Origin of the sequence: Streptomyces sp. NPDC059679, assembly GCF_042734105.1 — a bacterium.
GTDB lineage: Bacteria > Actinomycetota > Actinomycetes > Streptomycetales > Streptomycetaceae > Streptomyces.
In genome coordinates this window covers 57,672-105,185 of sequence record NZ_JBHWES010000041.1, presented here as the reverse complement: position 1 = coordinate 105,185, position 47,514 = coordinate 57,672, and the positions used below count along the sequence as shown (strand labels likewise).

Sequence of the window (47,514 nt, the reverse complement as noted above, 5' to 3'; positions counted from 1 at the left end):
AGACTCGTCCAACAAACGGGCACCCATCCCCACCCACTGCGAACCCTGCCCCGGGAAGACAAACACCAACCTCCCCTCCACATCGGCAACCCCACACACCACCGCGGCCGACGAGGTGCCCTTCGACAGCGCCTCCAGTTCCCGCCGGAAGTCCTCGATGTGCTCGCCGACCACCACGGCCCGGTGTTCGAACAGCGACCGCGAAGTGACCAGCGAATACCCGATGTCGGCCAGTGTGGTCTCAGGGTCGCCGTCCAGATGGGAGAGCAGGTTGGCGGCCTGTTCGCGCAGCGCGTCGGCGCCGCGGGCCGACAGCACCCACGGCAGGGCCCCCGGCCCCGCCTGGCCCGGCTCCTCGACGGGGGTCCGTGGCGGGGTCTCTGGCGCCTGCTCGAGCAGCGCGTGCGCGTTGGTGCCGCTGACGCCGAACGAGGAGACGGCACAGCGGCGCGGTTCTCCGGTGTCCGGCCATGCGACGGGGTCGGACAGCAGCGCCACCGTGCCGGGTGACCAGTCGATATGCGACGACGGTTGCTCGACGTGCAGGGTTTTGGGCAGCAGCCCGTGGTGCATCGCCATGACCATTTTGATCACGCTTGCCACACCGGCCGCGGACTGGGTGTGCCCGATGTTCGACTTCACCGAGCCCAGCAGCAGCGGTCGGTCCGGGGCGCGGTCCTCACCGTAGACCGCCTGCAGCGCCTGGACCTCGATCGGGTCCCCCAGCGCTGTGCCGGTGCCATGCGCGTCGAGGGCGTCCACGTCGCCCGCCGACAGGCGCGCGTTGGCCAGGGCCTGCCGGATGACGCGTTGCTGGGACGGGCCGTTCGGCGCTGTCAAACCATTCGAGGCGCCGTCCTGGTTGACCGCCGAACCGCGGACCAGCGCGAGCACCGGGTGGCCGTGGCGCTGGGCGTCCGAGAGCCGTTCGACCAGCAGGATGCCGACGCCCTCGGCCAGGGTCATGCCGTCGGCGGCGTCGGAGAAGGCCTTGCACCGGCCGTCCGCGGCCAGCGCCCGCTGGCGGCTGAAGGCGAGGTACGAGGCGGGCGTGGCCATCACGGTCGCGCCGCCCACCAGGGCGAGCGAGCTCTCCCCCTCGCGCAGCGACCGGCACGCCAGGTGCAGGGCCACCAGCGACGACGAACACGCGGTGTCCACGGTGACGGCGGGGCCTTCGAGGCCGAACACATAGGACAGCCGACCGGAGAGCACACTGGGGCTGCTTCCGGTGACCATGTGGCCCTCGGTGCCGTCCGCGACCCCGGTGCCGTAGTCCTGGTAGGTCGATCCGATGAAGGTGCCGGTGAGGCTGGAGCGCAGCGACCGCGGGTCGATGCCCGCCCGTTCGAAGCTCTCCCAGGCCGTCTCCAGCAGCAGCCGCTGCTGCGGGTCCATGGACAGCGCCTCACGCGGCGAGATCCCGAAGAACGCCGGGTCGAACTCGCCCGCCTCGTGGAGGAAACCGCCCAGTGTCGAGTACGTCCTGCCCGCCCGGTCGGGGTCGGGGTCGTACAGCGCGGCGGTGTCCCAGCCACGGTCGGCGGGGAACTCCGAGATGGCGTCGGTCCCGTCGGCCACGAGCCGCCACAGCTCCTCGGGGGAGCGTACGCCGCCGGGGAAGCGGCAGCTCATCCCGATGATGGCGATCGGCTCGTCGTCGTGGGCCGAGGAGAGCGCCACGGGCCCGGTGCCGGCCGCCACGGTGCCGAGGATCAGCGTGCGCAGATGCCGGGCCAGGGCCAGGGGGCTCGGGTAGTCGAAGGCCGTGGTGCTCGGCAGGCTCAGGCCGGTCAGGGTGACCAGGCGTTTGCGCAGCTCGACGGCGGTCAGCGAGTCGAACCCCAGGTCGCGGAAGGCGCGCTCTTCGGGTACGCCGTCGGCGGAGGCGTGCCCGAGTACGGCGGCGGCCTCGGCGCGTACCAGGCTCGTCAGCAGCCGCTCCTGCTCGGCCTCGGTGCGCCCGTGCAGCCGCCGGGCCAGCTCCGACGCGCCGTCCGCGGCCTCGGACGCGGACCGCCCGTCCGCCTGTGTCCGCACCTGTTCCCGGGCCTCGGGCAGATCGCCGAGCAGCGGGCTCGGCCGTACGGAGGTGAAGACGGGGAGGTACCGGTCCCAGTCGACGTCGGCGACGGTCACGGTGGTGTCGCCGTGCACCACGGCGCGGCGCAGTTCGGCCATGGCCCGCTCGGGCGCCAGGAAGCGCAGGCCGCGCCGTTTGAGGCCGTCCGCCATCGCGTCGTGGGTGGCCATACCGGATTCGGCCCACGGGCCGAAGGCCACGGAAGTGGCGGCGAGTCCGCGGGCGCGGCGGTATTCCGCCAGCGCGTCCAGGTAGGCGTTCGCCGCGCCGTAGGCGCTCTGGCCGCCGCTGCCCCATACGCCCGCGATGGAGCCGAACATGACGAACAGCTCCAGGTCGCGGTCGCCCAGCAGTGCGTCGAGGTGGGCGGCCCCGGCCAGTTTCGCCGCGACCGCCTCCTCGAACTCCGCGGGCGCCATGCCCTCCAGGGGTGCGGCCGAGGCGATGCCCGCGGTGTGCACGACCCCGGTGAGCGGGGAGTCGGCGGGGAGGTCGGCGAGGGCGGCGGCCAGCGCGTCGCGGTCGGCGGCGTCGCAGGCCACGATGCGCACCGCGGCCCCCAGGGCCTCCAGTTCGGCGCGCAACTCATCCGCGCCGGGGGCCTGTGCGCCCCGGCGGCTGGTCAGCACCAGGTGTTCGGCGCCGGCGCGCGCCAGCCACCGGGCGACCTCGGCCCCCAGGGCGCCGGTGCCACCGGTGACCAGGACGGTCCCGTGCGCGGTGAAGTCGCGGGCGGCGGGCAGATCGTCCACCGTACGGTGGACCAGTCGGCGCGCGGACACTCCGGTGGCGCGGATCGCCACCTGGTCCTCGTCGTGGTGAGCGGAGGCGGGCTCGGTGGATCCGGCCAGCACGCTCATGAGCCGCTGGGCAGCGGGCCGGTCGACCACCTCGGGCAGGTCGACCAGTCCGCCCCACCGCCCGGGGTGTTCCAGGGCGGCGGCCCGTCCCAGGCCCCAGATGGCCGCCTGGAGCGGGCTGGTGACCGGGTCGGACGGCCCGGTGGACACGGCGCCTCGCGTGGCATTCCACAGCGGGGCGGTGACGCCGAGGTCGCCGAGCGCCTGCACCAGGGCGACGGTGAGCGCCAGTCCGACCGGCAGGGCCGGATGGTCGGGGGCGGGGTGTTCGGCGACGGCCAGCAGCGAGAGCACTCCGGACACCTCGTCGAGGCGCACCCCGTCCGCGGCGTCCCCCTGAACCGCTGCCTGAACGCCCCCGAGCCGTGCGGCCAGGACGGCGCGGTCGGCGCACGTGTCGTCCAGCACCACCCGGTGGACGCGGGCGCCGTGCTGGCGCAGGGCGTCCACCACATCGTCCTGGAACGGGTCGTCGGGCGCGCCGTCCGCGGTGACGACCAGCCAGGTGCCGGCCGCCACCGGTGCCGTGGACACCCGCAGTGGCTGCCACTCCACCTGGTACCGCCAGGAGTCCAGCACGGCCTTCTCATGCCGGTTCTGGCGCCAGGAGGAGAGCGCGGGCAGCAGGGCGTAGAGCGACGCGTGGTGTTCGTCCTCCAGCCCCAGCACGGTGGCCAGTTCCGCCGCGTCCCTGCGCTCGACCGCGCTCCACAGCCGCTCGTCCGCCGGATCCGCCGCCGTCTCCGGGCTCGTGGGCGCGGCGGTGGCGGTGTCGGGCCAGTAGAAGTCGTGCTGGAAGGCGTACGTCGGCAGATCGACACGGCGTGCCCCGCTGCCGCCGAAGTACCCGGGCCAGTCCACGCGTACCCCGCGGACGTGCAGCTTGGCCAGAGCCGCCGCGACGGTCAGCTCCTCGGCGCGGTCGGCCCGCAGGGCGGGCACCGCCTCGGCCGTGGAGTCCTCGCCGAGCGTGTCCTCGGCCATCGCGGACAGGACGCCGTCCGGGCCGAGTTCGAGGAAGGTGGTCGCGCCCGCGTCGCGCAGGGTGCGTACGCCGTCGGCGAAGCGGACCGTCCCGCGGACGTGTTCCACCCAGTAGTCCGGGGAGCAGATCTGCTCCTCGGTGACGATCTCGCCGGTCACGTTCGACACGATGGGGATGGTCGGCGCCGCGTGGACCAGGCCCTGTGCCACCTCGCGGAAGCCGTCGAGCATGGCGTCCATGCGGTGCGAGTGGAAGGCGTGGCTGACCCGCAGCCGCTTGGTCTTGCGGCCCAGGTCGCGGAAGTGTGCCGCGGCCTCGAGAACCGCCTCCTCGTCACCGGAGAGGACCAGCGCGGACGGGCCGTTCACGGCGGCGACCGCCAGCTCGTGGTCCCGGCCGGCCAGCAGCGGTGCCACCTCGTCCTCGGTGGCCTGTACGGACACCATCGCCCCGCCGGCGGGCAGGGTCTGCATCAGCCGGGCCCGCGCGGCCACCAGGGCGCAGGCGTCCTGGAGGGACAGCACACCGGCGGCGTGGGCCGCCGCCAGCTCGCCGATCGAGTGGCCGGCGACGTAGTCGGGTCGGACGCCCCACGAGAGCATGAGCCTGAAGAGCGCCACCTCGACGGCGAACAGCGCGGGTTGCGTCCAGCCCGTTTGGTCCAGCAGCTCGGCCTCGGGCGTGCCCTCGTCGGCGAACAGCACCTCGCGCAGGGGGCGGTCCAGGTACGGGTCCAGCTGGGCGCAGACCTCGTCCAGCGCGCGGGCGAACACCGGGAAGTCCGCGTACAGCTCCCGGCCCGCCCGGGCCCGCTGGCTGCCCTGGCCGGAGAAGAGCAGCGCCAGCTTGTCCGTGCCGCCCGCCTCGCCCTCGATCACGGCGGGGTCGGGACGGCCCTCGGCGAGCGCGGTCAGCGCGCGCAGCAGCCCGGACCGGTCCGGTGCGACCACGGCGGCGCGCTGCTCGAAGGCCGAGCGGGTGGTGGCGAGCGAGAGCGCGACATCGGCGGCGTCCAGCCCGGGGTCGGTGTCCACGCGGGCCGCCAGGCGGGCGGCCTGGGCCCGCAGCGCCGCGCGGCCACGGCCGGAGAGCAGCCAGACGACGGAGCCGTGGCCGCCACTCCGGGGTGCGGTCTCCTCGGGCTCGGGGTCCGACGGCGCGGGCTGTTCGACGATCAGGTGGGCGTTGGTGCCGCTGATCCCGAACGAGGACACACCCGCCCGGCGCACCCGGCCGGTCGACGGCCACTCCACCGCCCGGGTGAGCAGTTGGACCTCGCCCGCCTCCCAGTCCACATGCGACGACGGCGCGTCCACATGCAGCGTGCCCGGAAGCACGCCGTGCCGCATCGCCATCACCATCTTGATCACACCAGCCACGCCTGCCGCGGCCTGGGTGTGCCCGATGTTCGACTTCACCGACCCGAGCCACAGCGGTCGTTCCCGATCCTGCCCGTACGTGGCCAGCAGCGCCTGCGCCTCGATGGGGTCGCCCAGCGTGGTGCCCGTGCCGTGCGCCTCCACCGCGTCCACATCCGCGGCCGACAGACCGGCGGTGGCCAGCGCCTGGCGGACCACCCGCTGCTGGGACGGGCCGTTCGGCGCCGTCAGACCATTCGACGCGCCGTCCTGGTTGATCGCCGAACCCCGCACCACGGCGACCACTTCGTGACCATTACGGCGCGCGTCCGACAGCCGCTCCAGCACCACCACACCCACGCCCTCGGACCAGCCCACACCATCGGCCGACTCCGAGAACGCCTTGCACCGCCCGTCCGGCGACAACCCCCGCTGCCGCGAGAACTCGATCAACGACGCGGGTGTCGACATCACCGTGACGCCGCCGGCGAGCGCGAGCGAGCATTCGCCCTCCCGCAGCGCCTGCGCCGCCAGGTGCATGGCCACCAGCGAAGAAGAACACGCGGTGTCCACGGTCACCGCCGGGCCCTCCAGGCCCAGCGTGTACGACACCCGGCCCGAGGCCACGCTCGGGGACGTGCCGCTGCCCAGGAAGCCCTCGAAGTCGCCGCCGCCCGCGAGGACGGTGCCGTAGTCGTTGTACATCACTCCGGTGAACACACCGGTCCGGCTGCCGCGCAGCGACACCGGGTCGATCCCGGCCCGTTCCACCGCCTCCCATGAGGTCTCCAGCAGCAGCCGCTGCTGGGTGTCGGTGGCCAGCGCCTCCCGCGGGCTCATATTGAAGAAGGCCGCGTCGAACTCGCCCGCGTCGTGGAGGAATCCGCCACCACGGGTGTACGTGGTGCCGTGGTGGTCGGGATCCGGATCGTACAGCGTCTCCAGGTCCCAGCCGCGGTTGGCGGGCAGCCCGGAGATCGCGTCGGTGCCCTCGCTGACCAGCCGCCACAGCTCCTCGGGCGAGCCGACGCCGCCCGGATAGCGGCAGCCCATGCCCACGATCACGATGGGGTCCTCGACAGCCGTGCCGGGATTCGGCCGTGCCGGGTCGGGGGCTGCCGCGGCACGGCTGCCGAGGAGTTCATCGCGTACGTGAACGGCGAGCGCGGTGACCGTGGGGTAGTCGAAGACGGCGGTGGCCGAGGTGCGCAGCCCGGTGGCCGCGCTCAGCCGGTTGCGCAGCTCGATCGCGGTCAGCGAGTCGAACCCCAGGTCCTGGAAGGGACGGTCCGGGTCCACGGCGTCGGGGCCCGCGTGGCCGAGCACGGCGGCGACCTGGGCCCGGACCACGTCCACCACGGCCCGGGTGCGTTGGTCGCCGTCGAGCCGGGCCAGCCGCTGCGCCAGCCCCGAGGCGGTCCCCGAGCCCTCCACCACCGCCCGGCGGTGGGCCTTGCGGACCAGCCCGCGCAGCAGATGCGGTACGTCGGCGGAGGCGCGCAACGCCGCCAGGTCGAGCCGTACCGGCAGCAGGACGGGGCGGCCGCTGGAGACCGCGGTGTCGAACAGGTCGAGGCCCTGCTCGGGCGAGAGGGCGGGGGTGCCCATACGGGCCAGCCGCCGCAGGTCGGTCTCGGTGAGGGCGCCGGTCATCCCGTCCGAAAGGGCCCAGGGCCCCCAGGCGAGGGACTGGGCCGACAGGCCCTGGGACCGGCGGTGGCGGGCGAGCGCGTCCAGGAACGCGTTGGCCGCCGCGTAGTTGCCCTGGCCGGCGGTGCCGACGGTGCCGGCCAGCGACGAGAAGACGATGAACGCGGACAGCTCAAGACCGTCGGTCGCCCGGTGCAGGGCCCAGGCCGCGTCGACCTTGGGCCGCAGCACGGCGTCCATACGCTCGGCCGTCAGCGAGCCGATCATGCCGTCGTCGAGCACGCCGGCCGCATGCACGACCGCGGTCAGCGGATGCTCGGTCGGGATCCCCGCCAGTACGGCGGCCAGGGCGGCGGGGTCGGCCACGTCGCAGGCAACGGCGGTCGCGTCCGCCCCGTGGTCGGCGAGGTCGGCGACCAGGTCGGCGGCGCCCTCGGCCGCGCCGCCGCGGCGGCTGAGCAGCAGCAGGTGGCGTACGCCGCGCTCGGCGGCCAGATGCCGGGCGATCAGGGCGCCCAACCCGCCGGTGCCGCCGGTGATCAGGACCGTGCCGTCGGTGTCCCAGCCGGGCTCCGGATCCGCCGCGTTGCCCGTGTCCGCCGCGCCCGGCACGGGGGCGGCGACCCGGGCGAGCCGGGGGGCCAGCACGGTGGCCTGGCGGACGGCCAGTTGGGGTTCGTCCGCCGTCAGCGCCGACGCGAGAGGGACGGTCGAGGGGTCCTCGGGGTCCAGGTCCACCAGGGTGAACCGGCCGGGTGCCTCGGCCTGCGCGGAGCGCACCAGGCCCCAGACGGCCGCCGCGGCGAGGTCGACGGGCGCGCCCGCGTCTTCGCCGCGAGATTCCCCGGACGTGACTGCTCCGCTGTCGGCGGCCACCGCCCCACGGGTCACGAAGACCAGCCGGGTGCCCGCGGGCCCCTCCTCGGCCGACCAGACGCGCAGCAGGTCCAGCGCCCGTGACGTCAGCGTACGGACCGCGTCGGCCATCTCCCCGGCGGTGTCGCCGAGCATCGGGACCAGCACCGCACCGGTCGATACGCCATCCGGCCCGGTCAGCACGGCCGGGTCCATTAGGTCAGCCGGGTCGTCATGGACCCGAGCCTCGGTGCCGGCGGCCCGTAGTGTCTCGGCGAGCCCCAGGACATCCGGGCCGAGCACCACCACGGGCCCGGACGCAGGCACGGCCGGCGTCCCGTCCGTCGCCGAGGCGGGCAGCGGCGTCCAGTCCACGCGGAACAGCGAGTCCCGCCCGGTCACTGTCCCCTCTCCGGGGCCGCCGGCCGGCAGGGCGCGCAGCGTCAGCGCCTCGACGGAGGCGATGGGTTGGCCGGAGGGATCCGCGACCGCGATCGACAGGGTGCCGTCGGCGGCTCGGGACATCCGTACGCGTATCTCGGACGCGCCGGTCGCGTGCAGGGACACGCCCTCCCAGGAGAACGGCAGGGCGGTGCCCCCGCCGTCGGGGCCCCGGTCCCGGCCGGGGTCGGCGAGCATCGCGTGGAGGGCGGCGTCGAGCAGCGCGGGGTGCAGCCCGAACGAGCCGTCGGGGCCCTGGGCCGTAGGCTCCAGCGCCACCTCGGCGAACGTGTCCGCACCGCGTCTCCAGGCGGCCCGCAGCCCCTGGAAGAGCGGTCCGTATTCGAGGCCGTCCTCCGCCGCCAGCCGGTCGTAGAGACCGTCCAGCGCGAGGGATTGCGCATCGGCCGGCGGCCACTGGGCGGTGTCGAAGGCGATGTCGTGTCCGCCGGTGGTGAGTACGCCCGTGGCGTGCCGGGTCCACGGCAGCTCGTCGGTGCCCTCGCCGTCGGGCCGGGAGTAGAGGTTCAGGGTCCGCCGGCCGGACTCGTCCGGGCTGCCGACCCACATCTGCACCTGGACGCCGCCGTGTTCGGGCAGTGCCAGCGGCGCGGCGAGGGTGAGGTCCTCGACCCGGTCGCAGCCGACCTCGTCACCCGCGCGGATGGCCAGCTCCAGGAAGGCGGTCGCGGGCAGGATGACGGTGCCGCGTACGGCGTGGTCGGCCAGCCAGGGGTGGGTCCGCAGGGAGAGCCTGCCGGTGAGCAGGAAGCCGTCGGAGTCCGCCAGGGACACGGCGGCGGCCAGCAGCGGGTGGTGCGCGGCGCCCATGCCCGCGGCCCGCATGTCGCCCGCCGGAGTGGCGAGGCCCTTGGGCCAGTACCGCCGGCGCTGGAACGGATAGGTCGGCAGGTCCACTCGGCGGACGCCGGTCCCGGCGAAGTAGCGGTCCCAGTCCACCGGCACGCCGCGTACGTGGAGCCCGGCGAGCGCGGTGGTGACGGCCACCGGCTCGGGACGGCCCGGCCGCAGCAGCGGTACGGCGGCGCCGGGACCCTCAGGGTCCTCGTCCAGGTCCCCGTCGGTGGCGGTGTTGTCGAGACAGGTCCGGGTCAGCGCGGACAGGACGCCGTCGGGGCCCAGCTCCAGGTAGGTGTCGACGCCGTGTCCGTGCAGCCAGCCGATGCCGTCGGCGAACCGCACCGCCTGGCGTACGTGGTCCACCCAGTAGTCGGCGGACGTCAGCTCCTGCACGGTGGCCTGGGCGCCGGTCAGGTTCGATACGACCGGCACGACCGGCGCCCGCGGCGACAGCTCCGCGACCAGGGCGCGGAACTCCTCGAGCATCGGCTCCATGCGGGGCGAGTGGAAGGCGTGGCTGACCCGCAGCCGCTTGGTCTTTCGGCCCTCGCCCGCGAAGTGTGCCTCGATCTCGGCCACCGCGTCCTCGTCGCCCGCCACCACGACGGCCGAGGGGCCGTTGACCGCCGCGATGGAGACGTGGTCGGCGCGCCCGGTCAGCAGCGGCGCCACTTCGGACTCGGTGGCCTGTACGGACGCCATCGCCCCGCCGGCCGGCAGTTCCTCCATCAGCCGGCCGCGCGCCACGACCAGCCGCGCCGCGTCGGCCAGCGAGAACACCTCGGCGGCGTGGGCGGCGGCGATTTCCCCGATGGAATGCCCGGCCAGGAAGTCGGGGGTGATGCCCCAGGACTCGACCAGCCGGAACAGGGCGACCTCGACGGCGAACAGCGCCGGCTGGGCGTATGCGGTGCGGTCCAGCAGGGCGGCTTCCGCGGTGCCCTCGGCGGCGAAGAGCATGTCGCGCAGCGGGCGGTCGAGCCAGGTGTCCAGCGCGGCGAGGGTCGCGTCCAGCGCCTGGGCGAACACCGGGAAACGCTCCGCCAGCTCGCGCCCCATGCCCAGCCGCTGGCTGCCCTGCCCGGCGAACAGGAAAGCCAGCTTCCGTGTGGCTCGTGCGGTGCCCCTGACCAGGCCGGCGGAGGAATCGCCCAAGGCCAGTGCGGACAGCGCGGCGGCCGCCGCGGCACGATCGCCCGCGGTGACGACGGCGCGGTGTTCGAAGCCCGCGCGGGTGGTGGCCAGCGAGAAGGCGAGGTCGGCGAGGCCGAGCCCGGGGCGGGCGTCCAGGTGGGCGTGGAGCCGGGCCGCCTGCTCGCGCAGCGCCTCGGGGGTCCGGCCCGACACCGGCAGCGGAACCACGCCCGGGTCGAGCGTCACGACGGGTTCGGGCGCCTCGGCGTGGACGGCGTCCGGGCCGGGCCCGGCCGCGGCGCCATCGGACCCGGTCGGCTCGTCCTCGGCCGGTGTCTCGGCGGGAGCGGGGGCGGGGGCCTGTTCGATGATGGTGTGGGCGTTGGTGCCGCTGATGCCGAACGAGGAGACCCCGGCCCGGCGCGGCTCGCCGGTGACCGGCCAGGCGGTCGGCTCGGTCAGCAGTTCCACGGCGCCCGACTCCCAGTCCACATGGGTCGAGGGCCGGTCGATGTGCAGGGTGCGCGGCAGCATCCCGTGCCGCATCGCCATGACCATCTTGATGATGCCCGCGACACCGGCCGCGGCCTGAGTGTGCCCGAGGTTCGACTTCACCGATCCGAGCAGCAACGGGCCCCGGTCCCCGCGGCTCTGACCGTACGTGGCCAGCAACGCCTGGGCCTCGACCGGGTCGCCCAGCGTCGTACCGGTGCCATGCGCCTCCACCGCGTCGATCTGATCGGCGGACAGCCGTGCGTTGATCAGCGCCTGCTCGATCACCCGCTGCTGCGAGGGGCCGTTGGGCGCGGTCAGGCCGTTGGACGCGCCGTCCTGGTTGACGGCCGTGCCCCGCACCACCGCCAGCACCTCGTGTCCGTTGCGCTGGGCGTCCGACAGCCGTTCCAGGACGAGTACGCCGACGCCCTCGGCCCAGCCGGTGCCGTCCGCGGTGTCGGCGAACGAACGGCAGCGGCCGTCGGCCGACAGCCCGCCCTGGCGGCCGAACTCGATGAAGGTGGCCGGGCTCGACATGATGGTGATGCCGCCCGCGAGCGCCAGCGAGCACTCCCCCGCGCGCAGCGACTGGGTGGCCAGATGCAGGGCCACCAGCGACGACGAACACGCCGTGTCCACGGTGACGGCCGGTCCGACGACACCGAAGGTGTACGAGAGCCTGCCGGACATGACGCTCGTGGTGTTGCCGGTGAGCTGGAAACCCTCCACACCGTCGGCCGGGCCCACCCGGTAGTCCTGCGCCATCGCGCCCACGAACATGCCGGTCCGGCTGCCACGGAGGGTGCCCGGTTCGATTCCGGCCCGCTCGAACGCCTCCCAGGCGGCCTCCAGCAGCACCCGCTGCTGCGGGTCCATCGCCAGCGCCTCGCGCGGCGAGATGCCGAAGAAGTCCGCATCGAACTCGGCGGCTTCATGCAGGAATCCGCCGGAGACGGCCGTCCCGGCCAGCTCGCGAGGGTCCCAGCCCCGGTCGGTCGGCAGGGCGGTGATGCCGTCCTCACCGGACTCGACCATGTGCCACAGGTCCTCCGGGCCATTCACCCCGCCCGGGTAGCGGCAGCTCATGCCGACGATGGCGATCGGCTCCTGTGCCGCGGCCTCGATCTCGCCCAGCCGGCGTCGGGTCCGCCGCAGATCGGCGCTCGCCCGCTTGAGATAGTCCCTGAGCTTCTGTTCGTTGTCCATCTCACTCAACCCGTCTCGACGCTGGCGGCAGGCAATCCGCACAGGCAGGGGAGGGATTCGTCGCAACCGAACCCACCGGACATACGCGGCCGGGGTGGCGCCGGGGCCACCGACCGGGGCCGCGACCGGCCGTTTCCCCCCACTCGGGAAACGGCGGTCGGCGGCCCCTCGGGGTGGCCGCATGTGATGGCGGTCAAGGCCTCCCCTCGCCCAGTGTCATCACGGGCCCGCGAGGAAACCCCTAGTTCCTCGTCCCCGGTGGCCGGGGAACCGATGGAACGCGCGAGAACACCAGGGAATACCTGGGATTGCGAGGGGAACACGGGGGAACACGACAATGCCCGGTGGCGTTTGGACACGCCACCGGGCAACCTGAGCGGCGGCATTCACCAGCTCGTGGCCGAGAGGAGATCGCCGTAGTCGCGTTCACGGGAGGCCTGGCGGAGGTCGGACTCCACCATCATGCTCATCAGTTCGCGGAAGTCCACGGTCGGCTCCCAGCCCAGCTCGGTGCGGGCCCGTGTGCTGTCGGCACACAGCGTCTCCACCTCGGCGGGGCGGACCAGGGTCGGGTCGATGGCCACGTAGTCCTCCCAGTCCAGGTCCACGGACTCGAAGGCCATGCGCACGGCGTCGCGTACCGAATGGATGCGACCGGTGCCCACCACATAGTCGGATGGCTCGTCCTGCTGGAGCATCAGATGCATCGCACGGACATAGTCCCCGGCGAAGCCCCAGTCGCGTACCGCATCCAGGTTGCCCAGGAAGAGCTTGTCCTGGAGCCCGAGCTTGATCTGGGCCACCGCCAGCGAGATCTTCCGGGTCACGAACTCCGCGCCACGGCGCGGCGATTCATGGTTGAACAACATCCCGGAGACGGCGTACATCCCGAAGGACTCACGGTAGTTGCGGGTGATGAAGTGGCCGTACGCCTTGGCCGCGCCGTACGGGCTGCGGGGATGGAAGATCGTGGTCTCCCGCTGCGGCGTCTCGGTGACCTTGCCGAACATCTCCGACGACGACGCCTGATAGAAGCGGATCCCTCCGCGGCCACCGCCGCCACCGCGGGACTTGTCCAGCCCGCTCACCATGCGGATCGCCTCCAGCATCCGCAGCACACCCATGGCGTTGACCTCGGTGACCAGTTCGGACTGCTGCCAGGACATCGGTACGAACGAGATGGCGCCGAGGTTGTACACCTCGTCCGGCTGCACCGCGTCGAGGGCCGCCACCAGGCTCGCCTGGTCCATCAGATCGCCGTCGACAAAGGTGACGTCCGAGGCCAGCCGGCTGATCCGCAGCTTTCTGGGATTGGCCTGGCCTCTGATCAATCCCCAGACTCGATACCCTTGCGCAAGGAGGTGCTCGGCCAGATACGAGCCGTCCTGGCCGGTAATTCCGGTGATCAACGCACACTTGGACATAAAGGATCCCTTCCACGACCACGGAAAGACCGTCGAGTGGTTTTTTCACGCAGTGGGCGGCGCAGGGAATTCGACGCATTCCACTGCTTGAGGCACACCCGCAATGGCCATGGGTCGGCTGCCCGGATCCGAATGCGAGGTTGTCTAGCTCAACCTTCACAGCCGCTCCGGAATGATGTCAAGGAAGCGCGAATACGCTAGGGGATTTCCGAGACTTGGGGCGCGTCGCCGGGTGCACCACTATCCGCGTCCTTGCAGGCAGCAAGGGGATACCGGCCGGTTCAAGGCCCGTAAGCGATCGTGATCGGGTCCACGCACCGAGACTCCCGGCACACCGCGATCATGCCCTCCTCTTACACTCAACACCCCATGAACAAGGGGCCCGTACGGGTGACCGACGCGGGCAATCGGGCAAGAACGGTCACCACAACGTGGCATACGGGCAGCGAAAGAGGGCACGGTTCCGATATACACTTGGAACTGAACCTAACACCCGTCACTGTGCCCCTTTTTCAGTACGACCGGTTTGACGCTCACGGGGGCAGCACGAAACGTGACCGCACAGCTGCCACTGAAAGTCGACTTAAAGCACGGATAATTGACGTCGTCGAGTCCGATTATCAGGTCAGCGCCCTGATCAATTCACGGGCAGCGCCCCTCGCGTCGTCGTTGAAACGACCGAAAGAGGTGACTCCTCTTGGCTCTCTCCCACACCATCCCGGTGACTTCCTCGACCTCCGGTCAGAGCGACAACGGGATCCGGACTCGCGTGTCCACGACCGAGCACGGCACGGGCATGGCCACCCTCGACTCGGACCTGCGGGTCCAGGCGGGCAACGACGACTTCTTCCGCTGCTTCGCCGGATCCTCGGCCGAGCTGTGTGGGCGGAACCTGTTCGAGCTGCTGCGTCCCAGCTCGCCCGCAGTCCTCCGGGAACACTTCCTGAGGCTGCACGACGGCCGGCGGACCCGCTTCAGCGAACGGGTCGTGGGACACCGCTCAAGCGGACACCCGTTCTCGGGCGTACTGACCGCCACCGCCGTCCAGGGCTCATCGGACGGGCTCTCCGCCATCGTCGTCCTCGTCAAACCGGACAACCACACACCCGAGGACGAACCCGGAACCCAGCGCCGCCTGTTGCTCTCGCCCCTGGAGGCCCGGATCCTGGAAGGCGTGGCCACCGGCGCCTCGACCATCCAGATGGCCTCCAACCTCTATCTCAGCAGGCAGGGCGTCGAATACCACGTGGGCTCGATGCTCCGGAAGATGAAGGCCCGTAACCGCGCGGCCCTGATATCCCGCGCATACGCGGCCGGCATGCTCACCGTGGGCACCTGGCCGGCCCGGGTCGTCTCGGACTTCGTGAAGTAGGGCAAACTCCGGAACGGACTTTGTCAGTCATCCCCTGAGGAGGGGACAGGCGACACCCTTCGCCGAACCTGGTGGCACCGACGCCCCCGGCGAACCGAAGCCGGGGGACTCATCGCCCATGCACGACCGTAACTCACCGCAAGCACACCCTCACTCTGAGGAGCGGCGGAGAATATAGTTCGACGTGGGTCAAAATTTGACACGCATCGAACTACGCGGCAGTGTGGATTGCGGCGCCGAACCATTTCGGCGCACTCCCCCATCCCCTCCGCAAGGACAGCAGCACCATGGCAAAGCTCGTACAGTTCGACCGGATCGGCGGCCCCGAGGTCCTGACCCTGCGCGATGTCGAAGTGGGCGCTCCCGGCGCCGGTGAGCTTCGCATTCGCGTGGACGCGATCGGCCTCAACCGGGCCGAGGTCATGTTCCGCGAGGGCGGCTACTTCTACGAGCCGACCTTCCCCTCCTCGCTCGGCTACGAGGCCGCCGGCGTCGTCGAGGCGATCGGCGAGGGCGTGGACGGCTTCGCCGAGGGCGACCCCGTCGGTGTGGTGCCGGCGTTTCTGCAGACCGACTACGGCACGTACGGCGACCACGTCATCGTCCCGGCCACCGCCGTCGTCGCCCGCCCCGCGGACATCGACCCGGTCCAGGCGGCGGGCGTGTGGATGGCCTACATCACCGCGTACGGCGCCCTCGCCGAAGGTGGCCAGGTGCGCCCGGGCGACCATGTGCTGATCACCGCGGCCTCCAGCAGCGTGGGCCTGGCCGCCATCCAGATGGCCAACCACATCGGCGCGATCCCGATCGCCACCACGCGCGGCGCCGGCAAGAAGCAGGCCCTCCTGGACGCCGGCGCGGCCCACGTCATCGTCACCGACGACGAGGACCTTCCCTCCCGCATCAAGGAGCTCACGAAGGGGGAAGGGGTGCGTCTGGCCTTCGATCCGGTCGCCGGCCCCGGCGTCGAGACCATCGCCCAGGGCATCGCCCCCGGTGGCTTCCTTGTCGTCTACGGCGCCCTCGACCCCCGCCCCACTCCGCTGCCCAACGCGCAGTCGTTCCCCGCGCTGAGCACCAGCACGTACACGCTCCACGAACTGACGACGGACGCCGAGCGCCTGCGCCGCGCGGTCGCATTCGTCAACGCGGGCCTGAGCAGCGGTTCCTTCGAGCCGGTCATCGACCGCACCTTCGACCTCGCGGACATCGTCGAGGCCCACCGCTACATGGAGTCCAACGTCCAGGTCGGCAAGATCGTCATCACGGTGGCACACGAGGACGGCACGGTCTGACGGCGGCATCAGCGGGGGCACGCATGGGTACTGTCCGCAGGGATGCCAGAAGAGACGATCTCCCATCCGCGTCCCCGCTTCGCTCGTGAAGAGCGGTCCGGCGATATCGCCATCATCGGGCTCAGCTGTCGATTGCCGGGTGGCATCGCGGCGCCCGAGGAGTTATGGACCGCGCTTGCCGCCGGGCGCGATCTGGTCGGTGAGGTGCCGGCGGACCGGTTCGACGCGAGCCGCTTCGTGGCCGACGATCCGCGGCGTCCCGGCAAGTCGTACTCGGCCGCGGGCGGGTTCCTGGACGACGTCACGGGTTTCGACGCCGCGTTCTTCGGGCTGTCGCCGCGCGAGGCGAGCCGGATGGACCCGCAGCAGAGGCTGCTGTTGGAGATGGCCAGGGAAGCCCTCGACGACGCCGGTGTCGATCCGGGGGCACTCGCCGGATCGGAGTCCGGGGTCTATGTGGGGGTGAGCAACGGCAACTACGGCCAACTCCAGTACGCCCGCCCCGAAACGGTCACGGCGTACACGATGGCGGGCTCGGCGCTGTGCAACACCGCCAACCGGATCTCGCACCTGTTCGATCTGCGGGGGCCGTCCATGGCGGTGGACACCGCCTGCTCCTCGTCCCTGGTCGCCCTGCACCAGGCCTGCGCACAACTCCGCGCCGACGAGGGCGGTATCGCGCTGGCGTGCGGTGTCAACCTGCTGCTGAACCCGGGGGATTTCATCGGGTTCTCCAAGGCGTCCATGCTGTCCCCCAGTGGCCGCTGCCGCTCCTTCTCCGCGCACGCGGACGGATACGTCCGTGCCGAGGGCGGCGCGGTGGTGGTGCTCAAGCGCCTCGCCGACGCACGGGCGGATGGTGACACCGTGCACGCCGTGGTCCTCGGCACCGGAGTGGGCGCGGACGGCCGTACCCCTGGGCTCTCGCTGCCCAGCGCGGAGGCTCAGGAGAGGCTGATGCGTCAGGTGCACCACCGGGCCGGGGTGCGGCCCGAGGACCTGGCCTATGTGGAGGCTCATGGCACCGGCACCCAGGCGGGCGACCCGATCGAGTGCCGGGCGCTGGGTGGTGCCCTCGGCGCGGGCCGCCGCACCCCGCTGCCCATCGGCTCGGTGAAGTCGAACCTCGGCCATCTGGAGTCCGGGGCGGGCATCGCCGGTCTGCTCAAGTGTGTACTCATGCTGCGGCACGGGGTGATTCCGCAGTCGCTGCACGCCGAACCGCTCAACCCCGCCATCGACTTCTCCGCGCTGGGCCTGGAGCCGGTGACCGCGCCGCGGGCACTGCCGCCGGGAGCGCTCGCGATCAACTCGTTCGGCTTCGGCGGGGCCAACGCGCACGCCATTCTCGGCCCGCCGCCCGCGCCCCGTGTGCCCGCGCCACCGAAGGCGAGGCCATTGCCCGTGCTGGTCTCGGCGGCCACTCCTCAGGCACTCAGCGAGGCCGCCTCACGCACCGCCGCGCGGCTCCGGGACACCGACGCGTTCTACGACCTCGCCTTCACCAGTTGCGTTCGGCGCGGACACCACCGCGAACGGGTTGCCGTGCTGGCGGACAGCCCCGGCCAGGCCGCGGCCCTGCTGGAAGCGTTCGCCGAGGGCACCGCGGTGCCCGGCGCTGCGGCAGGACAGTCGACTCCGGGGCCCGTGGCGTTCGTGTACTCCGGAAACGGCGCCCAGTGGGCGGGCATGGGCGCGGAGCTGCTGGCGACCGAACCGGTGTTCCTCGACGCGGTCACCGAGGTGGACGCCGAACTGGCCGGGCATCTGGGCTGGTCGGTGCTCGAGGCCCTGCGGTCCATGGATCCGGGGCCGGAGCTGGACCGGACCGAGATCGCCCAACCGCTGCTGTTCGCGGTGCAGATCGGGCTGACCGCACTGCTGCGGGAGCGCGGCATCCGGCCCGCCGCGGTGGCGGGACACTCGGTGGGCGAAGTGGCCGCCGCACACGCCTGCGGGGCCCTGGACCTGGCGGCGGCCTGCCGGGTGATCGCCGAACGCGGTCTCGCCCAGGCGGAGACGGCGGGTGGCGGACGGATGGCGGCGGTGGGACTTCCGGCCGCCGAGGCCGCCGAGCTGATCGCCGGCCGGGACCTGGAGCTGGCCGGCGTGAACAGTCCGTCGGACGTGACTCTGTCCGGGTCCGCCGAGGAACTGTGCGCGCTCGGTGACGAGTTGCTTCACCGCGGGGTCTTCTTCCGGGAGCTGCCCCTGAACTATGCCTTCCACAGCCGATCCATGGACTCGATCCGGGACCGGCTGCACACCGCGCTGGCCGGGCTGGCGCCACGGCCCGGAACCGTGGCGTTCGTCTCCACCGTCACCGGTGGCACGCTGCCGGGCACCGGGCTCGACGCCACGTACTGGTGGCGCAACATCCGGGAGCCGGTGCTCTTCGGACCGGCCGTGACCACGTTGGTGGACGAGCACGGCTGCGGCACGATCGTGGAGGTCGGCCCCCACCCGGTGCTGCTCGGCTATCTGCGCAGGCAGTGCGCCACCGCGGACCGGCCGGTGACCACGGTCGGCTCGCTGTCACGCGCGGCCTGCGACTCGGCCGCGGTGCCGACCACCTACGCCACGGTGCTCGCGGCCGGGGCCGACATCGACTGGGACGCCTGGTTCCCGGTGCGCGGCCGGGTGGTACCGCTGCCCGCCTACCCGTGGCAGCGGGAGCACCACTTCAACGGCGCCGCCAACTGGTGGTCGGCGGGATCGGGCGCCGAGGAGGAGTCGGGACACCCGTTGCTCGGCGACCGGTTGCCGAGTGTGGAACCCACCTGGCGGACACCGGTCGAGCCGGCGCGGCTCGGCTGGCTCGGCGACCACCGGATCGGCGGGGCGGTGGTGATGCCGGGCGCCGCGTATCTGGAGATGGCGCTCGCGGCCGGCCGAACCACCCACGAGGGCGCACTGGAGATCACCGGCCTGGACATCGGCAAGGCGCTGGTGCTGCCGTGGGACGACCCGAGCGCCACCATCTCCGTACAGACCTGGCTCATCGGCGAGGTGGCCCGCATGGCCTCCCGCCGGGGCGACGAGGACTGGCAGGACCATGCGAGGGCGCGGGTACGCCGGTTGCGCAGCGGGCCGCCCGCGCCGCTGGACGTGGCGGGCATACGGGCAGCGGCACAGACCGAGATCTCCGGGGAACGGCACTACGCGCGGATGCGCCGGGTCGAGCTGGAGTACGGGCCCGCGTTCCGCGGTGTCCAACGGCTCGCCGTCGCCGACGATACGGTGCTCGCCGACTACGCCAATCCGAGCGGGGCGCAGGAGTTCCACGCACACCCGGCCCTGGTCGACGCCACCCTGCAGTCCATCGGGGCGCTCCTTCCCCGCGCCGAGAACGGGCAGGTCCACCAGTTCCTTCCTGCCGAGTTCGAGCGGGTCCGGTTCTGGCGCACCCCCGCCGACCGGGGCGTGGCGCTGATCCGTGCGCGCGGCCTGTCGCTGCGTGAGGCGGTGGTGGACATCACCATCGCGGATCCGGACGGCACCATAGCCATGGAGCTGCACGGTGTCCGCGTACGCAGGAACAAGGCGGCGGGGAGCGGCGTCGACCGCATCGTCAGCACCCTCCGGGCGGCTCCGCTGCCCGGGGCCGCCGGCCCGGCCGGGCTGCCGACCGCCACCGAGCTCGCCGCCGCGCGGGCCGGGCAGGTGGCGGCACTGACCGCGGCGGCCCGCCGCTATGACAGCCCCTCGTTCGTCCGCCGCGTCGCCCATCTGACCGGCCACTTCGTGGCGGCCGCGGTCGCCGAACTGGAGGCGAGCGGCACACGGCCGGGCAACCGGCGGCTGTACGAGAAGCTGCGGGCGCTCGCCGAACGGGAAGGTGTGCTGGGCCGGACGCCGGAACCGGGCCGACTGCTCACCGAGTTGCTGCGGGACTTCCCCGCCATGGCGCCGGAGCTGCTGCTGTACGCCCGGTGTGGTCCGCAACTGGCCGGGGTGCTCACCGGGGTCGTGGATCCGATGCAGTTGCTGTTCTCGGACACCGAGCGGCTGGCCGAGCTGCACTACACGACCTCCGTGGCACATCAGTATCTGAACCGGATGGCAAGGGAACTGCTCACCGGGCTGGTCGATGCCTGGCCCGCGGACCGGCCGCTGCGGATTCTGGAGGTCGGCGCCGGCACCGGGTCCACCACCGCCTGGCTGCTGCCCCGGTTGCCCGCCGATCGCACCACCTACGCCTACACGGACATCTCCAGCGCGTTCTTCCCCCGAGCCCGCCACCGGTTCGCCGCATACCGGTACCTCGACTACCGGACGCTGGATCTGGACCGCGCCCCGGCCGAACAGGGCTTCGCCGCCGCTTCCTTCGATCTGGTGATCGCCGCCAACGTCCTGCACGCCACCACCGATGTGCGCCGCGCCGTCGGCCACGTCGCCGAACTCCTGGACAGCGGTGGCCGGCTGCTCGCCGTGGAGTTCCACGACAACGACCTCTTCGCCCCCTGCTACGGGCTGCTCGGGTCGGCCACCGGCTTCACCGACACGGAGCTGCGCGAGGACACCCTGCTCGCCCGTGAGCAGTGGCCCGAGGTGCTGCGCTCCGGTGGGTTCACCAGCGTGGTCCAGCTCGGCGAGGAGCCGGCCTGTTCGGTGCTGTTCGCCGACCGGGGCGAGCGGGAACAACACCCGCCAACGCCCCGGCCCGGGCGTAGCTCAGCCGCCGCTCCCGGTCACTTCCTCGTCGCCGCGGACGGTGTCGAGGGCCTGCCCGACGCCGTGGTGGCGCGGCTGCGCACACTGGGCCGCTCGGTGAGCCGCGTCGACGCCGCCACCGACTCCGCGCGCTGGGGCGCCGCGCTCAGCGGCACCGAGAAGAGCGTCGGGATCGTGGTCATGCTGGGCGAGCAGGGTAGTGGCGACGCGGCCCGCGCCGTCGATCCGGTGGTCCGGCAGGCGGCGGTCCTCAGGGCGATGGTCACTGCCTGCCAGGCGTTGCCGGAGAGCCGTGAGGTGCGGGCCTGGGTACTGACCGGCGGCGAGCGCACCGCGGTCCCCGAACACCCCGTACCGGCCGCCGCCTGGGCCCAGGCGCGCACCCTGACCAGCGAGAACCCTCTGCTGAGGGTCCGCAGGGTCGCGGTGGCCCGCGGAGCGACCGAAGCGGACGTGTGCGCGGAACTGCTCGCCGAGACCGACGAGGACGAGGTGGTGCTCACCGCGGGCGGGCGCTTCGTACCGCGGATCACCGAGCGCCGCCCCGCCACCCGCACCGGCCACCCCTTCGCGCTGGCCGTGGCGGACGACGGACCGGCCTGGACGGCGGTGACCGTGCCCGAAGCGGGACCGGGAGAGGTGGTCGTCGAGGTACGGGCGGCGGCGCTCAACTACGCGGATGTGATGGTCTCCCGGGGGCTGGTGCCGCCCATGGCCGAGGCGCCGGACACGGGAATCCCCCTGTTGGGCCTCGAATGCGCCGGAGTGGTGACCCGCGTCGGCGCCGGTGTGACCGGCCGGGCCGTCGGCGACCGGGTCATGGTCGCGCACTCCGGGAGCCTCACCTCACATCTGCGCTGCCCGGCCCGGCTCACCATCCCGATCCCCGAGGGCATGCCGTTCACCGAGGCGGCCACCATCCCGACGGTGTTCGCCACCGTGCACTACGGCCTCGACTATCTGGCCCGGCTCCGCGCGGGCGAGACGGTCCTCGTACACGGGGCCGCCGGCGGGGTGGGGCTGGCCGCGCTGCGGTACGCCGAACACGTCGGGGCCACCGTCGTCGCCACCGCGGGCAGCCCCGCCAAGCGCCAGCTGCTGCGCCTGCTCGGCTACCGGCATGTGCTGGACTCGCGCAGCCTCGGCTTCGCCGACGAGGTCCGCGAGATCACCGCGGGGCGCGGGGTGGACGTGGTGCTCAACTCGGTGGCGGGGGAAGCGCTGGGCCGCGGTATGGAGTTGCTGCGCCCGCACGGGAGGTTCGTGGAGCTCGGAAAGCGCGACATTCTCGCCGACAACGTGCTCGCCCTGCGTCCGTTCTCCCGTGACCTCTCCTTCTTCGGTGTCGACCTCACCAGTCTGCTCCAGGGCGACAGCCCGGTGGCCGAGCAGATGGTCGCCGAACTGACCGAGCGCGTCGGGTCCGGGGTCTACCGGCCGCTGCCGCATGTCACCTACCCGGCGCAGCAGATCGCCGAGGCGATGGCACTGCTGCGGGACTCCCGGCACATCGGCAAGATCGTCATCACCTTCGACCCCACGGAACCGGTCCCGGTACGCGCTCCCCGGCCCCCGGTCGCCCTGGACCCCGAGGCGACGTACCTCGTCACCGGCGGGCTGGGCGGTTTCGGCGCGGCCACCGCCCACTGGCTGGCCCGGTGCGGGGCCCGGCACCTGGCGCTGGCCTCCCGCAGCGGCGCCGCCCACCCGGAGGCCCGTACCGTGCTCGACCGCGTCGCCGAGGAGGGGGCGACGGCGACCGCCTACGCCACCGATATCACCGACCCCGCGGCCACCCGCGCTCTGCTGGACGCGATCGAGGCCACCGGCCATCCGCTGCGGGGTGTCGTCAACGCCGCCATGGTGCTCGACGACGTCCTCGACGACGCCACCGCGGTGGAGCTCGACGATGCGCGGACCCGAGCGGTGGTGAGCCCCAAACTCGCCGGAACGGCACACCTGGACCGGCTCACCCGTGAACTGCCCCTGGACTTCTTCGTGTTCTACAGTTCGATCTCCGCGCTCGCCGGCAATCTGCGGCAGAGCACCTACGCAGCCGGCAATCTGGCGGGCGAGGCGGTCGTCCGGCAGCGCCGGGCCGCGGGGCTGCCGGGAATCGCCGTGCAGTGGTGCGCCATTTCCGACACCGGCTACGCGGACCGCGCCGGTATGGTCGAGACCATGCGGCAAGCCGGTTTCGGGGAGCTCGACTCCGTCACCGCCACCCGGGTGCTCGGCGAGCTGATCACCGATCCCGATGTGGACGTCATCATGGTGGGCAACACGGACTGGGGGCAGACCGCGAAACTCCTTCCCACCGTCGCCGCGCCGCGCTTCACCGAGGTGCTGCCCGCGCACGACGCCAGCCCCTGTGACACCGCTGGCGCCGACGGGAACGTACCGGAGCTGGTGCGTTCGCTGGCCGAACCGGAGGCACTGGGCATCGTCACCGATGTGCTCGTCTCGGCGCTGGCCACGGTGCTGCAGACCACGTCGGAGCGGATCGATCCGGACACCCGGCTCGATCAGCTCGGCCTGGAGTCGCTGATGGCGGCCGAGCTGAGCTCCGTACTGCAGCGCAGGCTGGGCTGCGTCGTCCCGGCGATGGAGCTGGCCACCGCGGCCGGTGTACGGCAGCTCGCCCCGCGCATTCTCGGACGTATCAGGCGGGGCTCGTGACCATGCCCCCGCCCTTCCCCACCGTCGACCTCAACCGCCTCACCGACCGGCAGACCGCGCGGATCCGGCTGTACTGCGTTCCGCCGTCCGGGGCGGGCTCGGAATTCTTCCTGCCCTGGGTCGCCGAGTTCTCCCAGCTGATCGACCTGGTCGCCGTCCAACTGCCCGGCCGCGGCACCCGCATCGGGGAACCGTCGATCACCGATATCAACTGGGCCGCCGCAGGCATCGCGGAAGCGATAGCCACGGACCTGAGCCATCGGCCACCCGCCGACGGTTTCTACGCGGTCTTCGGCCACAGCTTCGGCGCGCTGCTCGCCTTCGAGGCCACCCACCGGCTCAGGGCCGACCTGCGCACCGAACCGGATCTGCTCGCACTGTCCGCCGTTCCACCGCCGAACCACGACGGTCTCGACGACCACATCGCGCGCAACCTCGGCTCCGGAATCGCCGCCATCACCGAGATCATGGGCTGGGAGGAGCCGACCGACGACGCGCTCACCCGGACCGTCTACACCCCCTTCCTCGCGGATGCGGTCGCCCTGCTGCAACACACACGGCAGATCTGGCCGACGCTGCGCGCGCGGCTGAGCGTCTTCGGCGGAAACGACGACCCGATGGTCGACCCCGAGTCGCTGTACGAATGGAGCGCGTGTACGACGGCCGGCACCCGGGTCCACCGTTATCCCGGAGGCCATCACTACCTGCGCACCCAAATCCCCGAGGTGGTCGCTCAGCTCGCGCAGGACCTGCTCGCCGCGTACCGGAATCCGGATTGGCGTCCGAGGTCCGTGTGATTCATGCGCGGATCGTGCCCAACCGGCCGATTGTGCCTCTACGCTAAACGCTCGTGACGATGGGTATGCCGAACAAGCGCGATGCACGAACGCGTTTGTCGGGTGCGAGGGGGGACGCACGTGTCGGAGCGGTTCGCGGAAAACCGTGCGCGGCGCCGGGTACTGGGGGAGATGGTGAATGTCTTGGGAGACTCGGCGGCACTGACCGACGCCCGAGGGCGGCACCAGTGGCGGCGTGAGCTGTCCGAGGCGTTCGGCGGGCTGGAGCTGGAGCCCTATCCGACCGCTCATCAGGAGTTCTTCGAGGCGGTGCGCTCCTGCGGCGAGCGCCCCGGGGGCCTTGAGACGCTGGTGGAGATCACCGGCTTTGTGGCCCCGGCGCTCCCCCATCGGCTGCGGCCCCTGGTCGACGAGTGGGACGCGGCCGATCTGTACCGGGGGCGTGACTGGTCGGCGCTGCGGCAGGCGCTCGACATCGGCATACCGGAGTTGAACGCGATCGTCGCCGAGGTCTGCGGGGACCGGTTCCGGCTCCCTCCCCACTGCCTCACCGCCTGGCATGCCTTTCTCCATCTGGCCTGCCGCAACACCCCGCCCGGGGGTCTGCCGCCCAGCATGGTGCTGCTGGAGCACCTTGCCCTGCACGCCGATCTGGCGGCCTCGGTCGGCGAGCTATATGCCTGGAATGAGCACTTCGCTCACGAGTGGGATCTCGCCGACGGCGAGGACGGGCTGATCGCGATGCGCGCGGGCCTGACCGGTGGCCGTACGGCTGATGTTCTGCACTGCGGCATCCCGGGCGCCCAGGGCACAGTCGGGCTGGACGCCGAACCGGAGCGCCCGGTGATCAGGCTGTACGTCAAGGTGGCGCCCGATCTGACCCCGGTGGACGCCAAGGGCAGAAAGCAGGGCCGCCGAGAGGCGCGTTACACGCTCGCCGCCCGGGTGCGCTACGCGGAGTCCTCCGGGCTGCACCGGGAGCCGCAGGGCGAGCCGGGCGAACTGGTGACACGGAGCAGGATCCCCGTCGCCGTCGCGGAGCTGCTGACCCGGATGGCGGAGCTGTGGCAGTCGCGTGCCGAAGACGTGGTGTTGGAGTTCTTTTTACCCACGGAGCTGCTGAACGAGCCCGTCGAGTGGTGGAATCGGAATCCCCAACTAGGCTATGCGAACCCCATCTTGAGCAAGTACCACGAGATATTCATCCACAGCCTCGAGCGAGTGCAGCGGCGCGAGCTCCATCACGCCTGGCGTATGCGCTGGGCCCGGTGGCGGAGCCGGCCCGAGCAGGCGGACGTCCACTGGTGCGACGCCGAGGGTCGCTCGACCGATGAACACCTCGCCTTACTGGACGCGCGGATCGGGCGGCGGGACGAGGTGGTGGCGATGGTGCTCAGCGAGCCCCCGAGGCCGCGAAGCGGGCTGGGACTGCGCGAGCTGCGGCTCGGGCTCGATCTCGGAGTCCCCGTGCTGATCCACCATCGTGCGGACAGCTTGTCGGAGGCCTTCCGCAGCGTGGTGCGCGAAGGACTGGCCGAGGACGGTCTGTCGAAGCTTCCCGAGCGTGCGAGACAGTGGAAGAGCGACTGCGCCGCAGGTGGAATCGGTTCACAGGATGACCCGGTCAGGGATCTCAGCGTGATCTGGGACAACCCCGAACTGCTCCTGGACGGTGGGCCGTGTGCTCCCGCCACCTTCGTAGGGGGGATCGATTGAACACGCCCGAGAGAACCGGAGGGGCGGACGTGCCGGCCGCCACCGCCGCAGTCCGGTACCAGGGAACGGGAGCGGTGCTGCCCGATGTCCCGTACGAGGAGCGCCAGTGGCCGGACGGGCCGCGCTGGCGGACCTTCCAGGGCGGACCCTGTCTGCCTCAGCCGCCCGACGACGACGAGGCCGACCGGCGGCTCGGCCCCATCGGCGCGGTCCGCAGGCCCTCGGCGGAGGAGGTCCGCCTGGTCAACGCGGCGATTCTGCTGCGGCGTCCACTGCTGGTCACCGGCCGCCCGGGCGTGGGCAAGTCCACCCTCGCTTATCGCATCGCCCGTGAGCTGCGGCTGGGCCGGGTACTCCAGTGGCCCATCACCTCCCGGACGACCCTCGCCTCGGGTCTGTTCGAATACGATGTGATCGGCCGCGCACAGGCGGGCCAGGCCTGGTACGCGGCGCAACAGCACAGCGGTCCGGCGGACGGCCCGGACGGGGGCGGCGACCCGGCTTCCGGTGACGAAGCCCGCGTGGACATCGGCGAGTTCATCCAGCTCGGCCCGCTGGGCACCGCGCTGCTCCCCCACCGCTTACCGAGGGTCCTGCTCATCGACGAGCTCGACAAGGGCGACGCCGACCTGCCGAACGATCTGCTCACGCTCTTCGAGGACGGCTGGTACGCCGTGCCCCCACTCGTCCGGGTGAAGCGCCGGTCCCCCGAAGTGATCGTCCACACCGCCGATCCGGGCAGAACCGCCCCCCTTGTGGACGGCCTTGTCACCACTCGATCATTCCCTCTGGTCATCATGACCTCGAACGGGGAGCGCGAGTTCCCAGAGGCGTTTATGCGTCGCAGCCTCCGATTCGATATACCGGACCCGGGCCCGGAGGCACTGGGCGAGCTGGTCGCCGCGCACTTCGCCGACCAGTTGGGCGATATGCACGACAGGCTGGTCCGGGACTTCATGACACGCAGCGAGCAGGTGCACGGCCTGGCGGCCGATCAGTTGCTCAACGCCGCCCATCTGGCGACCTCCGGCGCGTATACGCCTGCCGAGGGCGACGATGCCGAGTGGCAGGCCCTGCTCAGCGCCATCTGGCACCCGCTGAGTACCGATGTACGCGCCGACGGGGCGGAACCGCGTGCCTGAACGTCCGCCGGTTCCCGAGCGGTCCGGGGCGGACGGTGCGGCTGACGGCCCTGCCACCTCCCCGGGCCACGGACGTCTGCCGGTCGGCGGGCTGCGGTGGTGGGAGGTCGCGGATGCGCTGTGGCTGGCCCGCCACCACCCGGAGCTGGCCGGGCCGTCGTGCTCCGACGCTCAGCCGCCGGCCGACGAGCCACCAGCGCCCGGGGAGCCGCGGCCCGCCATGCCGACACCGCCCGTCATGTCGACACCGGAGCCCGAGATCCCTCCCCCGGCCGCAGGACGTACCACGTCGCCCACGGGCGGCGGTGGCGAACCACAAGGGCGGTTAGCGGAGGGCCTTCCACAGCCCGAGCCGCCGCCATCCCCTGTGCTCCTTCCCGCCGATGACCCCGCGCCCGCGCGATCGGCCCGCTTATCCGACGCCCATGCCGTCCGGCGGTGGCCTTCACCGCGCCCCGGCGCGGCCGACGGCCTCCCCACGGCCGAGGTGGCGTCCGCGTTACGCCCCCTGCGCCAGTGGACGCGTTCGACGCGCCACCAGGAGCTGGACGAGGAGGCGACCGCCGAGCGGCTGGCCGAGGCCCCCGGGCTGCCCCCGGCGATGGGCCCGGGAAACGAACGCCGCTGGGACGCGGTCCTGGTGGTGGACGCGGGCCCGCAGATGACGCTCTGGGCCGCCCTCGCCCGGCGCCTCATGGCGGCGCTGCGCCACCACGGCGGCTTCCGCGATCTGCGGCTGCGCTTCATGGACACCCACTCCGACCGCCCGGGCGAGGTCGTGCTGCGGGGCCCGAACCACCGGTCGAGGCCCCAACCGCCGAGGAGCCTGGCCGATCCCACCGGGCGCCGGATCGTGCTCGTCCTCACCGACGGCCTCGCCCCCGCCTGGCGCGCGGGCGCCGTCCAGGAGGCGCTGGCCATCTGGGGCCGGCATCAGCCCGTGGCCGTACTCGCGACGCTCCCGCAGCGGCTGTGGCCCCGCACCGCCCTCGACCCACGGCGGGTCCGGCTGCGCGCCTCGGGCCCCTGGGCCGGGAGCGCGCGAATGGACTGGGAGTTCACCGAGGCCCCTATCGCGGAACCGGCCGCGGAAGCGCCCCGCGGCCGGCGCCCGGTCCCGGTGCCCGTCCTGGAGGTCGCCGACGAGTGGATCGCCCCCTGGGCCCGCTTCATCGGCGGCGAGGGGCCGCGCTGGACCGAGGTGGCCGCGCTCCTCGTGTCCCCGCGCCGGTCCGAGGCCCCCGCCCCGCGGCCGGAACGCGCCAGGTCCCCCGCCGGCGCCGCGGAGCGCGTCGCCCGCTTCCGGGTGTGGGCCTCACCGGAGGCCTTCTCGCTCGCCACCCGGCTGGCCGCGGTCCCGCTCGACCTTCCCGTCATGTACGCCGTTCAGCGCCGCACCCCGCCTCGAACGGGCCCGGCCCATCTGGCTGAATTCTTTATGAGCGGCCTTGTCGAACCCGTACCCGAGAGCGGCGGGAATTCTTTTCTCTTCGGCCAGGGAGTGCGTGAGGAGCTGCTTGCCTCGAGCACCCGGCAGGCGACGGAAATGGCGTCAAGGATCGCCGCGGAGTTCCTGGCACCACACAGCGGTGCGGCCCGTGAGCTGCTGATCCACCTCAGCGGTGGGGACGTTCCACCGGAACCCGAGGTCACCAGGGAAAACCTCCAATTCCGAGAAATAGAACATGTCGTACTGGAGGCGCTGTCCGGGGCCCATTTGCGTCGGGCTCGCCGCATCCAGCACGTCATCCGCACCACCCGCGCTTCATCGGATCAAAGGATTGCCCCAACGGCGCGCGGAGAGATCAACCCTGCCGAACACAACGAAGGCCCTGTCACAGTGAATATTCCAGGAACGCCCGAGACGCCTGTCCCCCCACAGCAGGGAGGTGTAGGCGGCGACGGCGCACTTCGAGGAGGTACGAATTTGACCGCGGTTTCCCAGGGCGCGACGACGCCGGATTCGGGCGCGTCGCTCGAGCGAGGCTCCTCCGGACCGTCGACACGCCCCGCCGTCTGGGGGAACATGCCGCCGCGGAACCTCGTTTTCACCGGGCGCGAGGCATTGCTCGAGCGTTTGGAACGTGATCTCCGTGACGGCCCGACCGCGGTGCTTCCGCATGCGCTGCACGGCATGGGCGGTGTCGGAAAGTCCCAACTGGCCCTGGAATACGTTTATCGACATGCCGCCCGATACGACGTCGTCTGGTGGATTCCGGCCGAGCGGCCCACCCAGATCGCCCAGGCGCTGGTGGAACTCGCCCAGCGGCTGCACCTGCCGGTGACCGCTGAGGCCATCACCGCGGTGCCCGCGGTCCTGGAGGCGCTGCGGACCGGGAATCCTTACGGAAATTGGCTGCTGGTGTTCGACAACGCGGAAAGTCCGGAATCGGTGCAGGAGTTCTTCCCGAGCAGCCCGGCAGGCGGCCCCTCCGGATCCATTCTGGTCACCTCCCGCAACCCCCAGTGGAACACCCTGGCCCATCCACTGGAGGTGGATGTGTTCAAACGCTCCGAGAGCATTCAGCTCCTGCAGCGTCGCAACCCCGATCTCCCCGACGCGGAGGCGGACCAACTCGCGGAGGTCCTTGGCGATCTGCCGCTGGCGGTCGAGCAGGCATCGGCCTGGCGGGCGGAGACCGGAATGCCGGCGGCGGAATATCTGCGGCTCTTCGAGGAGAAGCGGGCCGAACTGATGTCGGTGTCCCCGCCGACCCACTACGAGCAGACGGTGGCCACCGCGTGGAACGTCTCGCTGGACCACCTGGCGAGCAAGAACCCGGCGGCGCTGCAACTGCTGCAGATCTGTGCCTACTTCGCCTCCGAGCCGGTGGCCCGGTCGCTGTTCTCCGGCGCCGCCGTCGAGCCCATCGCCCCGGACCTGGACCGGGCGCTGACCGACCCGCTGCGGCTGGGCCGGGCCATCCGGGAGATCAACCGCTACTCCCTGGCCAAGATCGACCACCGCAGCAACTCCATCCAGATGCACCGTCTGGTGCAGTCCGTGCTGATCGCCCGGATGACCGAGGAGCAGCGCGAGCGGATGCGGCGCGGCGCGCATATGCTGCTCGCCGCCAACGCTCCGCGCGACCCACGGGACCCTGAGCACTGGGCGCGGTTCGCCGATCTGTATCCGCATGTGGTGGTCTCCAGGGCCGTGGAGTCCGACTCCCGGAACGTGCGGCAGATGGTCATCAACCTCGCGCAGTACCTCTTTTTCTGGGGCGACCACGAGGCCGCACGCGACTTCGGCCAGCACGCGTACGACATCTGGCGGGAGAAGTACGGGGAGGGTGATCAGCACACCCTGCTGCTCTGCCGCGATCTGTGGTTCGTGCTGTGGCGGATGGGCCGCTACCAGGAGGCCGGGGCACTGAGCGAGCGCATGCTGGCGGAGGTGCGGGACCTCGGCACCGACGCGGAGGAGGAACTGCTCTCCACTCTCGGCCAGGTGGCCGCCGACCGCCGTGCCCAGGGTGACTTCCGGGGGTCGCTGGAGATCTCCGAGGAGGTGTACGGACGGGCCGTGCGGGCGTACGGCGACGAGGACCCGCTGACGCTGATCCACACCCACAACATGGCCGTCGCGCTGCGGGCTTTCGGCCAGTTCAGCCGCGCGATGGAGCTCGACCAGGAGACCCATCGGCGTACCGTGCTGCTCTTCGGCGAGGAGACGTACGACAGCCTGCTCTCGGAGATGGGGCTGGCGCTCGACCGGCGGGAGGCCGGCGAATACGCCCTGGCGGCCCGGATGTTCGAGGAACTGGTCGACAAATACCGCAGAGTCTTCGGCGAGATGAACCCGAACACGCTGCGCACCGCGGGACGGCTGGCGGTCTCCCGGCGCAAGGCGGGAGACCACCCCGGAGCGCTGGAGCTCAGCAGGCCGGTGCGCAAGGCCCTCACCGAGCGCTACGGCGAGCGGAGCCCGGACTCCCTGATCTCCTCCCTCAATCTCTCCGTGGATCTACGGCAGACGGGAGCCCTCGACGAGGCCATGCAGCTGGGCCAGTCGACCAGAGAGCTTTATGAGGAGGTCTTCGGCGAGGACCACCCGGACACCGCCGCGGCCGATGTGGACCTGGCCATCACCCTGCGGCTGCTCAACGAGGTGGACACCGCGCGCGCCATCAACGAGTCGGCGCTCCGGCGCGCCCGCGAGGCCCTTGGCGACACCCACCCCTATGTGCTGATCGCCTCCGCCAATCTGGCCAGTGACATGTTTGCGCAAGGTGACGCCGCCGCGGCCGCCGAACTCGATCGCGAAAACCTTGAGGTGATCAAGGCCACCCTGGGCGAGACACATCCGACGGCACTGGTCGTGATGGGCAACCTGGCCTGTGATCTCAGGGCGCTGCGCCGGAACGACAAGGCCGAGATCCTGCATGCCACGGCGGTCAAGGAGCTCCAGGCCAAACTCGGCGAGAACCACCCCGCCTGTGCCGACACGGCGGCCTGGCGGCGCGGCAACTGCGATGCCGACCCCATGCCGCTCTGAGGCCACCGGCCGCGAGCCGGGCGTCGGCCTCAGGCCGGCGCCTCGGCCGCACGGCCGATCCATGCGGCGACCGTGACGGGGTCCGCGGGCTCTCCCGTCGTGTCCCCGATCGCCCGGTGCACCGCACGGACCAGTTCCGGGCACCGAAGCAGCGCCAGGCCGGCCGCCCGGTGCCCGCCGGAAGAGTCCAGCGCGAGCCGCAGCCCCGCCCAGGCGCCGGCAGTGGAGTGGAAGAGCGCCCCGCCGCCGGGCGCCGGGCCCGGCCCGGCGCTGATCTCCCGCGCGTACAGCTCTCTCGCGGCGGTGGCGTCCCCGGCGACCAGGAGGAGATCGGCGGGCCTGGCGCCCTCGACGGTCGCGGCAAGGCGCTCGGGATCCGCTCGGAGCTTCGCGAGTGCGGGTTCCATGAGCCGCATCCGGGTGAGGACGGCCCGGGCGTCCAGGTTCCTGGCGGTGGGGTCCGGCACCAGGCGCGGCGCCGGGCAGCCTTGCCAGGGGATGATCCGCGGAAACGGGCGGCCGGTGTGGCCGCCCGTGATCCAGTGGTCGACCAGCTCTGCCACCAGCGAGGGATCCGGTGCGAGATGGTGCAGCCGCCAGCTCACGGCGTGGTCCTCGGCCACCCGCTCGGCCTCGCCCACCAGCGCCTTGGGGACGGAGGCATCCGCCCAGTCCGACACGGTCTCGGCCAGCTGCCCCAGGAATCGGCGGCCGAGCCGGGTCAGCTCCCGATCCTTGCCCAGCGGAGGCAGCACCCGCAGCAACTGCTCCCTGCGCAGGGCGAACTCGAATTGGGCCAGCACCACCTCGTCCGGCGGCGCACCACCGCCGAGCACATACCCGCGCCAGAACCGGGCCACGGCGGAGAAGGCGTAGACCCCGTGCAACATCCCGTTCAGTGGCCGCGGGTCGTCCCGCCACGGCGCATACAGCCGCGGCCGGTTCTCCTGCGTGTGCAGGGAGTACATATGCATCAAGGCGCTGAGTTTGCTGTGCTGGATCTCATGGGTGAGGATCGCCGCGAACTGGGCGGCGGCAGCGGGCTCCATCGCCGTCGGTTCCGAGGCGGCAAGGCCACCCATGCCACCGCCCATGGTGGCGCTGTGCCAGCGGAACGGCGTCGACGCGGGCAACGGCTCGATGGAGCGGAGGCAGGCGGCGACGTCCTCGGCCGCCTGCGGATCGGCACGCCCGAGCAACGGCCAGGCATGACGCAGCAGTTCGCCCCAGAGGTCGGCCTGCTCGCCCGGCGACGGGGAATGCTCCGCGGCAGGGTCCACGGGGAAAATGCGATACGGGCCGAGGTCGCTGAGGTGAATCTCCTTCGGTCCTTCGGGGAGTTCGAGTACGAACGTGGTCGGCGGCTGCCATCCGGGGCCGGCCTGTCGGCAGGGAAAGGTCACGTGGAGCGTTTCCCCGCCGTGGCGGAGGATCAGCGCGGCACCGTCGAAGTCCGCCTGTACGGCCTCCGGCCCCGCTTCGCCGGGGAGGGTGGCGCGGCCCAGCGAGGGCAGCCAGACCGTCCCTGAGCGCGAGGGGAGGCGGAGGGAGAAGGACAGGCCGGTCCGTATCGCGGAAGCCGCGGCGATGAGATGCAGTTGCCCGGTGTCCGCCCACAGGGGCTGATCTTCGTCCGGCGAAACCTCATCCTCACGTAATCGGCGCAGCGTGTGCTGGAGCCAGACCCCGGTCTCCGGCAGCAGCAGGAGGTCGTCGGTCACCGCGCGGCTCAGCCGCTCGGCGTCGCTGAGCAGTTCCCATGCGTGGTCGAGATGTTCCAGGGGGCCGATGGCATCCGGACGGTCGGCCGCCATGGCCATGAGGAGTCCCAGCAGAAGCAGGCGATGGCTGCGCTCCGCGTCCCAGAGGTGGGCGATTACCACCGCCCCACCGCCACCGGCGGCCAGGGCGTCAAAGTGGCGCGGGGGAAGCCCATGCCGCGGAGCACGCGCCGAAGTCGGAGGACGGTGCCGCTGGAAAGGATCTCCGCCACCGCTGCCGACTGACGTCACACGGTCCAACTGGGCTTGGTGGTGTCACCGGCGAGGACAGCGGCCGAACCACAGAGCTTCCGCAGCAGCTGCGCTTCGATCTGATCCCACTCCAGACCGTGTCGTGCGCGTAGGTTCTCAAAACTGACCCCCGTCAGATCGAGCAGTTCCGACTCGATCACGGTCCCAGGCCGATCCATCCCGCGCTGACCTCCCCGATTCCGGGCCTGACCTCTCCCGTCCACCCATCATGTCCCAGCGCGGGAGCGACGGGTAGCCGCGTCTCGGACACCTTTTCACCAGGGTTACCGCTCAACCGTCGCCGAAACCGGGCATTTCGGCCAGCACCTCGGCCAACTCGCCCAGCGCGTACGACCCGGAGTCCACCATCTCGACGGCCTGCCACAGCAGCGTGAGACCGCCGGGAAAGGCCAGACAGGTCTCCACCACGCCCACCAGGTCCACCCGGGTGATCGGCGATCGGGGCAGACTTCCGTGGATCTCGGGTGGGAGCAATCCGAGGACCTGGGCACGTGCGGCCGGATCGGACATCACCGGGACCGCCTCCAGCGCCAGAACCAGCCGCTTGCGCTGCTCAAAGCCGGGCCGGACCCCTGGCCTCGCGGGTGGCTGTGGGCGCTGACCCTCGCCGGACCCTCGCTCCGGCATCCGTTCGCCCCCTTCGACGCCCGGAAATGGACTCTATCGCCGATGACGAAGCCCAACAACGAATTCACGAACCGATCCGCTGTCGCTCTTTTCCGCAACGCCGCACCCGCGAGGTGCTGGAAATCGGGACTTTCACCGGCTACAGCACACCGTGCATGGCGCGCGCCCTGCCCTCCGGCGACACGGCCGCCGTCCACGAGCTGAACTCCGCGCTGCGGGACGACGACCGCGCCGCTCGCCACGGCACGGCGAGGCAGCCGATAGAGCATTTACGCAAGCGACTTGCATAACTTGCGATAGTCTTGCGTGTATGACGCGACGACTTGCCGAAGTGGCGAAAAAGGTGGGGGTCAGCGAGGCCACGGTCAGCCGGGTGCTCAACGGCAAGCCGGGGGTGTCCGAAGCCACCCGGCAGTCGGTGCTGGCCGCCCTGGACGTCCTCGGCTACGAACGGCCGACGCAGCTGCGCGGCGACCGCGCCCGCCTGGTCGGACTGGTCCTGCCCGAGCTGCAGAACCCCATCTTCCCGGCGTTCGCCGAGGTCATCGGTGGGGCACTGGCCCAGATGGGGCTGACTCCGGTGCTGTGCACACAGACCAAGGGCGGGGTCTCCGAGGCCGACTATGTGACCCTGCTGCTGCAACAGCAGGTCTCCGGCGTGGTGTTCGCCGGCGGCCTGTACGCGCAGGGCGACGCGGAGCACGGCCACTACCGGCTGCTCGCCGACCGCAACATCCCGGTGGTGCTGGTCAACGCGGCCATCGAGCAGCTCGGCTTCCCTGGCGTCTCCTGCGACGACGCCGTGGCGGTGGAGCAGGCCTGGCGCCATCTGACCTCCCTCGGGCATGAGCGGATCGGGCTCGTGCTCGGGCCGGGTGACCACATGCCGTCGGCCCGCAAGCTCGCCGCCGCCCGAGCCGTCGCGGCTGATCTGCCGGACGAGTTCGTCGCCCGGGCCATCTTCTCGATCGAGGGCGGCCAGGCCGCGGCCTCCCGGCTGATCGACCGGGGGGTCACGGGCATCGTCTGCGCCAGCGACCCGCTGGCCCTGGGGGCCATCAGGGCCGCGCGCCGCAAGGGACTCGGCGTGCCGTCGCAGGTATCGGTCATCGGCTACGACGACTCCGCGCTCATGAGCTGCACCGAGCCGCCGCTCACGACCGTGCGCCAGCCCATCGAGGCCATGGGCAGGGCGGCGGTGGAGCTGTTGAACGCGCAGATCAGCGGATTGGCCGTACAGGCCGAGGAGTTGCTGTTCGAGCCCGAACTGGTGGTGCGCGCCTCCACCGCGCAAGCCCCGCAGGGGTGAACTCGACCTGATCCCGGACGAAGCTGGCACCTGTCGATTCTTTTCAGTTTCTGCGCGACATCTTGCAACACGATGTCGACGGTGCTTGAGTGTGCGGCGCACCCACGGCTGTGTGCGCTCCGCCCACCGGCGTGGGGCTTCCCTGCTCCTGTCCAGAGGGGTCCACCATGAGAAGCACCGGGTTCCGTCGTCGCCTCATCGTGCTGAGTGCCTGCGCCCTCGTCCTCACCGCATGCGGCTCGGACAACGACGCGGCGAGCGGAAAGACGCGTGTCACCGTCAACTGCATGCCGCCCAAGAGCGCCAGGGTCGACCACGCGTTATTCGCGGAGGACGTCGCCTCCTTCGAAAAGCAGAACCCGGACATCGATGTTGTCGCGCACGACGCGTTCCCCTGCCAGGACCCGAAGACGTTCGACGCCAAGCTCGCCGGCGGCCAGATGGAGAACGTCTTCTACACATACTTCACCGACGCCAAGCACGTCGTCGACATCGGGCAGGCCGCCGATCTCACCCCGTACATCAAGGAGCTGAAGAGCTACGACACCATCCGGAAGGAACTGCGCGACATCTACACGGTCGACGGCAAGGTCTACGGCATCCCGCGCACCGGCTATTCGATGGGCCTGATCTACAACCGCAAGCTCTTCGAGAAGGCCGGCCTCGACCCCGACAGGCCGCCGACGACCTGGGAGGAGGTCCGCGCCGACGCCAAGAAGATCGCGGAGCTGGGCGGCGGAACCGTCGGCTACGCGGACTACAGCGCGCAGAACCAGGGCGGCTGGCACTTCACGGCGGAGCTGTACTCCCAGGGCGGCGACGTCGTCAGCCCCGACGGCAAGAAGGCGACCATCGACACCCCCGAGGGGCGCGCCGTCCTGCAGAACCTGCACGATATGCGCTGGGTGGACGACTCCATGGGCAGCAAGCAGCTCCTCATCCTCAACGACGTCCAGCAGCTGATGGGCTCCGGCAAGCTCGGCATGTACCTCGCCGCGCCCGACAACATCCCGATCCTGGTCAAGGAGAAGGGCGGCGACTACAAGGACCTCGCCATCGCCCCCATGCCCGGTGGCAAGGGCACGCTCATCGGCGGCGACGGCTACATGTTCCACAAGGGGGACTCGCCCGCCCAGATCCGAGCCGGTCTGAAGTGGCTCGACCACATGTTCCTCACGCCGGGCAAGGGCTTCCTCGGCGACTACGCCCGCGCCAAGAAGCGCGACGCCCCCGTCGGCCTGCCCGAGCCGCGGCTGTTCACCGGCGCCGCCGACGCCAAGGACCAGCGGGTCAAGAACGCCAACGCCAATGTCCCGGTGGAGAACTACCGGGCCTTCCTCGACGGCAATCAGGACCTCGCGATGAAGATCGAGCCGCCGAGGGCCCAGCAGATCTACTCCGTCCTCGACGGAGCCGTCTCCGCCGTCCTGACCAAGAAGGACGCCGACATCGACGCGCTCCTCGATGACGCCTCCGGCAAGATCGACAGCATTCTGGCGCGGAGCTGACACCGATGACCAGGACCGCCACCCGGCGCCCCGCCGACGCGATCGCCGTACGGCCCGTCCAGGCACCGCCCCCGGTGGCAGGCCGGCGGCGGCGCCTGCACGACCAGGCCCGCGCCTACGCCTTCCTCCTCGGCGGCCTGCTCTGCTTCGCCCTCTTCTCCTGGTATCCGGCGATCCGCGCGGTGGTCATCGCCTTCCAGAAGTACACGCCGGGCTCCGCGCCCGAGTGGGTCGGCACCACCAACTTCACCCGGGTCCTGCACGACCCCGAGTTCGGTGCCGCCTGGCGCAACACGCTCACCTTCACCGTGCTCGCCCTGCTCATCGGCTTCGCGATCCCGTTCGTACTGGCACTGGTGCTGAACGAACTCCGGCACGCGAAGGCGTTCTTCCGGGTCGTGGTCTATCTGCCGGTGATGATTCCGCCGGTGGTCACCGCCCTGCTGTGGAAGTGGTTCTACGACCCCGGCGCCGGCCTGGCCAACGAGGCGCTCCGCTTTGCGCACCTGCCCACCTCGAACTGGACGAACGGCGCCGACACCGCCCTGATATCCCTGGTCGCCGTCGCGACCTGGGCCAATATGGGCGGCACGGTCCTGATCTATCTGGCGGCGCTGCAGTCCATCCCCGGTGAGCTGTACGAGGCCGCCGAGCTGGACGGCGCGAATCTTTGGCAGCGCATCCGGCATGTGACCATCCCGCAGACCCGGTTCGTCATCCTCATGCTGATGCTGTTGCAGATCATCGCGACGATGCAGGTGTTCACCGAGCCCTTCGTGATCACCGGCGGGGGCCCGGAAGATGCCACGGTCACCGTTCTGTACCTCATCTACAAGTACGCCTTCCTCTACAACGACTTCGGCGGCGCCTGTGCGCTGAGCGTCATGCTCCTGGTGCTGCTCGGGCTCTTCTCCGCCCTCTATCTGCGACTGACCCGATCCGGGGAGGAGGACGCATGAGTACCCGGACCCTCGTCTCCCCCGCCGCCCTGGCCCGCCCCCGCGGCAAGGCCGTCTACTGGACCGTCTTCGCCGGCGTCGTCGTGCTCTTTGCGCTCGCCTTCCTGTTCCCCGTGTACTGGATGGTGACCGGCGCCGCGAAGTCACCGGACGAGGTGGCCCGGACCCCGCCCACCCTCGTTCCGTCCCACTGGCGCGTCAGCGGCTACACCGACGCCTGGGAGCTCATGCAGCTGCCGACCCACCTGTGGAACACGGTGGTCCAGGCGGCCGGTGCCTGGCTGTTCCAGCTGGTGTTCTGCACGGCCGCCGCCTATGCCCTGTCCAAGCTGAAGCCCGCCTTCGGCAAGGTGATCCTCGGCGGCATCCTCGCCACCTTGATGGTCCCGGCCCAGGCGCTGGTCGTGCCGAAGTACCTGACGGTCGCCGACCTGCCGCTGATCCACACCAGCCTGCTCAACGACCCGCTGGCGATCTGGCTTCCGGCGGTCGCCAATGCCTTCAACCTGTATCTCCTCAAGCGCTTCTTCGACCAGATCCCGCGCGATGTGCTGGAGGCGGCCGAGATCGACGGCGCCGGAAGGCTGCGCACCCTGTGGTCGGTCGTGCTGCCCATGTCGCGTCCCGTGCTCGGCGTAGTGTCCATCTTCGCGCTGGTGGCGGTGTGGCAGGACTTCCTGTGGCCGCTGATGGTCTTCTCCGACCCGGACAAGCAGCCGATCAGCGTGGCACTGGTCCAGCTGTCCCAGAACATCCAGCTGACCGTGCTCATCGCCGCGATGGTCATCGCCAGCATCCCGATGGTCGCGCTGTTCCTCGTCTTCCAACGGCACATCATCGCCGGGATCAGCGCGGGCAGCACGAAGGGCTGACCCCGCTCCCAGCACAAAGGGCCGACTCCCGCCCCGCCCCTCGAGAAGAAAGGCACCGCCGTGGCACAGCCCACCCCTGCCCGGACGGACCGCGACTGGTGGCGTTCCGCGGTCATCTATCAGGTGTACGTGCGCAGCTTTGCCGACGGCGACGGCGACGGCACCGGCGACCTCGCGGGCGTCCGCGCCAGGCTGCCGTATCTCGCCGAACTCGGCGTCGATGCCCTGTGGTTCACGCCCTGGTATCTGTCGCCGCTGAAGGACGGCGGCTACGACGTCGCCGACTACCGCGCCATCGACCCGGCCTTCGGCACCCTGGCCGAGGCGGAGAAGCTGATCGCCGAGGCGGGGGATCTTGGCATCCGCACGATCGTCGACATCGTGCCCAATCACGTCTCCGACCAGCACCCCTGGTTCCGCGCCGCGCTCGCCGGCGGTCCCGAGCGCGAGCTGTTCCACTTCCGGCCGGGCCGCGGCGACCACGGTGAGCAGCCGCCCAACGACTGGCGATCACAGTTCGGCGGTCCGGCCTGGAGCCGGCTGCCCGACGGTGTCTGGTATCTGCACCTGTTCGCCCCCGAGCAGCCCGACCTCAACTGGAGCCATCCGGCCGTCCGCCAGGAACACGAGGACATCCTGCGCTTCTGGTTCGAGCGGGGCGTCGCGGGCGTCCGCATCGACTCGGCCGCCCTGCTCGTGAAGGACCCCCGGCTGCCCGACTTCATCGAGGGTCGTGACCGGCACCCTTACGTCGACCGCGACGAACTGCACGACATCTACCGTTCCTGGCGGACGGTGGCCGACGCATACGGCGGGATCTTCGTCGGCGAGGTGTGGCTGCCCGACACCGAGCGCTTCGTCCACTATCTGCGCCCCGACGAGCTGCACACCGCCTTCAACTTCTCCTTTCTGGCCTGTCCCTGGGACGCCCGGCGCCTGCGGGCGTCGATCGACGAGACACTCGCCCAGCACGCTCCCGTGGGAGCGCCCGCCACCTGGGTGCTGTGCAATCACGATGTGACCCGCACGGTCACCCGCTACGGCCGCGAGGACACCGCCTTCGACTTCGCCACCAAGGCCTTCGGCACCCCTGCCGACCTCGCTCTCGGCACCCTGCGGGCGCGGGCCGCCGCCCTGCTGTCGCTGGCCCTGCCCGGCGCCGTCTACGTCTACCAGGGCGAGGAGCTCGGACTGCCCGAGGCGGACATCCCCCGCGACCGCGTCCAGGACCCGATGCACTTCCGCTCCGGCGGCACCGACCCGGGCCGGGACGGCTGCCGGGTGCCGCTGCCGTGGGCGGCCGAGGCGCCGTACGCCGGTTTCGGCTCCCGCGTCGAGCCCTGGCTGCCCCAGCCCGCCGACTGGCCCGGCTACGCGGCCGACCGCCAGGCGCAGGACCCCGGCTCGATGCTCAGCCTCTACCGCGAGGCCCTCCGTATCCGCCGCGCCACGTCCGGATTCGGCGACACTCCGCTCACCTGGCTCCCCGCTCCCGATGACGTCCTCGCATTCACCGGCGCGGACGGGCTCATCTGCGTGGTGAACCTCGCGGACACGCCCGCCCGGCTGCCCGCCCACTCCCGACTCCTGCTGGCCAGCGGACCGCTGGACGACCGTGGCCGCCTGCCGCGGGACACCGCGGCCTGGCTGCGCGCCTGAGCCGCCACCGCACCGCGTTTCCTTCTCTCCCCCCACACGAAGGGATCAGCACATGCGCAGCAATACCTTCGGATCGGTCAGGCGTATGCCGGCGATCGGCGCGGCCGTGGCCCTGGCGGCCGGCATGCTGCTCGTCCTGCCTCCCACCGCCGCGCACGCCGCCGCGGGCACCGCCCTCCCCTTCACCTCGGTCGAGGCCGAATCGGGTACCACCACCGGCACCAAGATCGGCCCCGACTACGCCCAGGGCACCCTCGCCTCCGAGGCATCCGGCCGCCAGGCCGTCCGTCTCGCCTCCGGCCAGCGCGTCGAATTCACCGCACCCCGCGCGGCCAACGCCGTGAACGTCGCCTACAGCGTGCCCGACGGCCAGTCCGGCACGCTCAACGTGTACGTCAACGGAACCAAGCTCGCGAAGACCCTGGCGGTCACCTCCAAGTACTCGTACGTGGACACCGGCTGGATCGCCGGGGCGAAGACCCACCACTTCTACGACAACGCGCGGCTTGTGCTCGGCCAGAACGTCCAGGCCGGCGACAGGATCGCGTTCGAGGCCGGCAACGTCCAGGCCACCGTCGACGTGGTCGACTTCGAGCAGGCGGAGCCGGCCGCCACGCAGCCCGCGGGATCGGTCTCCGTCACCTCGAAGGGCGCCGACCCGACCGGGCAGGGCGACTCCACGCAGGCGTTCCGCGACGCCATCGCCTCCGCCCAGGGCGGCGTGGTCTGGATCCCACCGGGCGACTACAAGCTGACCTCCTCCCTGAGCGGCGTCCAGAACGTCACTCTGCAGGGCGCCGGGCACTGGTACTCCACCGTGCACACCTCGCGCTTCATCGACCAGTCCGGCTCGTCCGGCAACGTCCACATCAAGGACTTCGCGGTCATCGGGGAGGTCACCGAGCGCGTCGACTCCAACCCCGACAACTTCGTCAACGGCGCACTCGGCCCGAACTCCAGCGTGTCGGGCATGTGGCTGCAGCACCTGAAGGTGGGCCTCTGGCTGATGGGCAACAACGACAACCTCGTCGTCGAGCACAACCGCATCCTCGACACCACCGCCGACGGGCTCAACCTCAACGGCAGTGCCAAGGGCGTGCGCGTCCGCGACAACTTCCTGCGCAACCAGGGCGACGACGCCCTCGCCATGTGGTCGCTGAATGCGCCGGACACCGACAGCAGCTTCGAGAGCAACACCATCTCGCAACCGAACCTCGCCAACGGCATCGCGATCTACGGCGGCACCGACATCGCGGTCAAGAACAACCTGATCTCCGACACCAACGCGCTCGGCAGCGGGATCGCCATCTCCAACCAGAAGTTCCTCGACCCCTTCCATCCGCTCTCCGGCACGATCACGGTCGACGGAAACACGCTGGTGCGCACCGGCGCCATGAACCCGAACTGGAACCACCCGATGGGGGCCCTGCGCGTCGACTCCTACGACAGCGCCATCAACGCCACCGTCAACATCACCAACACGACCATCACGGACAGCCCTTACAGCGCGTTCGAGTTCGTCTCCGGCGGCGGCCACGGCTACGCGGTCAAGAACGTCAACGTGACCGGCGCGACCGTGAAGAACACCGGAACCGTGGTCGTCCAGGCCGAGGCGCAGGGGGCGGCGAAGCTCGGCGGTGTCGCGGCCACCGGCGTCGGCGTGGCGGGCGTCTACAACTGCCCCTACCCGGCCGGTTCCGGCTCCTTCGCGCTCACCGACGGCGGCGGCAACTCCGGCTGGAACAGCACCTGGTCGGACTGCTCCACCTGGCCGCGGCCCGGGCAGGGCAACCCCGACCCGGACCCCGCCCGCAACCTCCTCAAGGGCCGGTCGGCCACCGCGACCGGCTCGCAGGACGTCTACACCCCCGGCAAGGCGGTGGACGGCGACGCGAACACCTACTGGGAGTCCGCCAACAACGCCTTCCCCCAGTCGTGGACGGTGGACCTCGGCTCCCGCCAGGCGGTGCGCCGGGTCGTGCTGAAGCTGCCGCCCTCCTCGGCGTGGGAGGCCCGCACCCAGACCTTGTCCGTGCTCGGCAGCACCGACGCCTCGTCGTACTCCACGGTCGCCGGCGCGCAGGGCTACCGCTTCGACCCGGCACGGGGCAACGCCGTCACCCTCAACCTGCCCCAGAACACTGACCTGCGCTATCTGAGGCTCCACGTCACCGCCAACACCGGCTGGCCGGCGGCCCAGTTCAGCGAGGTGGAGGCCTATCTGACGTCCTGACCGCCACGGCGGGGTGCGGCGGTCATGGTCGCCGTCGGGTATGTCACCCGGTGGTGGCCGGCCGCTCCTGCCACCAGGCCACCGTCGCCTCGGCCTGCTCGTCGAGGGGGGTGGCCCGTACCGTGAACTCGGCCTCGTAAGCGCTCGCGTCCACCACGAACGGACGGTCGAACTGGTAGCGGATCTCCTTCAGCTCGCGGAGCAGCGGGGAGAAGAGTGATGCGACGCCCAGTACGGCCGGCGACAGCCGGCGCACGGCGACCGGCCCCGTTCCCGCCTGGGCGGCGAGGTGGTCGACCATCTGCCGGGTGGACCGCGCGGGCTGCGTCGGTACGTGCCAGGCCCGTCCCCAGGCCCGTTCCTCGCCCGCGACCTCGACGAGGGCCCTGGCCACATCGGGGAGATAGCTCCAGCTGTGCGGGGCGTCCGGGTCGCCGAGCGTGGAGACCGGCTTGCCGCGCAGCAGCCGTGGCATGACCCGGGCGGCCAGGTGACCGCCGTCGGTCACGCCGGGCCCGAAGAAGTCCGAGGGCCGTACCTCGACCGCCTTGATACGGCCCTGTTCATGCAGTGTCCGCGCCTGCTCCCACACGGCGGCGCGGACCCGCCCCTTGGGGCCGGTCGCGGCGAGTGGCAGTTCCTCGGTCATGGGGCCGTCCACCGGACCGTAGCCGTAGAGGTTGCCCAGCATGACCAGGACGGCCCCGGTCGCCTCGGCCGCCGCGCAGAGCGACGAGGCCAGCGCCGGCCATTCGCCCACCCAGCGGTGGTAGGGCGGTGCGGCACAGCTGTAGATCGCGGCCGCGCCCCGCGCGGCCGCGGTCAGCCGCTCGCTGTCCGTCGCGTCCAGTGCGATGTGTTCGATGCCGGGCTCCGGGCTCCGGCCCGACCTGGTGATGACCCGCACCGTATGACCCTGCTCGGCCAGCAGCCGAGCGGTGGCGGCCCCTGCGGGCCCGGACCCTATGACGACATGGAGGCTCACACCCGCACACTAGCGCGCGTACGCGGAGCGGCTCGACGGCGGGCCGCGCAGGAAGCGCCTACTTCAGCTGGACCTCGTCGTAGCGCCCCACCACGACGCGCGCCTGGTTCTCCAAGCTCTCCGAACCTGCCACCCAGTAGTTGCCGTGCCCCCTGGTGTCGGTGGACATCTGGTTGGCGCCGAAGATGCGGTCGTGGGGGGTGATGAACTGGGTCAGACCCTCGTGGTGGCCGTGGGTGGGCGCCCCCAGCCTGGGGACCGGGTCGTCCTTCGCCTTCTGGTTCCACACATGCCCCGCGGGTACGTCCATGTCCTCGGCCCGCCCCACCTGGACGCCGGGGCTGCCGCTGAACATCACATCGTCCGCCTCCAGGGTGCCCTGACGGGCGGCGGAACCCGCCACCACGCTCCCGTAGCTGTGAGCCTGCACCGACAGGTGGTCATTGGCCGACGGGCTGTGGGAGGTGTGCAGCCCCGACAGGAAGTCGTTGAAATCTCCCGCCGCCCGGTCGGCGTACCTGTTCAACGCGCCTTGCGGGAACATGTTCTGCGGAGCGTCGTAGCCCTGCCAGGTGATGGTCGACACCTCGGGTTCGCCCGGCATCGCGCTGGCGGCCTGCCACAGATTGGTGCCCCTGACGATGGGGGTGCGGATGGAGCCGAGTTTGCTCTTGGTGCCGTCGACCATCACCGCGGTGTGGTCGGCCGTGTCCGGGTTGCCGTTCGCGATGATCGCGCGCCCGTTGTTCTCGGGGTCGATGTCCAGCAGATACGCGGGCGGCAGCCCGTCGCCGGTCGGTTTGTAACCGGAAGGTCTCTTGCTGGGATAGGGGTCGACCTTTCCCGTGACATCGAAACGCTCCTGAATGGCGTTCAGACCGTCGAGGGAGGACTTCACATGCTTCCTGTGGTTGTCCCATTTGAGCCATTCCGGGTTGATCACGTAAGAGCGCCCGGCGAGGATGTTCTTCGGCTTGGGCTCGGGCGGCAGATTCGCCAGCTCGGTCTGGTACTTCGCCCGCTGCTCATTGAGCACGACGCGGTTGGCCTCGTCGCGGTCCTCGACGGGGAGGCCGTCCAGCTTGCCGACGCTCGCCGGGAAGAGGGAGATGTATTCCGCCTGCTCCTCTTTGCTCAGGCTCTTCCACCAGGCCGCGTTGTCCTCGGGCGACTTGTCCTTGGGAACGTCGCGCAGATAGTCCCCGACCGTCTTCTCGACCGCCCCCCGGTCGTTGTCCGCGTCGATCCAGTCGTCCTTGGTGACCGACAGATCGGCCGTCGTGATCAGCTTGCCCAGCGTCCTGGCGTACTTGCCGTCCGCCTCGGTCGCGTCCTTGAGCGCGTCACCGATCCGGTCGGCGAATCCCTGGGCCCGCTGCTTCGGCGTCGTCCTGACAAACGGCGTACGGCCGTTCCCGGGCGGCTCGTACTCCTGGCCGGGAAGCAGCACCAAGGGCCGGTATTCCACCGAACCGTCTTGCTTGACGGTCATCCCGGCGTCCTGCGCGTCCTGAACGGCGTTGTCCAGTTTCTTCTTCGCCGCCCGCAACTCCGCGGCCAGCCCGTTCAACGCCGTCAGGATCAGCGCACACTCCACCTGCATATAGTGGAAGTTCCCACTCAGCCGCTCCAGGCGCCCCAGCGCCGCACCGACCCCCTGCCCCTTGAGCCCCCCGCGAAGCTTTGCGTTGATCTCATTGTCCAGCCGGTCCTTGGCCGCACTGGCACTGCTGCTCACCTTGTGCCAGCCGTCGGCAGCCTGCTCGAACTGGCCAGGATCGACCGCCTTCAACTGCGCGAAAGTCACCATGAAGCGGGCCCCCGTCCCCGAACCTAACCCAGCGCAATAACGGACGGGAAGTTTACGTGAGTTCCGCTGTGTGGGTGTGGGTACCGGGAATTACCTCGCCATCTCAGCTCCACGGACCACATGGGTGAGGGGACTCCCGTTCGCCAGACGGGTGATGTTGGCGGCGATCTCGGTGGCCCGGTCGGCGAAGGTTTCCTCGGTATGGCCGGAGTTGTGCGGTGTCATCACCACATTGGGCAGGGTGTGGAACGGCAGCCTGCTCGGGGCGTGCGGCGGGCCGGCCCACCATACGTCGAGGGCCGCGCCGGCGATCGTGCCGGCCGACAGCGCCTCGCACAGTGCCTCTTCCTGAACGACGGGGCCGCGGGCGACATTGACGAGAAGGGCGTGGCGGCCCATCGCGGCCAGCTCGGCCGCTCCGATCAGCCCGCGGGTCGCGGGGCCCAGCGGAACGGTGACCACGACGATGTCGGAGTCGGCCAGCAGTTCCGGCAGCCGGTCCGTGCCGCCCACCCAGTCGGGGCGCAGATCGTCCGGCAGGGGGGCCGACGGATCGCGGCGTACGGCCCGTACGCCCAGGCCCACCGCCTGGCACAGCCGACCGATCTCCGTCCCCGTCTCCCCGAAGCCGATGACGCCGACACGCCGCCCCCGCAGGGTGTCCCCGAACGGCAGCGTGGCGTCGACGGCGACGTTCCGCCACCGCCCCGCGCGCAGCTCCTGATCGGCCGCGAGCACACGCCGGGACAGCATCAGCACACACATCAGGACGTGTTCGGCGATCGATCTGCCGTGGTGGTGGGTGTTGGCCACGATCACATCCGGCCCCAGCGCCCCCAGGGGGATGCCGTCGTAGCCCGCGCCGACCACGTGGACGAGCCGGAGCCGTCGGGCCCGCCGCGCGTCGTCCTCGGTGAGCTGTGAGCCGATGTATACGTCGGTTTCGCCGATGGCGTCGGCGATCCGCTCCACGTCCCAGTCGGAGGCCTCCAGCCACTCATGGTGGCCCTCGGTACGCGTCCTCAGCCGCTCGCTGAACCTGCTCAGGATCCGGTGGTTGAGCATGATGCGCATGGCGCGGTCACCACCGGGGCGCGGTGGGGTCGAAGTCAGGCTCGAAGCGGCGCATATAGCCGGTGTCGTCGCGGTCGCGCAGCCCGCAGTCGAGGTACTGCTGGTGCAGCCGGGCGAGCGCGTCCCGGTCAAGATCCACGCCGAGTCCGGGGGCGGTGGGCACGGCGACCTGCCCTTCGGTGAACCGCAGGACTCCGGGGGCGATCACATCCTCGTCCGGCCGCTTCCACGGCCAGTGCGTATCGCAGGCGTAGGTGAGCCGTGGCGTGGCGGCGGCCAGATGGGTCATCGCGGCGAGGCTGATGCCCAGATGGGAGTTGGAGTGCATGGACATGCCGAGGCCGAAGGTCTCGCAGATCGCGCCGAGTTGCGCACCGCGCCGCAGACCGCCCCAGAAGTGGTGGTCGGCCAGCACGATGCCCACCGAGCCCTGCGCGACTGCGGGGGCGAGGTCGTCGAAGGAGACGACGCACATATTGGTGGCGAGCGGTGTGTCGGTCTGCCGTGCCACGGCCGCCATACCGGCCAGGCCCGGGGTCGGATCCTCCAGGTACTGGAGGGTTCCATCGAGTTCCCGGGCGACGTGGAGCGAGGTCTCCTCGCTCCAGGCGGCGTTCGGGTCGAGCCGCAGCGGCAGTTCGGGGAAGGCCTCCCGCAGGGCGCGGATCGCGGCGATCTCCTCGTCGGGAGCGAAGACACCGCCCTTGAGCTTGATGGAGGAGAAGCCGTACTGGTCGATCATGCGCCGGGCCTGTTCGACCAGCCCCTCCGGGTCGAGCGCGGCGCCCCAGTCGTCGTCCGCCTGATCCGGGTGTCCGGCCCACTTGTAGAAGAGGTAGGCGCTGTAGGGGACGGAGGGACGCACGGCGCCGCCGAGGAGGTCGCTGACCGGCCGCCCGACCAGCTTGCCCTGGATGTCC

At 71.1% G+C, this 47,514-nt stretch carries 22 protein-coding genes and 1 pseudogene (1 of these 23 cut by a window edge); 14 read left to right on the top strand and 9 right to left on the bottom strand.

Annotated elements, in window-relative coordinates:
• Positions 1–11,928, bottom strand: an 11,928-nt coding sequence (locus ACFV2X_RS34060; RefSeq protein WP_385624074.1) for a type I polyketide synthase, incomplete at its 3' end; no start/stop codon positions are given.
• Between the two features lie 386 nt (positions 11,929–12,314).
• Positions 12,315–13,352 carry a GDP-mannose 4,6-dehydratase gene (locus ACFV2X_RS34055; RefSeq protein ID WP_385624071.1) on the bottom strand — a complete coding sequence of 346 codons (1,038 nt, stop codon included), beginning with the start codon at positions 13,350–13,352 and terminating at the stop codon, positions 12,315–12,317.
• A 769-nt stretch (positions 13,353–14,121) separates the two neighbouring features.
• Between ACFV2X_RS34055 and ACFV2X_RS34050 the strand changes: the two genes are divergently transcribed.
• The 7 genes from ACFV2X_RS34050 (at position 14,122) to fxsT (ending at position 31,525) form a co-directional block, all read left to right on the top strand.
• Entirely contained in the window at positions 14,122–14,724 is a 603-nt protein-coding gene (locus ACFV2X_RS34050; protein WP_385624069.1) for a LuxR C-terminal-related transcriptional regulator, read from the top strand.
• Positions 14,725–15,011: 287 nt separating this feature from the next.
• Entirely contained in the window at positions 15,012–16,019 is a 1,008-nt protein-coding gene (locus ACFV2X_RS34045) for a zinc-dependent alcohol dehydrogenase family protein (RefSeq protein ID WP_385624067.1), read from the top strand.
• Positions 16,020–16,061: 42 nt separating this feature from the next.
• Complete coding sequence (locus ACFV2X_RS34040) at positions 16,062–23,372, top strand: SDR family NAD(P)-dependent oxidoreductase (RefSeq protein ID WP_385624065.1); 7,311 nt, start codon at positions 16,062–16,064, stop codon at positions 23,370–23,372.
• Between the two features lie 2 nt (positions 23,373–23,374).
• The gene (locus tag ACFV2X_RS34035; RefSeq protein WP_385624079.1) at positions 23,375–24,169 is read left to right on the top strand and encodes a thioesterase II family protein; all 795 of its coding nucleotides are present in this window, start codon (positions 23,375–23,377) and stop codon (positions 24,167–24,169) included.
• A 174-nt stretch (positions 24,170–24,343) separates the two neighbouring features.
• A complete protein-coding gene (locus ACFV2X_RS34030) occupies positions 24,344–25,885 on the top strand; it encodes a hypothetical protein (RefSeq protein ID WP_385624077.1) in 1,542 nt (513 codons plus the stop codon).
• A 29-nt stretch (positions 25,886–25,914) separates the two neighbouring features.
• On the top strand, positions 25,915–27,027 hold the full coding sequence (locus ACFV2X_RS34025; protein WP_385624063.1) for an AAA family ATPase: 1,113 nt from the start codon (positions 25,915–25,917) through the stop codon (positions 27,025–27,027).
• On the top strand, positions 26,993–31,525 hold the full coding sequence (gene fxsT / locus ACFV2X_RS34020) for an FxSxx-COOH system tetratricopeptide repeat protein (RefSeq protein ID WP_385624061.1): 4,533 nt from the start codon (positions 26,993–26,995) through the stop codon (positions 31,523–31,525). The genes ACFV2X_RS34025 and fxsT overlap by 35 nt, the downstream gene beginning before the upstream one ends.
• A 29-nt stretch (positions 31,526–31,554) precedes the next feature.
• Here fxsT and ACFV2X_RS34015 read toward each other — a convergent pair whose 3' ends face one another.
• The 3 genes from ACFV2X_RS34015 to ACFV2X_RS34005 all read right to left on the bottom strand — a co-directional run bounded on the left by ACFV2X_RS34015 (position 31,555) and on the right by ACFV2X_RS34005 (position 34,185).
• Complete coding sequence (locus tag ACFV2X_RS34015; RefSeq protein WP_385624060.1) at positions 31,555–33,408, bottom strand: HEXXH motif domain-containing protein; 1,854 nt, start codon at positions 33,406–33,408, stop codon at positions 31,555–31,557.
• A 125-nt stretch (positions 33,409–33,533) separates the two neighbouring features.
• Complete coding sequence (locus ACFV2X_RS34010; RefSeq protein WP_385624058.1) at positions 33,534–33,716, bottom strand: hypothetical protein; 183 nt, start codon at positions 33,714–33,716, stop codon at positions 33,534–33,536.
• Between the two features lie 112 nt (positions 33,717–33,828).
• Positions 33,829–34,185, bottom strand: coding sequence for a hypothetical protein (locus tag ACFV2X_RS34005; protein ID WP_385624056.1), 357 nt, complete (start codon positions 34,183–34,185; stop codon positions 33,829–33,831).
• Between the two features lie 107 nt (positions 34,186–34,292).
• On the opposite strand from ACFV2X_RS34005, the pseudogene ACFV2X_RS34000 reads away from it, so the two are divergent.
• The 7 genes and pseudogenes from ACFV2X_RS34000 to ACFV2X_RS33970 all read left to right on the top strand — a co-directional run.
• A pseudogene (locus ACFV2X_RS34000) lies at positions 34,293–34,364 on the top strand (SAM-dependent methyltransferase); the annotation flags it as partial.
• Between the two features lie 131 nt (positions 34,365–34,495).
• Positions 34,496–35,494 carry a LacI family DNA-binding transcriptional regulator gene (locus tag ACFV2X_RS33995; RefSeq protein WP_385624054.1) on the top strand — a complete coding sequence of 333 codons (999 nt, stop codon included), beginning with the start codon at positions 34,496–34,498 and terminating at the stop codon, positions 35,492–35,494.
• 167 nt (positions 35,495–35,661) lie between these two features.
• A complete protein-coding gene (locus ACFV2X_RS33990) occupies positions 35,662–37,002 on the top strand; it encodes an ABC transporter substrate-binding protein (RefSeq protein WP_385624051.1) in 1,341 nt (446 codons plus the stop codon).
• Positions 37,003–37,007: 5 nt separating this feature from the next.
• Positions 37,008–37,961, top strand: coding sequence for a carbohydrate ABC transporter permease (locus ACFV2X_RS33985; protein WP_385624049.1), 954 nt, complete (start codon positions 37,008–37,010; stop codon positions 37,959–37,961).
• Positions 37,958–38,833 carry a carbohydrate ABC transporter permease gene (locus ACFV2X_RS33980; RefSeq protein ID WP_385624046.1) on the top strand — a complete coding sequence of 292 codons (876 nt, stop codon included), beginning with the start codon at positions 37,958–37,960 and terminating at the stop codon, positions 38,831–38,833. Before ACFV2X_RS33985 ends, ACFV2X_RS33980 begins: the two co-directional genes overlap by 4 nt.
• Before the next feature lie 60 nt (positions 38,834–38,893).
• Positions 38,894–40,492 (top strand): glycoside hydrolase family 13 protein, encoded by a 1,599-nt coding sequence (locus tag ACFV2X_RS33975; protein ID WP_385624043.1) that lies wholly within the window; start codon positions 38,894–38,896, stop codon positions 40,490–40,492.
• A 52-nt stretch (positions 40,493–40,544) separates the two neighbouring features.
• Complete coding sequence (locus ACFV2X_RS33970; RefSeq protein ID WP_385624040.1) at positions 40,545–42,725, top strand: discoidin domain-containing protein; 2,181 nt, start codon at positions 40,545–40,547, stop codon at positions 42,723–42,725.
• Between the two features lie 43 nt (positions 42,726–42,768).
• Here ACFV2X_RS33970 and ACFV2X_RS33965 read toward each other — a convergent pair whose 3' ends face one another.
• The 4 genes from ACFV2X_RS33965 to ACFV2X_RS33950 form a co-directional block, all read right to left on the bottom strand.
• Positions 42,769–43,710, bottom strand: a complete 942-nt coding sequence (locus tag ACFV2X_RS33965; protein WP_385624038.1) for an NAD-dependent epimerase/dehydratase family protein — start codon at positions 43,708–43,710, stop codon at positions 42,769–42,771.
• A gap of 58 nt (positions 43,711–43,768) precedes the next feature.
• Positions 43,769–45,520 (bottom strand): alpha/beta hydrolase, encoded by a 1,752-nt coding sequence (locus ACFV2X_RS33960; RefSeq protein ID WP_385624036.1) that lies wholly within the window; start codon positions 45,518–45,520, stop codon positions 43,769–43,771.
• Positions 45,521–45,610: 90 nt separating this feature from the next.
• The gene (locus tag ACFV2X_RS33955; RefSeq protein ID WP_385624034.1) at positions 45,611–46,594 is read right to left on the bottom strand and encodes a 2-hydroxyacid dehydrogenase; all 984 of its coding nucleotides are present in this window, start codon (positions 46,592–46,594) and stop codon (positions 45,611–45,613) included.
• 7 nt (positions 46,595–46,601) lie between these two features.
• Positions 46,602–47,514 carry the 3' portion of a glucarate dehydratase family protein gene (locus ACFV2X_RS33950; protein ID WP_385624031.1) on the bottom strand. 362 nt of this gene lie beyond the right edge of the window, so the window shows 913 of its 1,275 coding nt (coding positions 363–1,275); its start codon lies off the right edge, out of view; the stop codon is at positions 46,602–46,604.

Bases quoted from the DNA above. Each gene is read 5' to 3' on its own strand.
- ACFV2X_RS34055 (WP_385624071.1), bottom strand. From the start codon at position 13,352: ATGTCCAAGTGTGCGTTGATCACCGGAATTACCGGCCAGGACGGCTCG.
- ACFV2X_RS34045 (WP_385624067.1), top strand. From the start codon at position 15,012: ATGGCAAAGCTCGTACAGTTCGACCGGATCGGCGGCCCCGAGGTCCTG.
- ACFV2X_RS34040 (WP_385624065.1), top strand. From the start codon at position 16,062: ATGCCAGAAGAGACGATCTCCCATCCGCGTCCCCGCTTCGCTCGTGAA.
- ACFV2X_RS34035 (WP_385624079.1), top strand. From the start codon at position 23,375: ATGCCCCCGCCCTTCCCCACCGTCGACCTCAACCGCCTCACCGACCGG.
- fxsT (WP_385624061.1), top strand. From the start codon at position 26,993: ATGTACGCGCCGACGGGGCGGAACCGCGTGCCTGAACGTCCGCCGGTT.
- ACFV2X_RS34010 (WP_385624058.1), bottom strand. From the start codon at position 33,716: ATGGATCGGCCTGGGACCGTGATCGAGTCGGAACTGCTCGATCTGACG.
- ACFV2X_RS34005 (WP_385624056.1), bottom strand. From the start codon at position 34,185: ATGCCGGAGCGAGGGTCCGGCGAGGGTCAGCGCCCACAGCCACCCGCG.
- ACFV2X_RS33995 (WP_385624054.1), top strand. From the start codon at position 34,496: ATGACGCGACGACTTGCCGAAGTGGCGAAAAAGGTGGGGGTCAGCGAG.
- ACFV2X_RS33990 (WP_385624051.1), top strand. From the start codon at position 35,662: ATGAGAAGCACCGGGTTCCGTCGTCGCCTCATCGTGCTGAGTGCCTGC.
- ACFV2X_RS33985 (WP_385624049.1), top strand. From the start codon at position 37,008: ATGACCAGGACCGCCACCCGGCGCCCCGCCGACGCGATCGCCGTACGG.
- ACFV2X_RS33980 (WP_385624046.1), top strand. From the start codon at position 37,958: ATGAGTACCCGGACCCTCGTCTCCCCCGCCGCCCTGGCCCGCCCCCGC.
- ACFV2X_RS33970 (WP_385624040.1), top strand. From the start codon at position 40,545: ATGCGCAGCAATACCTTCGGATCGGTCAGGCGTATGCCGGCGATCGGC.
- ACFV2X_RS33960 (WP_385624036.1), bottom strand. From the start codon at position 45,520: ATGGTGACTTTCGCGCAGTTGAAGGCGGTCGATCCTGGCCAGTTCGAG.
- ACFV2X_RS33955 (WP_385624034.1), bottom strand. From the start codon at position 46,594: ATGCGCATCATGCTCAACCACCGGATCCTGAGCAGGTTCAGCGAGCGG.